At 41.8% G+C, this 52,662-nt stretch carries 46 protein-coding genes and 1 pseudogene; 25 read left to right on the top strand and 22 right to left on the bottom strand.

Features of this window, described 5'->3' with window-relative positions; all coding sequences use genetic code 11:
- The first annotated feature begins 299 nt into the window (after positions 1–299).
- Positions 300–860: a methylmalonic aciduria and homocystinuria type D protein gene (locus tag DP117_RS11715; protein ID WP_169218481.1), complete on the top strand. Its 561-nt coding sequence runs from the start codon at positions 300–302 to the stop codon at positions 858–860.
- 33 nt (positions 861–893) lie between these two features.
- On the opposite strand, the gene DP117_RS11720 is transcribed toward DP117_RS11715, so the two are convergent.
- The 8 genes from DP117_RS11720 to DP117_RS11755 form a co-directional block, all read right to left on the bottom strand.
- Positions 894–1,874 carry an NAD-dependent epimerase gene (locus tag DP117_RS11720; protein ID WP_169218482.1) on the bottom strand — a complete coding sequence of 327 codons (981 nt, stop codon included), beginning with the start codon at positions 1,872–1,874 and terminating at the stop codon, positions 894–896.
- A gap of 191 nt (positions 1,875–2,065) precedes the next feature.
- Complete coding sequence (locus DP117_RS11725) at positions 2,066–3,337, bottom strand: glycosyltransferase family 4 protein (protein WP_169218483.1); 1,272 nt, start codon at positions 3,335–3,337, stop codon at positions 2,066–2,068.
- Between the two features lie 102 nt (positions 3,338–3,439).
- A complete protein-coding gene (locus DP117_RS11730; RefSeq protein ID WP_169218484.1) occupies positions 3,440–4,306 on the bottom strand; it encodes a calcium-binding protein in 867 nt (288 codons plus the stop codon).
- Positions 4,307–4,481: 175 nt separating this feature from the next.
- Positions 4,482–5,921 carry an HlyD family efflux transporter periplasmic adaptor subunit gene (locus DP117_RS11735; RefSeq protein ID WP_169218485.1) on the bottom strand — a complete coding sequence of 480 codons (1,440 nt, stop codon included), beginning with the start codon at positions 5,919–5,921 and terminating at the stop codon, positions 4,482–4,484.
- Positions 5,918–8,926, bottom strand: a complete 3,009-nt coding sequence (locus DP117_RS11740; RefSeq protein ID WP_169218486.1) for a peptidase domain-containing ABC transporter — start codon at positions 8,924–8,926, stop codon at positions 5,918–5,920. The genes DP117_RS11735 and DP117_RS11740 overlap by 4 nt, the downstream gene beginning before the upstream one ends.
- Positions 8,923–9,678 carry a peptidylprolyl isomerase gene (locus DP117_RS11745; protein WP_169218487.1) on the bottom strand — a complete coding sequence of 252 codons (756 nt, stop codon included), beginning with the start codon at positions 9,676–9,678 and terminating at the stop codon, positions 8,923–8,925. The genes DP117_RS11740 and DP117_RS11745 overlap by 4 nt, the downstream gene beginning before the upstream one ends.
- A gap of 171 nt (positions 9,679–9,849) precedes the next feature.
- The gene (locus DP117_RS36950; RefSeq protein WP_169218488.1) at positions 9,850–11,145 is read right to left on the bottom strand and encodes a calcium-binding protein; all 1,296 of its coding nucleotides are present in this window, start codon (positions 11,143–11,145) and stop codon (positions 9,850–9,852) included.
- Positions 11,146–11,362: 217 nt separating this feature from the next.
- Entirely contained in the window at positions 11,363–12,442 is a 1,080-nt protein-coding gene (locus DP117_RS11755; RefSeq protein WP_169218489.1) for a calcium-binding protein, read from the bottom strand.
- Between the two features lie 2,530 nt (positions 12,443–14,972).
- Here DP117_RS11755 and DP117_RS11765 point away from each other — a divergent pair.
- The 11 genes and pseudogenes from DP117_RS11765 to DP117_RS11820 all read left to right on the top strand — a co-directional run.
- A complete protein-coding gene (locus DP117_RS11765; protein ID WP_169218491.1) occupies positions 14,973–16,223 on the top strand; it encodes a glycosyltransferase family protein in 1,251 nt (416 codons plus the stop codon).
- A 41-nt stretch (positions 16,224–16,264) separates the two neighbouring features.
- Entirely contained in the window at positions 16,265–17,455 is a 1,191-nt protein-coding gene (locus DP117_RS11770; RefSeq protein WP_248277630.1) for a glycosyltransferase, read from the top strand.
- 74 nt (positions 17,456–17,529) lie between these two features.
- Positions 17,530–19,275: an ABC transporter ATP-binding protein gene (locus DP117_RS11775; protein ID WP_169218493.1), complete on the top strand. Its 1,746-nt coding sequence runs from the start codon at positions 17,530–17,532 to the stop codon at positions 19,273–19,275.
- A gap of 76 nt (positions 19,276–19,351) precedes the next feature.
- Positions 19,352–20,683: a hypothetical protein gene (locus tag DP117_RS11780; protein ID WP_169218494.1), complete on the top strand. Its 1,332-nt coding sequence runs from the start codon at positions 19,352–19,354 to the stop codon at positions 20,681–20,683.
- Entirely contained in the window at positions 20,667–21,872 is a 1,206-nt protein-coding gene (locus tag DP117_RS11785) for a histidine phosphatase family protein (RefSeq protein ID WP_169218495.1), read from the top strand. The genes DP117_RS11780 and DP117_RS11785 overlap by 17 nt, the downstream gene beginning before the upstream one ends.
- A 243-nt stretch (positions 21,873–22,115) precedes the next feature.
- Positions 22,116–23,408 (top strand): colanic acid biosynthesis glycosyltransferase WcaL, encoded by a 1,293-nt coding sequence (locus tag DP117_RS11790; protein ID WP_169218496.1) that lies wholly within the window; start codon positions 22,116–22,118, stop codon positions 23,406–23,408.
- A gap of 44 nt (positions 23,409–23,452) precedes the next feature.
- A complete protein-coding gene (locus DP117_RS11795) occupies positions 23,453–24,745 on the top strand; it encodes a glycosyltransferase (protein WP_169218497.1) in 1,293 nt (430 codons plus the stop codon).
- 23 nt (positions 24,746–24,768) lie between these two features.
- On the top strand, positions 24,769–25,812 hold the full coding sequence (locus DP117_RS11800; RefSeq protein ID WP_169218498.1) for a glycosyltransferase: 1,044 nt from the start codon (positions 24,769–24,771) through the stop codon (positions 25,810–25,812).
- A 98-nt stretch (positions 25,813–25,910) separates the two neighbouring features.
- On the top strand, positions 25,911–26,162 hold the full coding sequence (locus DP117_RS11805) for a hypothetical protein (RefSeq protein WP_248277631.1): 252 nt from the start codon (positions 25,911–25,913) through the stop codon (positions 26,160–26,162).
- 515 nt (positions 26,163–26,677) lie between these two features.
- On the top strand, positions 26,678–28,204 hold the full coding sequence (locus DP117_RS11815) for a helix-turn-helix domain-containing protein (protein WP_169218500.1): 1,527 nt from the start codon (positions 26,678–26,680) through the stop codon (positions 28,202–28,204).
- Between the two features lie 44 nt (positions 28,205–28,248).
- Positions 28,249–28,494, top strand: a pseudogene (locus DP117_RS11820) (iron uptake porin); the annotation flags it as partial.
- Between the two features lie 9 nt (positions 28,495–28,503).
- Here the strand turns inward: DP117_RS11820 and DP117_RS11825 are convergent.
- The 6 genes from DP117_RS11825 to DP117_RS11850 all read right to left on the bottom strand — a co-directional run bounded on the left by DP117_RS11825 (position 28,504) and on the right by DP117_RS11850 (position 32,863).
- Positions 28,504–28,863 carry a response regulator transcription factor gene (locus tag DP117_RS11825; RefSeq protein ID WP_169218502.1) on the bottom strand — a complete coding sequence of 120 codons (360 nt, stop codon included), beginning with the start codon at positions 28,861–28,863 and terminating at the stop codon, positions 28,504–28,506.
- Between the two features lie 153 nt (positions 28,864–29,016).
- Positions 29,017–29,688 (bottom strand): response regulator transcription factor, encoded by a 672-nt coding sequence (locus tag DP117_RS11830; RefSeq protein WP_169218503.1) that lies wholly within the window; start codon positions 29,686–29,688, stop codon positions 29,017–29,019.
- A 13-nt stretch (positions 29,689–29,701) separates the two neighbouring features.
- Entirely contained in the window at positions 29,702–31,219 is a 1,518-nt protein-coding gene (locus DP117_RS11835) for a HAMP domain-containing sensor histidine kinase (RefSeq protein ID WP_339381194.1), read from the bottom strand.
- Positions 31,220–31,319: 100 nt separating this feature from the next.
- Positions 31,320–31,478, bottom strand: a complete 159-nt coding sequence (locus DP117_RS11840) for a hypothetical protein (protein ID WP_169218504.1) — start codon at positions 31,476–31,478, stop codon at positions 31,320–31,322.
- A 2-nt stretch (positions 31,479–31,480) separates the two neighbouring features.
- Complete coding sequence (locus DP117_RS11845) at positions 31,481–32,545, bottom strand: potassium channel protein (RefSeq protein WP_169218505.1); 1,065 nt, start codon at positions 32,543–32,545, stop codon at positions 31,481–31,483.
- A 153-nt stretch (positions 32,546–32,698) separates the two neighbouring features.
- Entirely contained in the window at positions 32,699–32,863 is a 165-nt protein-coding gene (locus DP117_RS11850; protein ID WP_169218506.1) for a ribbon-helix-helix protein, CopG family, read from the bottom strand.
- A 60-nt stretch (positions 32,864–32,923) separates the two neighbouring features.
- Here DP117_RS11850 and DP117_RS11855 point away from each other — a divergent pair, with 60 nt between their 5' ends.
- The 3 genes from DP117_RS11855 (at position 32,924) to DP117_RS11865 (ending at position 36,821) form a co-directional block, all read left to right on the top strand.
- Complete coding sequence (locus tag DP117_RS11855) at positions 32,924–34,102, top strand: RNA-guided endonuclease TnpB family protein (protein WP_169218525.1); 1,179 nt, start codon at positions 32,924–32,926, stop codon at positions 34,100–34,102.
- 87 nt (positions 34,103–34,189) lie between these two features.
- Positions 34,190–35,461 carry an aspartate aminotransferase family protein gene (locus DP117_RS11860; RefSeq protein WP_169218507.1) on the top strand — a complete coding sequence of 424 codons (1,272 nt, stop codon included), beginning with the start codon at positions 34,190–34,192 and terminating at the stop codon, positions 35,459–35,461.
- A gap of 355 nt (positions 35,462–35,816) precedes the next feature.
- The gene (locus tag DP117_RS11865; RefSeq protein ID WP_169218508.1) at positions 35,817–36,821 is read left to right on the top strand and encodes a phosphotransferase; all 1,005 of its coding nucleotides are present in this window, start codon (positions 35,817–35,819) and stop codon (positions 36,819–36,821) included.
- A 51-nt stretch (positions 36,822–36,872) separates the two neighbouring features.
- Here the strand turns inward: DP117_RS11865 and DP117_RS11870 are convergent, their stop codons facing one another.
- Both DP117_RS11870 and DP117_RS11875 read right to left on the bottom strand, forming a co-directional pair.
- Positions 36,873–37,487, bottom strand: a complete 615-nt coding sequence (locus tag DP117_RS11870; RefSeq protein ID WP_169218509.1) for a Uma2 family endonuclease — start codon at positions 37,485–37,487, stop codon at positions 36,873–36,875.
- Positions 37,488–37,498: 11 nt separating this feature from the next.
- The gene (locus DP117_RS11875; protein ID WP_169218510.1) at positions 37,499–38,788 is read right to left on the bottom strand and encodes a CCA tRNA nucleotidyltransferase; all 1,290 of its coding nucleotides are present in this window, start codon (positions 38,786–38,788) and stop codon (positions 37,499–37,501) included.
- An 86-nt stretch (positions 38,789–38,874) separates the two neighbouring features.
- Here DP117_RS11875 and DP117_RS11880 point away from each other — a divergent pair, with 86 nt between their 5' ends.
- The 3 genes from DP117_RS11880 (at position 38,875) to tsaB (ending at position 40,855) form a co-directional block, all read left to right on the top strand.
- Complete coding sequence (locus tag DP117_RS11880) at positions 38,875–39,123, top strand: Ycf34 family protein (protein ID WP_169218511.1); 249 nt, start codon at positions 38,875–38,877, stop codon at positions 39,121–39,123.
- A 622-nt stretch (positions 39,124–39,745) separates the two neighbouring features.
- A complete protein-coding gene (locus DP117_RS11885) occupies positions 39,746–39,928 on the top strand; it encodes a hypothetical protein (protein ID WP_169218512.1) in 183 nt (60 codons plus the stop codon).
- Positions 39,929–40,147: 219 nt separating this feature from the next.
- On the top strand, positions 40,148–40,855 hold the full coding sequence (gene tsaB, locus DP117_RS11890) for a tRNA (adenosine(37)-N6)-threonylcarbamoyltransferase complex dimerization subunit type 1 TsaB (protein ID WP_169218513.1): 708 nt from the start codon (positions 40,148–40,150) through the stop codon (positions 40,853–40,855).
- 214 nt (positions 40,856–41,069) lie between these two features.
- Here tsaB and DP117_RS11895 read toward each other — a convergent pair whose 3' ends face one another.
- Positions 41,070–41,324, bottom strand: coding sequence for a hypothetical protein (locus DP117_RS11895; protein ID WP_169218514.1), 255 nt, complete (start codon positions 41,322–41,324; stop codon positions 41,070–41,072).
- 262 nt (positions 41,325–41,586) lie between these two features.
- Here DP117_RS11895 and DP117_RS37220 point away from each other — a divergent pair, with 262 nt between their 5' ends.
- A complete protein-coding gene (locus DP117_RS37220; RefSeq protein ID WP_339381193.1) occupies positions 41,587–41,994 on the top strand; it encodes a hypothetical protein in 408 nt (135 codons plus the stop codon).
- 4 nt (positions 41,995–41,998) lie between these two features.
- Here DP117_RS37220 and DP117_RS11905 read toward each other — a convergent pair whose 3' ends face one another.
- Together DP117_RS11905 and DP117_RS11910 are read right to left on the bottom strand one after the other, a co-directional pair.
- Positions 41,999–43,759 (bottom strand): alpha/beta hydrolase, encoded by a 1,761-nt coding sequence (locus tag DP117_RS11905; RefSeq protein WP_169218515.1) that lies wholly within the window; start codon positions 43,757–43,759, stop codon positions 41,999–42,001.
- Between the two features lie 185 nt (positions 43,760–43,944).
- Positions 43,945–44,457 (bottom strand): DM13 domain-containing protein, encoded by a 513-nt coding sequence (locus tag DP117_RS11910; protein WP_169218516.1) that lies wholly within the window; start codon positions 44,455–44,457, stop codon positions 43,945–43,947.
- 170 nt (positions 44,458–44,627) lie between these two features.
- On the opposite strand from DP117_RS11910, the gene DP117_RS11915 reads away from it, so the two are divergent.
- Complete coding sequence (locus tag DP117_RS11915; RefSeq protein WP_169218517.1) at positions 44,628–45,398, top strand: SDR family oxidoreductase; 771 nt, start codon at positions 44,628–44,630, stop codon at positions 45,396–45,398.
- A gap of 33 nt (positions 45,399–45,431) precedes the next feature.
- Here the strand turns inward: DP117_RS11915 and DP117_RS11920 are convergent, their stop codons facing one another.
- Positions 45,432–46,052, bottom strand: a complete 621-nt coding sequence (locus tag DP117_RS11920) for a DUF3611 family protein (protein WP_169218527.1) — start codon at positions 46,050–46,052, stop codon at positions 45,432–45,434.
- A 432-nt stretch (positions 46,053–46,484) separates the two neighbouring features.
- The gene (locus DP117_RS11925; protein ID WP_169218518.1) at positions 46,485–47,045 is read right to left on the bottom strand and encodes a GNAT family N-acetyltransferase; all 561 of its coding nucleotides are present in this window, start codon (positions 47,043–47,045) and stop codon (positions 46,485–46,487) included.
- 282 nt (positions 47,046–47,327) lie between these two features.
- Here DP117_RS11925 and DP117_RS11930 point away from each other — a divergent pair, with 282 nt between their 5' ends.
- From DP117_RS11930 to DP117_RS11945, 4 genes are all read left to right on the top strand, one after another.
- Positions 47,328–47,486, top strand: a complete 159-nt coding sequence (locus DP117_RS11930) for a hypothetical protein (RefSeq protein WP_169218519.1) — start codon at positions 47,328–47,330, stop codon at positions 47,484–47,486.
- A 229-nt stretch (positions 47,487–47,715) separates the two neighbouring features.
- Complete coding sequence (locus DP117_RS11935) at positions 47,716–48,162, top strand: tellurite resistance TerB family protein (protein ID WP_169218520.1); 447 nt, start codon at positions 47,716–47,718, stop codon at positions 48,160–48,162.
- A 642-nt stretch (positions 48,163–48,804) separates the two neighbouring features.
- Positions 48,805–50,160 carry a UDP-N-acetylmuramoyl-tripeptide--D-alanyl-D-alanine ligase gene (gene murF, locus DP117_RS11940; protein ID WP_169218521.1) on the top strand — a complete coding sequence of 452 codons (1,356 nt, stop codon included), beginning with the start codon at positions 48,805–48,807 and terminating at the stop codon, positions 50,158–50,160.
- Between the two features lie 89 nt (positions 50,161–50,249).
- Entirely contained in the window at positions 50,250–50,819 is a 570-nt protein-coding gene (locus DP117_RS11945) for a GNAT family N-acetyltransferase (RefSeq protein WP_169218522.1), read from the top strand.
- Between the two features lie 163 nt (positions 50,820–50,982).
- Here the strand turns inward: DP117_RS11945 and DP117_RS11950 are convergent, their stop codons facing one another.
- A complete protein-coding gene (locus DP117_RS11950) occupies positions 50,983–52,320 on the bottom strand; it encodes an NAD(P)/FAD-dependent oxidoreductase (protein ID WP_169218523.1) in 1,338 nt (445 codons plus the stop codon).
- 158 nt (positions 52,321–52,478) lie between these two features.
- On the opposite strand from DP117_RS11950, the gene DP117_RS35370 reads away from it, so the two are divergent.
- The coding region (locus DP117_RS35370; RefSeq protein ID WP_211176052.1) for a hypothetical protein at positions 52,479–52,662 on the top strand (184 nt) is incomplete at its 3' end.

A 52,662-nucleotide genomic window follows, 5' to 3' on the forward strand; every position in this document is an offset into this window, starting at 1 on the left:
AATTAATGTACATTAACTGTTTTTCTCCCCCATCTTCCCCTCAACTGATAACTTTCTTAACCGAAGCGTATTGAATGTGATCCCACGGATAAATCTGCACGTATTCAGTGGAAAGGGTAGATTATTATATCATAAAAATCAAAAGCAGTCGAAAAAATCTTAAAAATTAATTAACTATTGGAAATAATTTTAAAGCATCTGCTCTGTTGAAGAAAATTGATATGTTTCTTGACAACTTAAGAGTTATCATCAATACAAAAGATAGATGAAAAAAACTTGTAAAAACCAAATAAAGTTGAGTGCAATATCCGACAGTTTACACTTATGGTGCAGGCTGTCCCATTCATTTGGTTGGCAAAACGGGACAAGCTGTTCAAATTTCAATTCATTCCCCTAGCCAGTATATCTGTGCCAACCGCGAGCAGATATTACCAGATTGGAAAAAACAGTTTTCTTTGTGGGTTGTGATTGTTTTACAGCAATCAAAATATGAACTTGTGGAAAGTACAGCGGAAATTGAGAGAGAAAAAGAATGGCTGCGAGAAACATTTATGAGGTTTGGCTGTGATGTAGCATTTAATCTGCGCGATCGCAATTATTTAACAGACCTATTCGACCCCCGCACTGGCTATCCTTTGCTTTCCCGTCCAGGGAAAATATTACACGATGACACCGCAGCGGTGAAAGCTTTACTGCACTACCCAGTCATGCAAAATAAATGTCGCATGTTAGTCCACCCTAATTGGGGAATGGCAGTTTACCCTGGTATTTTAATATCACAAGCTCCCCCGATCATCATAGAGTGGGTTATCAGAAGTATAGTCTCTCTGCATGACTGGAAGATCAAGGATGAAGAATGATCATTTTATACTTTGAAATCTATACCTTAGACTTCACACTTGTTTGTACTCTCGATACCATTGTATAAATGAATTTATACCTTGTTCCAAGGGGGTACTAGGCTTAAATCCAACATCACGCATGAGGTCATCTACGTCAGCATAAGTCGCGGGAACATCTCCCGGTTGCATCGGTAAAAAGTTTTTCACCGCTTTCTTGTCAAGCACTTTTTCTATGATTTCAATGAATGTCATCAATTCCACAGGATTATTATTACCGATGTTATAAAGCTTGTAAGAAGCATTGCTGTTTGCTATGTTGGGTTGAGGTGGTTTGAGCATCACCCGAAAAACCCCCTCTATGACATCATCAATATATGTAAAATCTCGTTGCATTTTACCGAAGTTGTAGACATCAATCGGCTTACCTTCTTCTATGGCTTTCACGAATTTAAAATACGCCATGTCGGGTCTTCCCCAAGAACCATAAACTGTAAAAAAGCGTAGTCCGGTTGTTGGGATGTGGTAAAGATGACTATAAGTATGAGCAATCAGTTCATTTGCTTTTTTAGTTGCAGCATATAGAGAAATAGGGTGGTCAACATTATCGCTAACAGCAAAGGGAACTTTGGTATTGACACCGTAAACAGAACTGGATGAGGCAAATACTAAGTGCTTGATTTGACTTGTGCGGCATCCTTCTAAGAGGTTGACAAAACCTGTAACATTGCTATCTATATAAGTCCAAGGATTTTCTAAAGAGTAGCGTACGCCTGCTTGGGCTGCAAGATTAACGATATAATCGAGGTTGCATTCTTGAAAGAGTTGAGTCATAGCAAGGCGATCGCTCAAATCCAAAAGCTTAAACGTAAACCCAGACTGCGGGAGAAGCTGCGACAAACGAGCTTTTTTTAGGTTGACATCATAATAATTATTTAAGTTGTCAATACCTATAACCTCGATACCTTCTTTCAAAAGACGGTGTGCTAAGTGATAGCCAATGAATCCAGCAACACCAGTAACCAGTACCCTCATTATTTATACCTCTCAAAAGTCCATAATAGACATCGTATTCATTGTTCATCCTCTGGTGTGTAGTAGTCTGTAGTTTTGTAAAGTATCTCAGCATATTCTCAAAGCACCAAAAAACCGTGAGCAAAACCTGCTGGTATCTACAGTTTCTGCTTAATTTTGGCGTTCAAACCCCTGAAGTCAACGACAAGATTTCACAAATTCTTCATGAGATTTTGCGATACGGATTTCTCAAATGCTGTAGTGTATTGAGATACCGAGTTATTAGCAATATCTTTGACTAGTTGAATATGTTGGGGTAGTAAATCAGCCAAGGAATAACGCTCTAGTACAGTTTTACGAGCTTTCACTCGTATTTCTGCCATGCGCGTCGGATGATCCAGCACTTCATCAATCCGGTCGGCAATTTGTTTGGGCGAGAAGAAGTCAACTAGTAGTCCGTTTTCTCCATCCTGGATAACTTCAGTAACGGGCGCGGTGTCAGAACCAACTACTAAGCATCCAGTAGACATTGCCTCAATCATCGACCAAGATAGCACAAACGGTCTTGTTAAATACACATGTACCGATGATGCCTGAATGACTTGGAGATATTGTCCATAGGGTAATGACCCCGTGAAGTGAACCCGCGATAGATCCAGTGGTACTTTTTGAAGCATTAAATCTTTGTAGCTAGCGCCATCTGGCAAGGATTTGCCGTAACAAACTCTTTCGGATCCAACAATCACGACATGGCAATTAGGTCTTCGTTCCTGCACATAAGCAATGGCTTCAATGAACTGAGGAAAACCACGATAAGGCTCCATTCCTCTTCCTACATAGGTTACAAGTTCATCGACATGAGATAAGTCCAGATTAGGCAAGACTAGTTTAGCTCCCGGATTGGGCTTAAAGTATTCTGTATCAACTCCATCATGCAGAACAGAAATCTTGCTATGGAATTCTTTCGGGAACTGCGATTTTTGCCAATAAGTTGGTGATAAACCCCAATCGCAGGTATACAAGTCAATCAAGATGGGTGCATTTTTTATTCGGATACGTGCTATGTCATCAGCGTTTAGAGGCTCTGCTGGGTCAAAATCTGCGTCTGAGCCACGAGCATGGTAAAACCATTCAAAGTAACAGATTAGGCGTGTATCTGGGAATGAATCCTTGACAAGCAACGTCGGACCCCAACCAGAATGACCGCAAATCACATCGGGTATAAAACCTTGTGCTTTTAGTTTCTCAGTCAGCTTAAATACTGCTTGTCCATGCAGTACAGCATTTTCCAGTGGTCGAACATAATGATGAGTTGTTGGATGGGCATCACGGCTAGGTTCAAATATAGCTTTATAGATGCCAGGTAGGTTCGGATCTCGATTTTTAGTACCAAATACAACCTGATTTTTTTTATCTTTAGCAAGAGCTACTGCTAGGTGGCGATACTGAGATGGAAAGTTGTTATGAAGGAAGAGGATTCGCATACTTTATAAATACCTTTCAGTGTTGTCAAACCTTGTTAACAAAAAGACTTTGCTGTGATATTTTCTGTAGAAAATCTTATGAGCAACTATACATAATGTTTGCTAGATCGTTGAGAAATGAACTTGGACTCCAATCAGATTTAAAAATGCAGTGCCGAAGTGTTGAATTTCCAAAAAATTCGCATGAGTCGGAACAGGTTTATAAATTCTAAAGGTTCGCATAATTCCTAAGGTGGCTGCGCTTTCTAAAGGAGCAACAAAACTAATGTCACGGTCTAAAAAATAGGATTGCTTAACCCAGTACTGCATCTGCTTGCTATTCAGGAAATAACAACCGGAATGAGGGTTAAGAGTACGGCGAAAGATAACAGGAGTATTCATGATTTTGCCGATTATTTCCGGTTGGTCCTGAACATTTTGAAACTTGGCTGTAACTCGTGGAGCTAGATTACCATCAATATATGCTTTGTGTACTAGATGGTGAGTTGATACTTCATAGCGATTAGGCTGTAGGAGGTTCAAGTTTTCGGTAAGATCGGTGAAAAAAGCTAGTTTAATAAAAAACCAGGGATCGTGTAGAATCAGGTCATCTTCTAGAAAGCAGTAATAGTCGTATTTGTCAAGGCAGTCCCGTAGCACAGCTTGACATTCAAAGCCCAGTAGCATCGGTTCAGCTTTGGTGGAGTGGTGCTTGTAGAAATGGGAGGGCAGCTGAATCTGCTCTAAGAGATGGCAATCTTGGGTGGTACAGATAACAATGTCAATATCACTAGACTGAGACTGATTCGCTGGGATGGCTAGACGTTGAGCAATATCAATGATGCACTGGGACTTGCCAAATAAACGATGAAGATTGGTAAGGCACTGAGTTAGTGCTTGAATGCGCGGTTGTGAGTCTTTTCTTTGTGAACCATGCCGTCCGTTATTGCTAGGATTAAAAAAGTGGGCGAGAGTGAATAATATCCGCATTGTTATGAATTAATTTGGCTGATTGTGCAAAGTATGAAACGAATGGAAGCAAGCATTTATAATGGGTAGAGGTTATTTGAAATTAATTTTGACGACTATCCAAGCATTCTAGAACGGCAAAAAACTGGTTTTTACCAGTAAATTCTGCTTCAATTTCCAGAAATATTCTCACAATTTATCTCACAGATTCTAAGCTCTTAATTTTCTGGTCAAACATATTCATTAAAATGCTCAATACAGTCCGTTTTCGCACTTTTATACTGCAATTAATCCCCATACCAGATTGCAGAGGTAACTCCTTACCATTGACAAACAATGACTGACGCGTTAACTGAATTTTGGCAGGAAAAGCATAGAAAGGACGTTCCGGTGTGGGAGCCAAAGCATCAGAACCAATCGATACCAATTTACCCTTGATGCTACCAAATTCTCTTTCTGGGAAAGATTGAATTTTGACATCCGTTTCCATCCCTTCCTCCACAAATCCAATCTCCTTATTCGTGAGAAATACAGAAGCCACCAAATTTTCATTAGGTACAATCGTCAGAATTGGTTCATTAGAATGAGCAACAAATCCTGGTGAGTGAGGTTTTAAGTTAAACACAACACCATTAACAGGAGCGCGAAGTTCTTGGTACTGAAGAGCTAGTTTTACCTTACTAAGTTGACCGTCTATCTCTGTAAGCTTTTTTTGATTTTCTAATCTCACCCGACTAAGTTCGACATCTATCTTCGCAATCTGTTTTTGGTTCTCTGCAATTTTAGTTAATACATCTTTTGCTGATAAAGCAATCGTGTTTTGTAACTGTTCCTTTCCTTGAGAAATTTCAATGTTGAGGCGTTGTTGTTCTGCTGTCAGTTTCTCTACTTCAGCCTGACGTGTAAAAACTTCTTGCTGCTGACGTTGATATTGTAGTTGAGACAAACCCCCTTCCTTTGCCAATGGTGTAATTCTGTTGAGAATTTCTTCATTCAGAGCTACCACCTTTTTTGCTGTTGCTAATTGTATTTGAGTTTGGCTGAGTTTTTTTTCCGACTCTTTGATTTGTAATTGAGCAGCTGCCACACGAGATTGATATTCTGCCTTTGTAGCTGCCGATAATTGTTGTTGATTGTTGTTAAATTCTCCATCAGCCAGTTCCTTGAGATTCGTTCCATGAATCTGAGCCTTATAAAATTCATTTTCGGCGATGAGGGCAGCTCGGAGTCGCGTGAGAGATGCTAAGTCTGACCTGCCATTTCCCTGGCTACCACCACTGACTGTTGTTTCATAAAACTGATTTTCTTTGACTAGAGATTCTTTGAGTTTTTTCAAAGAATCTAGGTCAGCTTGAGGTGATGTGGGGTCAAATGTAACTAAGAGTTGACCTTTTTTAACAAGCTGTCCATCTTGGACATAAATCTCACGAACAACGCCTCCCGTTGGGGCTTTCATTTCTTTGACTGCGCCTTGAGGTTCCAATTTGCCCATGGCTGGAACTGCTTGCTCAATTTCGGCGACAGACGCCCAAACAAAACCAGAGGTTGTTATAGTAATTAGTAACCAGACAACGACTTGCGACCAAAGTGCTGGGCGCTCTAAAATAACGGGTTGGTCAAACGTTTCAGATTTCACAGCTGTGACTCCTGTTGTTGGTAGAGGCAGTAATAACGTCCTTTGAGAGTCATCAATTCCTTGTGAGTACCTTGCTCTACAACAGAACCTTGTTCCATCACTAAGATGACATCCGCATTTTTTACCGTAGTGAGGCGATGGGTAATAAAAAAGACAGTTCGACCCCGAAAAGCTTCGGCTAAGTTATCACAAACTTGTCGCTCAGAATTGTAGTCCAAGGCACTGGTTGCTTCATCCAAAATAAGCAGCTTGGGATTTTGTAAAACGGTACGGGCGATCGCAATTCGCTGTCGCTGTCCACCCGATAATGAGGCACCACGTTCTCCCACCACTGTGTTATAACCATTGGGCAGAGACATAATGAAATCATGTGCGACTGCAATTTTTGCTGCCTCAATAATTTGTTCGGAACTCGCTTCTGGATTGGTTAAGGCAATATTGTCCTGAACCGTTCCATTGAATAACAGTGTGTCCTGGAGTACAGTGCCAATTTGGCGGCGCAGCGAATAAAGTTCTACTTTGCTGATGTCATATCCATCAATAAGAATCCGACCTGCTGTTGGTTCGTAAAGTCGTTGCAGCAACTTTGTCAAGGTACTTTTGCCGGAACCACTTTGACCAACTATGCCAATAAATGCACCAGTTGGAATTTCCAAATTAATATTAAACAGTTGCAATGGTCCACTTGTCTGAAAACTGAACGAAACCCCCTCATATTTCACTGCCCCTTTGATCTCAGGTAGAGGGATATTGTTTCGATTTGTTTCGTCCACCTCTGGGGGCGCATCGAGAATATCGCCGAGTCGTTCAATCGACAAAGCTGTTTCTTGGAAGTTCTGCCACAACTGAATCAAACGCAGCAGCGGACTGGTAACATAGCCAGCAATAATGCGGAAAGCAATTAATTGTCCCAATGTCAACTGATTCGATAAGACAAGATGTGCTCCCACCCACAGCAGCAGTAACCCAGAAACTTTGTTTAAAAATCCGCTGATTGAGCTAGCCGTGCTAAATGTTAAAACATTCTTAAAACCAGCACTAATGTATTTAGCATAGCGCTCTTGCCATTGCCACCGGGATTTCATCTCAATATTCTGTGCTTTAACTGTTTGAATCCCAGATAGAACTTCGACTAAGTAAGATTGTGTATCCGCATGGCGTTCAGCTTTTTTGTGTAGTTGCCGACGTACAATAGGAGACACAAAAATAGTTAGCAGAGCAAACAAAGGTACCGTTACTAAAGCCACAAGCGTCAACAGCCAACTGTAAACCAGCATGACTGCAACATAAACCACCGAGAAGACTGCATCTAAAACGACTGTTAAGACTGTACCGGTTAGAAATTTACGAATATTTTCTAGTTCATTAATCCGATCTGCTAGTTCTCCAATGCGACGGCGCTCAAAGTATTTTAGAGGTAAACGTAGTAAATGATCAATCACCTCTGAACCGAGGCTGAGGTCAATTCGGTTTGTCGTATCAACAAATAAATAAGTGCGAAGACTGGTTAAAAGTGCCTCAAAGAAAGCAACTCCTAGCAAAAAAATTCCTAAAACATCTAAAGTGTCGATGCTGTGTTGTACCAACACTTTATCAATAATGACTTGTGTGATGATCGGGTTCGCTAAACCAAACAGTTGGACAAACAACGAGGCAATCAAGACTTCTGCTAAGACCTTGCGATATCGATAAATCGATGGCAGAAACCAGCGCAAGCTAAACTTTTCCTCAAGCTTGTTGATGGAAGATTGCAATAGCAATACCTGACCTTTGGTTCCCCAGATTTCAGCAAACTCCCCTGGCTTCTTGCGGAGAATTCCAACTTCTGGTACTGCCATCACCAATTCTCGTTCAGTGATGCTGTAAATAATTGCGAAAGTATCACAATAGCGAAGGAAAACGGGAGCTTTCAGTCGGTTAACAGCAGTGGCGGGTACTTGCACTAATTGGGCACGCAATCCCATCATCTCAGATATTGCACCGCAAACTTGCAGCGAAATACTATCCGCCGTTTTCAGTTGATTCTCCAATACCTTACGGATCAAATCCCGACGAAATGACACGCCTAGATGCTGACTCAACATCTGAAAGCAAGCAAGAGGAGCATCAATAGGACCTCGTCCACGCACGTAGGGGTATTTAGGTTTTGGAGTATATGGATCTAGTGGTGGATCCGGGGGGTGATCGGGGGCATAAGGAATCTCAGTTGAAGGATGAAGGATCTTTGCGTTGTTCGATTCCCCAAAAGTTATCGTGGGGAAGTCAGAAGAATGAATAAATTCATGTTTGTGTTTTCTAACTTCTGAGTTCAAATTGAGGCCAACTAACCGTACACCTCGTCTTCCTTCTACTCGCAATGCTTGGTAGGACTCATTGAGAGGCAAACGACTTCCCACTGGAAAATCAGTAACTCCTCCACCACTCACCAGCCAAACCCGATTCAAGTCTAATTGAGCGACATCCACGTTTCTAGCCTTGGTCAAATTAAGAACAACAGCATCTTTCCAAACCTGGAAAGCTAATTCCTTTATATTTGCAGTCCCGTCTGCCCGTCGCTGAAGTTCAACACTCAATAACTCAAACACCTCACTCAAGGCACAACTATCCTGAAAAGCACGACTGAAAGAGTCTTCTGCTGCTACCAAAGCTAAAAAATCCTTAGCAGCTAAGGTCATGCAAATCACTTTTGTGGATGCGATCGCTATTTCTGTGGGTACTCCCCGCACTAAGGAGCAAGCGCCCAGAATTTCTCCTGGACCGACTAATTGTAAGCTCACAGTCATTTGTGTACGCTGGTCATAGCCCAACAACCGGACTTGTCCCTGAGAAATAATGCTTACAAAAGCTGGCATTTTTTCCCGTACTAGGATCTGTTGACCGATGCGGTAGCGCATAACTTGGCATTTTGCTGCTACAGCTTGCAAGGTATTTGTTCCCAAAGACTCAAAGGGGGTAATTTGAGCTAGAAAAGGTTGAATTGGTAACTGAGAAACGGTTTGATTCATGATGCTAAAAGTGAAGACGAGGGCAAAACAGACCACGACACACTAACTTGTTGGATCTGAAGAAGGAGCCAGTTTTCAAACTGTTCATCAATCAAGTGACGGCGCATCGATTCATCTAGCTTTGCTGGGATAAACTCTTCTAAGCGAATAATCACAAACCATTCGCCGAGGGCACGAGGTGGCCAGAGTTGACCTGGTTGGCTAACAGACAACAATTTGCTCAGGGTGGGATGCGGCTGATTCAGAGGTACTGGTCCCAATAACCCACCTCTACTCGCTTCTGCACCCTGAGAGTATTCACGGGCTAGATCAGCAAAACATTGTTCTCCTTCTAAAATGCGAAAGTAAATTTCTTGAGTTAACCCTTGATCTTTGTTACGAATCAAGGAATATACGACCCGATCTAGGCTTGCCTTACGATTTAGAAAATAAGCATCTACCTTAGACTCCCAAGTAGCAATCTTAAATTTTTCTAGCAGCACTGGTCGTACCGCTAAGTCTTCCATTTGCTCTAGGCTCATGCCCTGAGTTCGCAGCCAAGCTTCCTGTGCTTGCGGGGATGTCAATTGATGTTGTTGGTAAAACTTCTCAACTGCAACTCTGCGCTCTTCTTCTGTACAAGAGATGTCTGCGATTGCTTGATCTAATATAATATTTCGCACGATTTGAGGCATCAATTGGTAACGTCTTAACAGAGACAGCACCTCATGCGCTTGAATCACCTTGCTGCCAATTTGAAGAATCTGTGTCACTCTTAATAAAAACTTTTGTAATGATTTTTTGAATAAGAAAGAACAAAGACGTCAGTCGTCAGAATGATTTGTGTGTTCTTCTTCCATCTATCATACACTTGCTTGATACATGTACTTGGAAAATTCTGGTGCATGTGCAACCCAGTTTTTCCAAGTACATCTTGCCTATTTTTAGCCTAGAAAATCTGTCTGTGTGATCTGTACGCCAATTACGGTCGCTAGGATTTCAGTAGTTTCAGTAAGTCTGATGACAGAATTACTACCATTTGCAGTGATTGTTACCAGACCAAAATCAAAGTCCAAGAAGTCTTCTCCTTTCACAAAGCCTTGTATTCTATCGCCTTGAGGAGCAGTCACTGGTGGTTCACCAGGATCTGCTGGTTCATATCCTGTGTCTTCTAACACATAGATGTCAATGCCAGCCCCGCCAATAAGGGTGTCGCCTGCGACTTGACCTTCAAGGTCTGATCCGCCAAAGAGGGTGTCATTTCCAGGGCCGCCTACGAGGCTATCAGCGCCGGCTCCACCATCAAGATAGTCATCGCCAGCTCCGCCAAGCAGGGTGTCATTGCCAGCGAGACTGCTAGTTCCACTGTCACCTCTGATAGTATCGTTGCCACCTGCACCATTGAGGTTGTCAGCGCCTTCTCCACCATCAATAAAGTCACCTTCAGTGCCGCCAGTGATGTTCTCTGTACCAGCTCCACCTAAAAGCGTGCTAGGACCGGCTCCCCCATCAAGAACGTCATTGCCGTCCCCGCCATCGAGGGTATCAGCACCGTCTCCGCCTTGGAGAATGTCATCACCGGCAAAGCCAAAGAGTATGTCATCTCCAGCTCCGCCTACGAGAGAGTCATTTCCACCGCCGCTTAAGCTGTCAGCATCGCCTTCAAGGGTGTCATTGCCATCTCCTCCGACGAGGGTATCAGCACCAGCCGTGCCTAAGGTGTCATCGCCCGAAAGGAAGTCATTGCCAGCTAAGCCATCTAGAAAGTCATTGCCTGCTCCGCCTTCTAAAGTGTCACCCTCAGTAACACTAGGGCTACCAACCAGCGAGTCATTGCCAGCATCGCCGTAGAGTTCGCTCTTACCATTAGAGTTATTCGCAAATGTCAGAGTGTCATTGCCAGCTCCACCCAACAAAGTATCCTCGAAGCCACCAAAGAGCAAGTCAGGACCATCACCACCTTCAAGGAGGTCTTTGCCATCAAGAGCATCGCTCTCGTTCTGCCCCCCATAGAGGGTGTCAGCACCAGCCTCACCATACAGGGAGTCCTCACCTGCATCCCCAAATAGTCTGTCAGCACCAGCTCCACCAAATAGAGTGTCCTTATCTTCCCCACCTAGAAGCAGGTCATTACCGTTTAAGCCCGATAGAATGTCCTCTTTGGCAAAGCCGCGTAGCGTGTCAGCATTATTAGTACCAGTAAGGGTATCAGACTCTGCTGTTCCATTTATGACTGCCATAATTTAAATCCTTGTTTTCAAAACACAATTTTGCTAATTAACTTGAACGTGCTAGATGCACGATACAAAATCAGTTGTTGCATACAACTCTCACCCCCCCCTCTGCCAAGTTTGGCAGAGGGGTGACGGATATGGGGTGAGGAAATCAAAATCATTAAACATACTCCGTATCACCTCATGATTAGGCATTTACAAACCGTATCTTCTTGCTAATAGTTCAAATGACAATAATGTCACTTGTGGTCAGGGAAGGATTGTTAGATAGTCTTGCCAGCTCTACTTGTGAAGTACTACCTGTACCATCTACGTCAAAGTACAGGACACCAATGCTGGTGTCATAGATAAAGCGATCTGAAGAATCGTTCGCAACTGAACCATAGTGAAACTGAGCAGCTGTAATTGGACTACCTGCTGTTAGCCCACCACCGAAACCAGCAGCAGAGACAAGGAAAGCATCATTATTACCACTGACATTAGAAAAATCTGTGATGATGTCAATGCCTTCAGTTGAGCTATTGAAGACAAACCTGTCGTTACCAGCACCTCCGGTTAGGGTATCACTACCCGAACCACCAATAATCGTATCACCGCCAGTTCCGCCATTGATAATGTCATTGTCCTCTCCACCATCAAGACGGTCATTACCGTCTTGGCCATCTAGGAAGTCATTGCCCAAGCCACCAAAGAGTGAGTCAATATCCGCTCCGCCATTCAGGGAGTCATTACCTTCCCCACCAAGGAGGGAGTCAGCGCCAGCCCCGCCCACGAGGGTGTCATCGCCAGACCAGGCATCAATCGTATCATTACCATCCCCACCATCAAGGAAGTCATTACCAAACTCGGCATCAGTGATGCCACCGCCATCACTGACGAACCCACCCAGGGAGTCATCGCCAGCCCTCCCATAAAGGATGTCATCGCCTTCCTGACCAAACAGGGTGTCATTGTTAGCCCCGCCATCTAGGAAGTCATTACCGTTGGCACCATCAAGAAAGTCATTACCACCGTTGCCATACAGGGTATCATCGCCGTCCTCGCCATAGGCGAAATCGTTGTCAGCACCACCATACAAGATGTCATTAGCATCTCCACCATAAAGAGAGTCAATGCCAGCCCCGCCATCAAGGGTGTCAGGACCGTCGTCGCCCAAGATAAAGTCATTGTCACCCTCGCCATAAACTAAGTCAGCGCCATCCTGACCATCAAGGGTGTCATTGCCAGCTCTGCCATAGATGGTGTCATCGCCAGAACTACCTATGATATTGTCGGGAGCTGATGTTCCAGTGAATAGAGGCATATTTTTTACCTTTGTTTGTTTTCAAAACAGAATTTTGCTGTCTAACCTGAAAGTGCTTGTTGTTTTTTGCAACTCTCACCTCTTCCCTTCTCTCAAGTTCCGGAAAGGGGTGCAGGACGCAGAGTGAGAAAATATAAGAAATCATCAAACATATTCCGTATCACCTCATGATTAAGCATTTACAAACCGTGTCTTCTTGCTGATAGTTCAATTGACTTTAAAGTCAATTGTGGTCAGGGAAGGATTGTTAGACAGTCTTGCCAGTTCTATCTCAGAAGTACTACCTGTACCATCTATGTCAAACTACAGGAATCGCCTCGCCAACGCCGGGTGTTATTGCCGAGACCCCCATTGAGCCAGTCATTGCAAGCCTTGCCATCAATGAAGTCACTTTCGACCTCGCCAAGGAAGGTGTTATTGTTGTTGGTTCCAATAATAGTGCTCATATATACCTTTGTCTCCTGGCTTGACACTTAATTGAGCACACCATTACCCGGCAGTGCGATCGCCCAATGGGCCCGCACTTCGTGCGATCGCCGTGGTCATCAAACAGGGTATTATTGCCTTCCAAGCTATAGGTTACGGTCATTGCAGTTCGCAGAAAAGAAAAACAAAAAAAAGAATTTAGTTTTTTGGATATGATTGTTATTTGTTCTAGAAGTCTGCTAGACTTATGCTAAATGCACAAGCTTGTCCGCACTAGCGCTCATCTCTGTAGCGCTCAATGCGACGAATGCGACATCTACCACTTGTAAAAGCAAAGCCAAACAATCAGGCTAACAGCTCTGATTTGCACACAAGAGCAATAAATGACGACTTGCACAAATCTTAATAGAAAACCAGAAGCAAGCTCTCCAGCATTGTCCCCCTTTGTTTAATGGGAATGCTGTGAGCAAATCAATTAGCTCTGAAACAACACTGGAATTAGGAGTTATATGGGACGCTGCATGTGGGTTTGTGTAAGCACTTGACATAGAAAATTCATCATCCATTAAAATCTGGGAAAAAAGTAATGGTGAATTAAAAATGCGTAATTCTTGTTACTTATTTCGGTTTGTAATTTCTCTTTTCTCTCAAAGAAGACAACTATCTTTGCCTTTGCCCTATAGAGTAAGAGGTTTTAATTTCTCACAAGTGTAGGTTTTTGATAACAGGTGTAGGTTTTTGATAAATTAAGTTCTCTTCCTCTACAGAGAATACAACTATCTTCGTGATCTGACAATAGGGTTTCCAATCCCTCAACCTCTTCATAAGTGTAGGTTTTTTACAACCGAGTGAATAATAACTCTCAAATGAATGAGAAAATTGCTATTTCATCTGTTACCTTCCTCTAATTACTATCCAAATTTCTTAGTTTCAGGTTTCAATATAAAAAACCTACACTTGTCAGTTTTCACTGCTGTGAGCACCTAGAAAAACCTATAGAATAAAGATTTTAGTTTTCTATAAAGAATTAATAAGAAGCTAGGACTATACGTAGCGCGTGACTAGGGACTGCCAAAAAATAAATCATCCAATCTTAATTTGTAGCAACAGTCCACCACTTCTTCTAAAATACAAGGGTGCGTTAACGGAGTCACGCACGATGCTGCTCTCATCTGTTACGGTGCTTAGCCAATAGCCAAAGAATAATCTATCGTTTGCTGCAACTTTCTTCTTATAAGAATGATTATTATTCTGATTTGAAGAACCGATGAATTAATTTTTTGAGATAATTTATGGGCGTTGCTGAATTTAGGGATGATTTGTCATTCTGAACGGAACGCAGCGTAGCGGTTCCTCTTAGGAACTAGTGCAGTGAAGAATCTCGACAGATGCTTCGTTTCGCTTCGCTGCACTCAGCATGACAAAATGGAATTCATCCCGCATTTATGCAACGCCAATTTATGTTTTGGGAGTCCCCCAATGTAGAGAGTTTTCAACACCCAATAGCTAATGAGAAAATTTTCATGAGAAGCTTCTCATAAAAAGTTCATAAAGAACTCACAAATATTAGTCAAACTGTATGGTGAGTCAAGGGTCAAGACTAATACTGAACGATGCTCCAGCAGGAAGGGCTTACCATTGGCGATCGCCCGTTAAGTCGCAATGAACCTATAGTTCATTAGGAACGCTCCACGGGTAGTGATTGCCACCGGTTATAAATGAAACAAGTCAAATCCTGTTTCCTTCAACTCCTGCTGCTGTATTTCTTGAAAACACACCTAAGAAAGCAGGGGAAGCAGAGGAAGCAAGGGGAGTGCTTTCTTTTATGCTTAACGAAGCACCCCGCTATGTATCAGGCTTGACATAAGAGGTTTGACTTGTGCAGAGATGATCAAGTGTGGTGCAAATACCTTTTTAGCAACGTCAAGTCATTAGATATCTCGGAAAACTCATTTAAAACTCTTACGCTGTCTGGGTTAACGTTTGATTTCTGGAGACGTTTATTAGTTATCAGTTACTAGTCAGTGGTGATTAATTTGGACAAATGACACAGACGCCCGGAGAGTCGGACAAAACAACCAAAAACTAACAAAGGACATTAGCGATGCGACTGCTGGTTTATTCCCATGACGCATACGGACTCGGCAACATTCGCAGAATGTTAGCTATCTGCGAACACCTGCTGAGTGAAATTCCGCAACTTTCAATTTTGTTGCTGTCTGGTTCACCTATGCTTCAAGGCTTTCGGATGCCTAGAGGACTTGATTATATCAAACTTCCCTGTCTCAACCGGGGCGAAACGGGGGAGGTTGCAGTAAAATTTCTTGGCATGGGCATTGATGAAACCGTCAAGCTGCGATCAGAATTAATCTTATCAGCAGCAGTTAACTTTCAACCTGACTTGTTCTTAGTGGACAAAAAGCCCTACGGTCTAAAACACGAGTTGACCGATACCTTAAATTATTTACAGACAGAACTGCCAGAAAGCAAAATAGTTCTGCTGTTACGAGATATTCTTGACAGTCCAGAAAAAACCATCGCTGAGTGGCAGAAACAGGGCTACTGCGAAGCTATTGAGAAGTTTTACCACCAGTTGTTGATAGTCGGAACACCAGAAGTTTTTGATATTGCTAAAGAATATCAATTTTCGCAAGTCGTTGCACAGAAAGTACGCTACTGCGGCTATATACGCCGCCAACCGGGACATAAGAGCAAAAACAACATCAGGGAAGAGTTGCAATTATCACCACAGGAACGCTTAATTTTGGTGACTCCCGGTGGTGGTGAAGATGGTTATGAGTTAGTAGATGCTTATCTGTCAGCTATAGCACTGTTACCAGTACAACACCACTTTAAAAGTTTAATCATTTGTGGACCAGAAATGCCTGCACAGCAACAACAACTTGTGTATCAGGCAGCACAAAGTAATTCTCAAGTTCAGATTGGGGAATTTACAGACGATTTAATGAGCTATATACAGGCAGCAGATGTGGTGGTATCGATGGCTGGTTACAACACTGTCTGTGAAATTTTGTCGGCAGCTAAACCAGCTGTCATTGTACCACGTTGCAAGCCATCAAAAGAACAGTTGATAAGAGCTGAAAGAATGGGAAGTCTGGGTTTATTTAAAGCTATTCACCCAGAGAAGATGAATCCAAAAAGTTTGCTCAATGCGCTGTTAAGTCAGTTAGAGCAACAGCAGTATCAACGAAACTTTAACTTGGATATGAACGGTTTCTTTCGTGTGAAAGACTACATTTTTATGCTACTGTGTCAAACAATTTGCAAACACCAACTCAGCAATTTTTTTCAAAAATCTTCCTCAAAACCATCCTTAGTTTTTAGTCTTTTGTAAAAAAACTCATAATAACTAACAATAAAACAATGAAAAAAATCATGTTTTACTGCCAATACCTAAGTGGTATGGGGCATCTAGTCCGTAGTACGGAAATTGTACGTAGTTTGGTGAAAGAATTTCAAGTTTATTTTATCAATGGCGGTCCTACTATACAGGGTTTTGAAATGCCGTCTCAAGTGAAATTAATCAGACTCCCTGCACTGTGGTTAGAGGATGGAAAATTCACGGTTGGGAATCATTCATTAAGTGTAGAGCAAGTGAAAGAAATAAGAAAAAATCAACTCATAGAAGTGTTTGACCAGATACAACCCGATTGTTTAATTACTGAATTTTTCCCCTTTGGCAGACACAAGCTTTTCTTTGAGTTAATTCCTCTGGTTGAGCATATCAAATCTACAAGTCATACCACGAAAATTGCTTGTAGTTTGCGTGATGTCATCGGTAAAGAAAGTGAGCCTGGAGAAGAGGAAACTATCTGTTATTTAATGAATCGGTATTTTGACTTACTACTGTTTCATTCTGACCCATTGTTTCAGAATTTTACAGAAACTTTTTCCAGACATCAAGACATCAAGAGCGAAATTACTCATACAGGATTTGTGACTCAATCCAACAGTCAAAATGTTTTTGATATGGAGGATTTATGGGATAAAAAAAATCCAAGTGCAGTCAAAATCTTGGTAAGCATTGGTGGTGGCAGAATCGGATACGAGCTTTTAGAAACAGTTGTAGAAGCTAGCGAAATCCTTGAAAAAAGAATTCCTCATACTATCAAGATATTTACTGGTCCGTTTCTGCCTGAGGAAAAACTTATGAAATTAAAAGAAGCTGCTTTAAACCAAGCTAATATCTGCCTCGAAACGTATACTTCTCAACTCCTTGATTATATGAAAACAGCAGATATCTCTATTAGTTTAAGTGGATATAACACAACCATGAATATTCTCAGCACAGGTGTTCGCGCCATCGTTGTTCCAATCGGTCACGACAATCAAGATAAAGAACAGTTGGTAAGAACTCAAAAGCTAGAAAAGTTAGGTATTGTTGATTGTATTCATCCCCAAGATTTGGTAGCATCTCATCTGGCAGATAAAATTCTTAGCTGTCTCAATAAAAAATCTGTTGTAGATAGTTCTCAAATGTTTGATCTCCAAGGTGCTCAGAAAACGACTACTTTTCTCAAAAAGTTTCTTGCTCGTAAAGTTCCTGTGACAACCTGTGCTGTCTAAATATTAGCTAATGGGAAAAGCCATTCGCAATTAGCAAGTATTAGATTCAAACATCACATAAGGAAGATAGGTTCATGGGTCAGCGCTCCAAAGAAAAAGACTTGAAAGGACTTATACCAGGACTCATGCGGATATTACAGAAGTTCTCGCCGTATATCCGTAAGCAGAGAGTGTTGATTGCTGGCTCTTTCTTGGCACTATTAGGCGAGACTAGTCTGCGTTTGCTGGAGCCTTGGCCTTTGAAGTATGTCTTTGACTATATTCTTATACCTGCTCACAACAACTCTGCAAACGTTACTACTACCTTTGGTCTTAGCCCAATGGTGCTGCTAACTTTGTCGGCTTTAGCAATTGTAGGCATTACTGGAGTGGGTAGCATGGCTGCATACCTAAGTACTTATGGGATGTCCTTGGCTGTTGTTCAAGTATTGTCAGAAGTACGCGGTCATGTTTTCCATCATTTGCAGCATCTGTCCCTATCCTTTCACCAACAATTCAAAAGCGGTGATTTGATTACCCGCGTAACAGCTGATATCGAAAAAATGCGGCTTGTCACCATCAAAACTGCCCTGCCTTTATTTACGAATATTATCTCTGTGGTAGGGATGTCGGCGATTATGTTTTGGCTCAATTGGGAATTGGCGTTGGTAGCAATAACTATTTTTCCTATGTTAACGTTATTGACGAGCAAAATGATTGGTCGCATTCGCAATTTTGCCAAGCAGCATCGTGATTCCGAAGGCGTTTTAGCTGCAACAACAGGTGAGACTATTGGTGCTATCAAGGTGGTACAAGTCTTATCTCTCCAAAAAAAGCTACATGGCATTTTTTCGACGCAAAACCAAAAAAGTTTAGATGAAGCGATTGAATCTTTAAAACTATCAGCAGCGCTGGAAAGGACAGTGCAAGTTCTGATGGCTATTATGATTGCTGCTGTGTTGTGGCGCGGTTCACATGTGGTTCTGCACAGAGAACTCACTCCAGGTGAACTGCTGGTGTTTATCACCTACCTGAAAAATGCTTTTGAACCAATGCGAAAACTCTCTAACCAAGTTGGGCAAATTGCTAAAGCGACTGCTTCCGGGGAACGGGTGGTAGAACTTTTAGAATATGAACCTAATGTGCGCGATTTACCAGGGGCGCAAAAAGCGCATTCCTTCTCTGGTGCAGTGCGGTTTGAAAATGTTTCCTTTGGCTACAACACAGAGAGAAAAATTTTAAAAAATATTAGTTTTGTCGCCCAAGCAGGACAACAAGTAGCAGTGGTTGGACCTTCCGGTTGCGGTAAATCAACTCTCATCAGTCTTATTCTCCGTCTTTATGACCCACAATCAGGTCGCATTTTTATCGATGATCAAGATATCCGCGAATATACCCTAGACTCACTCCGACAGCAAATTAGCGTTGTTTTGCAAGATAGCGTGTTATTCGCTGCTAGTGTCCGGGAAAACATTGCTTACGGAAAGCTCGGAGCCTCTGACAAAGAAGTCGAAAACGCCGCACGCCTTGCTAATGCTCACGAATTTATTATGCAGCTACCCCAAGGCTACGACACCATTTTAGGCGAACGGGGTGGCACACTCTCCGGTGGTCAACGGCAAAGAATTGCGATCGCCCGTGCAGCTATCCGTCAAGCACCCATTGTCATTTTGGACGAACCCACGACAGGTTTAGACAACGCCAGCGAACAGACAGTCAATGCAGCACTAGAAAAACTTACCAAGGGGCGGACGACGTTTCTTATCTCCCACAATCTCAAGGCGGTACAAAATGCAGATTTGATTCTCCACGTTGAAGAGGAAGCCTGCTTACAGGCGTAGGTTTTTTAAAACAGCTGAGTCTTCAATCGCATGGCTGTTTAAGGATAAAAAATCATTGAGAAGTAAGCAAAAGGAAATGCTGAAAAACGAATACCTCAAACAGTGGTCACGGACCATCTCACAACGAATGCCACACTTGAGTATACCAGAAGCAATAGGACTAGCAACTTGGAGTTTTGGCATCGTTATGACCAAATCAAGTAGTCTGAATAAAGTGTCAGAATTTATCGCCCAACTTAATGGAGAAAAGACAAACACAGTACGCCAAAGATTAAAAGAATGGTATCAAGATGCATTATCAAAAACAGGTGTTAAACAAGGTAAAAAGCGTGCTCAATTGGAAGTAAGCAGTTGCTTTGCACCCCTACTAAAATGGATAGTGAGTTTATTACCAACTCATCGTCAACAACTCACACTTGCACTAGATGCCACAAATATCAAAAATAATTTTACGGTTTTATCAATTAACGTCTTGATTGCTGGATGTGCAGTACCAGTTGCATGGTGCGTTGTCAAAGCAGCTGCAAAAGAAAGTTGGAAACCAATTTGGCAGGAGTTGCTAACACATTTGCAGGGTGTGATTCCTAATGATTGGACAGTCATTGTGTGTGCTGACCGTGTATTGTACACTGATTGGTTGTACAAGATGATAGTCCAAGTTGGTTGGCACCCGTTTTTACGTATCAACCACAGCATTTACTACAACGGAGGCTTATGTGTCCCCACGGAAGAGCCAGCCTCTTGCACAGATGAGTTGCAGGGGAGGAAACCTGCGAGCCAAACTATGCCCTACGGGCACGACGCTACGCGTAAGTCCTGCGCGCCAACACATTCGCGTAGCGTGTCCGTTGGCGTAGCGGCGCAGCAGGAGTTAGCACTCAACAGTACCGCAGGCTCACAACTCAATGTATACTCTGCGCTTACGGAGGGTTCTCCCTGTTGTGGCGACTGGGGTTGGGGTTTCCTCCCTAACCCTAATGGACAGCTTCTTTTGGAGGGAAACCTTCCGGAGGAATGTATCCTACTGGCATGTTGGGATATTGACTCTTGCGAGCCGTGGTTAATTCTAACCGATTTAGAACCCGCAGACACATCATTATGGCATGAATTACGTTCTTGGACTGAGTGCTGCTATCAAGATGTCAAAACAGACGATTGGCAATGGCGGACGCGATTGACTGATTGTGAACGCGCACAACGTATGTGGTTAGCGATCGCACTCGCAAAGCTGTGGATGGTCATGATTGGGTCTAGTTGTAAAAAATATACACCTGTAAGGGTAAGTATCCTAGAACAAAGTACTCACAGCGAACTCAGGCGCTGTAATAACTACACAACCCTGTACCGCTTGCAAAGCATTGTTGATGACACTTCACCAGAAGGACAGACTTATGCGATCGAACTTTAGAGAATACCAAGAAACCCGCGTGATTCTTGTACGCCACGGACAGAGTACCTACAATGCTTTGGGCTTGTATCAAGGTAGCAGTGATGAATCAGTATTAACCGAAGTAGGGCGCAGCGATGCCCGTAAAACTGGAGCCTTTTTGAAGGGACTGGCGTTTGATGCGATTTATTCTAGTTCCTTGAGGCGATCGCATGAAACAGCAAAGGAAATGTTAGGAATCATAGCCCCGCATATTAACCCAAACACAATTCTGGTGACAGACAAGTTACGCGAAACTGATATGCCTGCATGGCAAGGGTTAGCTTTTCAATATGTGCGCGAAACCTTTCCACAAGAGTATCGCCTCTGGAAACAACGCCCTGATGAATTTCGCATGGAAATTCCGCCAAACCTAACACAGAAGTCACAACGATATATCTACCCCGCCCTCAACTTGTACGAACGCGTGCAACAATTTTGGCAAGAAGTGCTACCGCGTTATATCGGTAAGACCTTATTACTCGTCACCCACGGCGGTACAAACCGCGCCTTAATCAGCACTGCTCTTGGTATAAGTCCTAACTACTACCACTGTATCCAGCAGTCAAATTGCGGTATCAGTATATTAAACTTTGCCAATGGTTCTCTGGAGTCAGGACAATTGGAAGTGATGAATCTGAGTTCCCATGTGGGGGAAGATTTACCCAAACCTCAAGAAGGAGGTAAAGGTTTACGTTTGTTGCTTGTTCCTTCAAACGCAACAGCGGAACAAACCGAGAATTTAGCTGAACTCCTCAAGGACGTTAATATTGAATTTAGCTTGAGTAGTATTTTTGACACCTCCCAGGAGATGACACAACAAATTCTCCAATACCATCCAGAAACGGTTCAACTTGAGGTGTTACGAGAGGATTTTCCTGAAGTTTGGCAAGATGTAATTAACACGAAAAGTCTGGCAAATTCTCACCAGTTGATGACTGGTTTAGTAATAGCTAGTAAAGAAATTCTCAAACGCTTAATTTGCCAAGCGATTGGTATGAGTTCAGATAAAATTGAGCGGTTACAGGTGAGAGAAGGGACCATTAGCTGCATCCAGTATCCTGGTTCTCACCATCCTCCTATTCTGCAAGCAATGAATAGACCTTTTCTAAAAACCAAATATTTAAATATAAAACCACAGATAAACCTTGCCCTCAAACGAAGCATATAGCAGTGCTATTTGATTCGTGAAAAATATAGACAAGGAAACGAACCGCCAAGAACGCCAAGTACACAAAGGAAAGAAAGAAGAAAGGAATATATAATTTTCACAAATGATTTAGGATTGCTATAAGAACAGATGTACACAGATAAACTATCTGCGTGCATCTGCGGTTCCAAATACTCTAAAATCGTATTTTTTAAATCAATTTAATATTCCTGACTACCACTCAAAATAACCTAGAACAAAACAATGAAAATTGCATTTATAGTTTGGCGCTTCCCTGTTTTATCAGAAGCGTTTATCTTGAATCAAATCACTGGTTTAATCGACCGTGGACATGAAGTCCACATTCACCCTGTCAATGGTTTGCCAAAAAACTATACTGGTAAAGTGCATCCGGTTGTTGAAGAATATCAACTGTTAGAGCGTACGTATTACCCGCCAACTCTACCTGAAAACCTTTTTCTACGTTTTTTGAAAGGGTTAGGTTTGCTGGTCAAAAATATAAATAAAGGTTCTTTAACGACTTTGCAATTTTTTAATCCTTGGAAGTATGGTTCAGAAGTCGCGACTTTAAAAACGTTCTACAGAACTGTATCGCTACTTCAAGATGGAGATTATGATATTATTCACTGTCAATTTGGAACATTAGCACCTATTGCCCTTGCCTATCGCGATGCTGGTATAATCAAAGGTAAATTGATTACCACATTTCGCGGGATTGATATTAGTAAGTATGTCCAAGAAAATGGCATACACGTTTATGACCAACTCTTCCAAGAAGGAGAATTTTTCTTAGCAAACTGCGAATTCTTCCGCAATCGTGCTGTTAATTTGGGTTGCGAATCAGAAAGAATTGTTGTTCACGGTTCGGGACTAGATTGTCGTAAATTTTCTTTTAAACCTCGTTATTTCCCTTCTGATGGCAAGGTGAAGATTGCGACGACGGGACGCTTGGTGGAAAAGAAAGGAATAGAATATGGTATTCGTGCGGTTGCTAAACTAGCAGAAACTCACCCAAATATTGAATACAACATTATCGGTGATGGAGAGTTAAAAGAACAGTTTGAGAAACTCATCACTGAATTAAATGTTGGTCATATTGTCAAGTTACTGGGTTGGAAACAACAAAAAGAAATTGTTGAAATTCTCGACAACTGTCATATCTTCATAGCGCCTAGTGTCACTGCTGCTGACGGAAATCAGGATGCACCTGTTAATACCTTAAAAGAAGCAATGGCGATGGGTTTACCTGTGATTAGTACATTACATGGTGGGATTCCTGAATTGGTGGAAGATGGAGTTTCTGGTTTTCTAGTTGAGGAACGTAACGCTGATGCGATCGCTCTCAAATTAACCTATCTCATCTCACATCCAGAAGTTTGGGAAAAGATGGGTCAAGCAGGACGTGTACGTGTCGAAGAAAAATACGACATGAACAAACTTAACGATGAATTAGTGTCAATTTATCAGCAAATGCTAAATACCACATCAACTCAGCAAGTACTTGCGAAGAAGACAAAGATATTAACTCGCATTTAAACTTACACTTTTCAGGAAATACAATGTTTCAGAAGACTAAAAAAATGAAAATAGCATTCTTCGTTGCACATTTCCCCGTGCTATCAGAGCCATTTATTTTAAATCAAATTGTTGGTGCAATAGAACGAGGACATGAAGTCCATATTTACTCTCTTGATGGTCCTCCTGAGGATACATCTAAAGTCCATCCATTGGTAGAACAATATAAACTTATAGAACGCACTTTTTACGCTCCAACTCGACCAAAGAATGAGTTATGGCGTTGGCTTAAAGGCTTGGGGTTACTGTTGCTCAATTTTTACAAAAACCCTTCAGTTTGCTTGCAATTACTAAACACCTCTCGGTACGTTAGTCAAGCGAAATCATTAAAGATGCTCTACCGAGCAATTCCATTTCTGGACAAGAAATCATACGACATTATCCACTGTCAGTTTAGTACATTAGGCGTGTTTGGTGTGTGGTTTCGCCAACTTGGTTTAATTGAAGGAAAATTGATATCAACATTTCGGGGTTCAGATATTAGTAAGTTTCTCCCAAAATGGGGTGAAGGAGTTTATCAAGAACTCTTTGAAGAAACAGATTTTTTTCTGGCTAACTGCGAGTTTTTTAAAAATAAAGCAGTTGCTTTGGGTTGTGACCCCAACAAGATTCATGTCCACGGTTCAGGAATTGATTGCAGTAAGTTTGCTTTTAAAGAGCGTCATTTTCCTATGGATGGCAAAGTACGAATTGCAACGACTGGACGCTTGGTAGAAAAAAAAGGTATTGAGTACGTCATTCAAGCAATTGCGAAAGTCGCTCATACTTACCCAAACATCGAATACAACATCATTGGTGATGGTCCATTAAAAGATAGTTTTCAAAAATTAATAACCAAACTAAATTTAGGTCATATTGTCAAGTTATTGGGATGGAAACAGCAAAAGGAAATTGTTGAGATTCTCGATACTTGCCATATCTTTATTGCTCCTAGTGTCACTGGTGCTGACGGAAATCAAGATGCACCTGTTAATACTTTAAAAGAAGCAATGGCGATGGGTTTACCTGTGATTAGTACATTACATGGTGGGATTCCTGAATTGGTGGAAGATGGAGTTTCTGGTTTTCTAGTTGAGGAACGTAACGCTGATGCGATCGCTCTCAAATTAACCTATCTCATCTCACATCCAGAAGTTTGGGAAAAGATGGGTCAAGCAGGACGTGTACGTGTCGAAGAAAAATACGACATGAGTAAACTAAATGATGAATTAGTGGCAATTTATCAGCAACTACTTAATTCAGAATTACCTCAAGCGAAGTTGCAAGTCAAGCCTTTAGCTTTAACAACCAACAACTAACAGTCAAAATAGAGTTATTAACAATGACAGAACCTATTGTCACAATTATTGTTGTTCCTCGCGAACGTTTTAGCTGCACTCAAGAATCTCTAGAAAGCATTTACGAACACACAGATTTTCCCTTCAAATTAATTTATGTAGATGGGAATTCTCCCGCAAAAGTTCGTCGCTATCTGGAAGCGAAAGCACAAGAAAAGAACTTTGAAATCATTCGCACAAATTACTACCTCTCTCCCAACCACGCCCGTAACATCGGTTTAAGTCATGTAGATACTAAATACTTAGTCTTTGTTGATAACGATGTCATAGTTTCCCCAGGTTGGCTAAAAGCCTTAGTGACATGTGCAGAGGAAACAGAAGCAACCGTAGTCGGTCCTTTAATGTGCGAAAAGAAACCCATACACCAAAGAGTTCACTTTGCAGGCGGGGAAAGCCACATCGTCACTGATATCAAAGGCAAACGCCATCTGCGTGAAAAGATGTATAAACAAGGTCATAATGCCAGAGAACTGCGTCCCCAACTCAAGCGAACTGAAACAGAGTTAGCAGAATTTCACTGCACCCTCGTCCGCACTCAGATATTTGAACGCATTGGCTACCTGGATGAAGCTATGTTCAACACCAAAGAACACCTTGATTTCTGCATGAGTGTCGTGCAAGTAGGAGGTACAGTATACTTTGAACCTGATAGTTTAGTAACTTATGTACCAGGTCCACCTCTAGAATGGACAGATTTGCATTTTTATATGCTGCGTTGGAGTGATGCTTGGACTTTGGGAAGTTTACAACGTATCCGCGAAAAGTGGGATTTGTCAGAGGATGGTTATTTCCAAACTAAATACAAAAAACTGGGTGTGAGACGAATTGCGACAATTATTAAACCTTTTGTGCGTCAGGTGAGTTTCGGGTTTGAGAACAAGCCGTTAAAGAGATTTTTGAAAAAGCTGGATAAGAAACTCAACCGTTTTCTTACAAACCGCTATGCCAAAATTCTACCTCAGCGTAAGCTTGAGCTTCCGCCTATCAAGAGCCAACCATCACCAACACCAGAATTATCTAAAGTTTAAGGGCTTATAGCTGCTCATCAGTAAATTTTTAAAATAGCGTCTACCTGAAAATATCAAATTTTCAAATAGCATCTACCTGAAAATACCACAGGTAAGAATTGAGAGCAAACCTTGAAGAAACACATTTCAGACTAGAATATCGCTTTCCCCTGGGAAAAAAAGCTACTGTTTATCTTGAAGTTGTAGGGGGTGGTTTGGATGACTTTGTGAGTAATCCTAATCCTTTTTTCAGTGGTAGTGGTCGTGGTACTATTTCTCGCTTTGCCCAGCGTAACCCAATTTATCGTCAGGGAGATGGTGCGGGTGTAGGGCTACTTTACAAGTTTAGTCACCAAGTCCATTTTAGCTGAAACGGACAGAAGCCCCACACCATACCGCAAGGTTGGTGTGGGATGAATGACCGGACAAAAACGAGACGCCGCTTCATAAAGCATGGACAAATATGCGAGCGCCTTGGTGGCGAGGCGGTTTGATTAGTTAGGTTTGGTAACTAAGTGATACCAAAACCGCCGAACTTCGTTCCGCTCCGCTAACGCCACCGCCTCAAAGAGAAATCTTTCTTGAGTATGAATGGATAAGGCGGTCCTGTTGTCTATTTCAGACCCAACCCTTCAATTGCTTTTTCCCGCAGGTAAAACAGATTGAAGGGCAGTTGAGTTTTTGTCAATCTCTGGGCTTGGTAACGAGTCAACAAATTCTTCAAACAATTGGGTCATGGTTTTATCACATTGCAATGCATATAATTGCAGCTTATTATATCTACGCTCAGACATCCTAAACTTTAATTGTTTATTTTTCATATTGGTTGACCAATGGGTGTACATTAATGTTATCTTATTCCCCGTGAAGTAGAGGTCGAACACTGATGAAGGTTACATATCAGTACAAGTTTTATCCAGATACTAAACAAAAGTTAGAACTTAATAGTTGGTTGCGGATTTCACGCTACTGGTATAACCGTCAATTGGGTGAGCGCTTCACTTGGTGGCAAAACAACCATTTGCAATTACAAGCTTTTCCGCAGTGGAAAGAAATATTCCCGTGTTTGTTTGGCAATCGTCCAAACTATTACACTCAAAAATTGCAGTTACCCGTAATCAAGCAAGACTTGGTAGTTGTTGTCCACAGTGGCGAACTGCTTGATTTGACTCGCGTTGATTCAACCATCCTTCAAGATATTTGTAAACGGGTTGACAAGGGTTTTGAGCGTTATATAATTGGTGATTGCGATGGGAAACGTTCGGGTAAACCGCGCTTGAAAACAGAAGCGAGTTTCCGAACAATGACGTTTGCAACTGCGAATAATGATTGGATTAAGCTAGTACGTAAAAATTGGTTTTATTTACGATTGCCCAAAATTGCTGTAGTTAAAGTACGGATGCACCGACCACTACCTAATGGTTTCAAGCTAAAACAAGTTAGCGTAACCAAAAAAGTAGACGGTTGGTACATGCAAATGGTTCTAGAGGATACCTCTGTTCCAGACTTTAACCCGGATGAGGAGGTCTTACACGAAAAAAATGGGCAGTACCGAAGCTTTGATCGGAGGAAACCTCCGCTCAAACTTCTCGCTTATTGTGATATGCGTCTTGACCCCACGATTAATCGAGAGGTTTTAAAGCCTGCCCATTTTTTAGCGGACAAATGCGATGAAATCACTCCAACTTGGGAGAATTCGATGGGGCTAGATGCCGTCCTGCATGGGGATGATTACCTTGCAACATCTGAGGGTACTAAACTTCCAAGCCTTAAATCATTACGCAAAAACCAGCACAAACTAGACAAGATTTCTAGAAAAAGAAACAAGCGTAGCCGTGGTAGTAAGTCACGACGTAAGCTAGCCAAGAAAGAGGCTAAACAACATCAAAAAATAGCCTTATGTCGCAAAGATTTTCAATACAAAACAGCGCATAAACTTGTAAGAACAGGGAAGAAATTTTTCTTCCATGAGAAACTTAACTTACAAAGCTTGAGCAAAAGAAATGCACCAAAGCAGGATGAAAATGGGTTATTTTTACCTAATGGTCAATCTGCAAAATCAGGATTGAATAAGTCTTGGATGGATGCAGCATTCGCGCAGTTTTTTGAGATACTAGGTCACATAGCCGGAAAAGCTGGAGCCGTTGTAGTACCTCAAAATCCTGCATACAGTTCCCAAGTTCTTTGTTATCGGAACGAGATAGTTTTTAGCGATACTGATATGCGAGAATATTGGGACGAACAGTTATTGCTTCTAGTTGATAGAGACATTAATGCTGCTATTAACTTGAAGCGACTAGGGTTGGACATTTTCCCTAGGATAAAACGCCGTAATGGGAAGGTTTCTATAGTTGGTGCTATAGATAAAAGTACCATGAATGAAATTGTGTATATCCTTAAAAGGACTGCATGAAGCCTACACCATACCCGCAAGGGTTGGTGTAGGAGATGTCACGTAAACAAGGAAGTGTAGCGGGAATTGTTATTGGACAACCACCAAAAGTGATCAGTAATGACTTTCAGCTTGCAGGACGAGCATACGAAGATGAAGATACCGCAGTTCATCTAGAAGCTTTTTACCGTTACCAAGCGACTGACAATATTTCCATCACCCCTGGAGTCTTGGTAATTATAAACCCAGAACACAACAGCAGCAATGACACTATATATATCGGTACAATTCGCACAACTTTCAGCTTTTGATTTTTGAACCTAGTCTAGCTGAGTGCGGACTCTTTCAAGTAAGTCTTTAAAGCTAAAAGGCTTAGTAATGTAGTCATTCGCACCATTCTTAAGAGCAGCTGTCTTATTCTGCTCATCACTCATAGCTGTCATAATAATAATCGGAAATTGTTTGCTCTGATTTCGTCGTAGTTCTCGCAGTACTGTCCAGCCATCTTTGATTGGAAGTTTGAGATCAAGCAAAATTAAGTCAAAATGACTATTCTCAGCCATATGTATTGCTTGCTCGCCATCTGCTGCAACTGCGGTAGAAAAACCATTTTTTCGTAGTCCTTTTTCGACGAAAGCGGCGAGGCGAGCTTCATCTTCTACAATTAAGACTTGGTTCATATCATATTCGGTAAAAATTGCTCACTACGAAAGCAGTTCGTTGAATATCATAAAACTGCCTTTCTGTAGCCACATGGAACTTATCACTCTTTCAACAGTAGAACAGAGTTTTATATATAAAAATGATCTGAAAAAATTATATAAGAAATGGTATCATAACTGCCGTAACCGATAACCCATACCTCTAACAGTTTCAATCAACTCACTGCCTAGTTTCTTCCGCAGATAGCCAACATAGACATCGACAATATTAGAACCAGGATCGTAATCGTACCCCCAAACCCGATCCAAAAGCTGTTCTCGACTAAAGACTTGTCCTGGATGACGGAAAAAAGTTTCTGCCAAAGTAAACTCACGAGCTGCGAGTTCGATAGTGCGATCGCCGACTCGTGCTTTGCGAGTTCGTAAGTCAAGCACCACATCTTGTGCTGTAAGAATCATCTCTTCCTTAACTAGCCCTACTTGGCGGTTTCGCAACCTCAGCCGCACTCTTACTAAGAGTTCTTCAAATCGAAAGGGTTTGGTCATGTAGTCATCAGCACCGCCTTCAAGTCCTGCGACTTTATCGTCAATATCATCACGAGCTGTCAGGATGATTATAGGTAATTCTTCACCCTGTCCCCGTATTTCTTCGAGCAACTTTAAACCATCTTTACCTGGAAGCCCTAAATCCAGAATCAGCAGATCGAAGTGAGTTCCTAAAACCATTCTCAAGGTTTCATCGGCATCTGTTGCAACACAAGGATTAAAGCCATTTGCCTTTAATCCTTTCTCGATAAAGGCGGCTATACGGAATTCATCTTCAGCGATCAGAATGTGAGGCATAGGTAGTTTTTAACTATGAATTATCAATCAATTGATCATTCATCATTGGGGGTGGTTCCACAGGCAAAACAATAGTAAATTTTGCTCCGTTACCTGGTTGAGTGCGAAGTTTAACCATCCCACAGTGAGCTTCAGCTATTGCTTTGACAATCGACAATCCCAAACCCGCTCCCTCGGAACGACGACGACTGTGTGCAGCACGGGCAAAGCGCTCAAAGATTCGTTGTTGATCACTAACAGCAATGCCTTCCCCAGTATCGCGAACCCAAAAATGAACTTTACCATTTGAAATCGTAGAGCCAATAGAAATCACATCAGTGTTTTTTGTATGCTGGGTCGCATTTTGTACTAAATTCATCACAGCCTGAGTAATCCGCTGCCGATCCACGACAATTTGACCCTTACCCATAGCATCTAAGCGCCAATTACGATCTGCTAAGATTTTTGCTTTAGCATACAATTCCTCTGTTAGAGCAGCAACATCAACCGTCTTTAACTGTAAAAAATCTGAGCGTTCTGCCTTTGCAAGTAAAATCATATCTTCTACAAATCGGCTCATACGGTCTAATTCATCCAGCACCAGTATTCGAGTTTCCTCTATCTCCTCTGGGTCATTGTCCATTAATTCTAGGTGTCCCCGAATAATAGTAATGGGTGTCTGCAGTTCATGTCCAGCATCGTTAATAAAGTTCCGCTGGCTGGTGAAAGCTCTTTGCAATCGATCCATCATCTCGTTAAAAGTGGTTGCCAATTCTGCTATTTCACCTTGTCCTTGAACGGAAATACGCTTTTGCAAGTCTGATTCGCTAGTAGAACGTATCGCTGCTATCAGCATTCGTAAGGGAGCCAGTACATGTCCAGAAGCTACCCAAGCCAGTACCAAAGCCACAACCAAAACAACGCAACTGACTTGAACGATAACGATGACAGCTTCTAAGGCTTCTGCATGTTCACCAGCACTCGTGTGAGCTACCACAAACACCCCTAAGATTTCTCCGTTAATTTTAACAGGTTGAGTCAAGTAAAGGATGCTGTGAACGGAACTATCAGAAAAATGCTTTTCACCTTGTTCTGGTTGAGTTTGTTTTGCCCAATACTGCATTAATTGTGAATTTTCTGCCAGTTGTTCTGGTCGTCCTCTAGGACTTGATCTATAGAATTTTCCATCTAAGAATGCAATCAAAAAAGTATCGTCATCAGGAAGCTGGCTAGACAAAAACGCTTTGAAAAAGTCTTTAAGTTGTTGTCTCGAAGATGGACGCTGAAGACGCTCATCTGTCCTCAGCATCTCAAACTGTTGTATGTCAAGAGCATCTTTTTCCGTGTGATCGGATGTGATGCCATAAGTAACTAGTGAGTGAAAAACCTTAATCTTTTCCCTCAATTCCCTGTTAACTCGCATATCCACACGGGCATGTAACAGTAGCCGAAAAGCAGGAATGGATACTACAAAGATGAAGGTGATAATCAATACATACCAAAGTAGTATGCGGGTTCGTGCTTCTCCCAAGAACTTTCTCCAACCTCGAATAAGGTTGGATGTTGTGCCACTGTCATTGCTTTCATTACTCACTCTTGAAATGATTTTCCAACATACTCTTTGGTGATGTCTTCCATTTTAAAATTTTTTGTTAGATTATAACCAATTCTTCAGATTTCTGTCGCAAGATGGATTGACCATCGCTTTGCACGCCTGCTGACAGTTCAAAGGCAAAAGAAAAAATGGTAAAAGCCCTAACTTCAGGTATGGAAAGAGAAAGAAGATTTTTTTCATGAGTTGCTCTAGTCATAGTTAACTCTTCCTTGGTCGCCGCAACCTCTTGGAACCAATAGGTCCTAAAACTCGGTTGAGTGTACGCAATTGTTCCGCTGTTCCCATAGCGATCAGAACATCTCCTGGTAAAAATACCGTTTCAGGAGTGGGACCGCCGATAAGTTCCCCATTGGTGCGGCGGATAGCAAGCAGCAGTGCTCCGGTGAGCGCTCGTAAGTTTGCTTGCCCTAAAGTTTGACCGACAAAAGGACAAGCCGCAGGGTCTAGCAAAAATTCTTCCATATACAGCTGTCGGTCTGTACCAGAAATGATCCCATCTACAAAATCCATCACTTGGGGTCTAAGAGCTGCTGCTGCCATACGCTTGCCTCCAGTTATATAAGGAGAAATCACAGCATCTGCGCCAGCACGTTGTAATTTTTGCAAAGCTTCTTCTGTACTGGCGCGAGCGATCGCCCGAATATTAGGATTAAGTGTTTTCGCTGATAAGACTACATATAGATTTTCTGCATCTGAGGGGAGTGCTGCTACAATACAAATTGCCCGTTCAATGCCAACCTTAAATAAAGTTTCATCCAGAGTGGCATCTCCTTGGTATACTGTGTAACCCTGAGATTGAGCTTGTTGTACAGAGTCTAACCTAGAGTCAATAATGACAAAAAGAACGCCTTCTGCCCGAAATTCTATGGCAATTTGGCGACCTGTGCGGCTAAATCCACAGATGATATAATGGTCTGTTAAGGATTCCATTAAGCGCCTCTGTTGTCGTATTCTAATTCCTTGTTGAAAGTAACCTTGAATAACAGCTTCTGTGAATCTATTGACAATGTAACCAATACTGACAACGCCCATCAAAATCAAGGCGATGGTAAACAATCTTCCTCGTGCCCCTAACGGTCGGGTTTCACCATAGCCAACAGTCGCTAAGGTAATGACGGTCATATAAGCTGCGTCTTCCCATGACCAATCCTCCACAAACTTGTACCACAAAGTGCCAATGAGAAAGACTCCAGCCAGGGCGATGATCCCTGCCTTTAATTCTTTCTGAATCTGTTGATACTTTTGCTCTAGTGTTGAATACACGGTTTTTTTCCATCGCCACTCGTTTGAGAATATCTGAGTGCTGGCTTAAGATGAAGTTTGTAAGAAGATTTTTTTCAAGATTGTCATAGAAAAGAGTGTCCAACGGTAAGATGAAAAATTTCAGGAGGAGTTACTAGATAGCAAAAAATCTAATTAAATCGAACAACTTCGAGCGTTTCGCATTTTCTTTTTCAAACTACGGATAAATTCTCGTAGCACATCAGTCCGGTTCTTTCCTGTCAACTGACAATACTCATCTAATAATTCCAATTCTGCTTGTGTTACTCGTAAGTCTATTCTTTTATCCTGTTTCGCCATTACCAAATCTGTAAACTGTGTGTACAATAATAGATAGTATAATATTTTATGTTTCAAGCGATGTACGCGATTAAGATTGAGCTAAAAGTGAATAACAAAGAGCAAACTTTATTGCGTAAACATGCTGGCTTTGCCCGTTTTGTTTACAACTACGGGCTAGCACTAATACAAGGCTTGGAACGAGATGGGATAGCAGGTGGGTACGGCAAGAAAATCAAGGCTATCAAAAAGGTCTTGACGAACTACACCAAGAAGCAACAAGAATTCCAGTGGATGTCTAAGCTTTCTTCCAAGGTTTATCAAAGCTCATTGCAGGCTTTGGAGAATGCTTACAGGCGTTGGGGTCAGGGGATAGCGGATAGACCAAGATTTAAGCGTCGCAAAGATGGGGAATCCTTCACCGTCTATGACAGCAATGGTAAGATACTGCTTCCTTACGGTAAGCGAATCAAAATTCCTACGCTGGAAACATTCCGGCTAAAAGAAGCTTTGCCTTGTTCGTATTGCACGCAGACTTTTACGATTAGCCATCATGCGGGTAAATGGTTTGTAAGCTTTGCAGTAGACGCACAGAAAATCCCGCCTACTTACCATCCAGAAGAAAAAGTTGGAATTGACTTAGGGGTGAAATGCTTTGCCACCTTGAGCGACGGGACTAGCGTGGAAGCGCCAAAGCCAATGAAAAAAGCAAAAACCAAGCTGGCTAAACTACAATGGCGTAACCGCAAAAAGCAATTAGGTAACCGTCGTTTGAGTGTCAAGCAATCAAACAGAGCAAAGAAGTATTTTGACTCTTTGGCTAAACAGCATGATCGCGTAACTAGTCAGCGTCAAGATTTCTTGCACAAACTAACAACAAATATAAGTCGCAAGTACTATCGAATTCGCATAGAAGATCTGAATGTAAGTGGGATGCTCGCGAATAGAAAACTATCAGCAGCAATCTCTGACTTAGGGTTTTATGAGTTTCGTCGTCAATTAACTTATAAGTCCCAAGTTTACGGGACTAAAGTTGAGTTGGTTGATAGATGGTATCCATCATCAAAAACGTGCTGCATGTGTGGCGCTAAGCATGACGGACTAAAACTATCTGACAGAATCTACAAGTGCATCAACTTTAGCTGTGTAGCTCATACAATCATGTTAGATAGGGACCTGAACGCGGCTTTTAATTTGTTGAATGCCCCTTGTGAGTATGTACGGTTGGCTCAACCGGAAGATACGTCCGTCGACAAGTAGGAGCCGACTCCCTTGGGTGAAGCGGAAAGTAAACATCGATTTGTTCATATTTGAACGATTTGTATAAGTTTTATGGAGCAGTAGGTAGTGAGCATACAAACTCTGATTTCACAAGCGACGATACCGTCTAGTCCCTTTGACACAGATAGTTTCAATCAAGTTGTCATGTCCACCTATGCGCGGTTTCCCATAGCCCTAGAACGGGGTGCTGGATGCCGTGTTTGGGATACACAAGGGCGGGAATATCTCGACTTTGTGGCGGGAATTGCAACTTGTACCTTGGGACACGCCCACCCTGCATTGGTCGAAGCAGTCACACGACAAATACAAAAGCTACACCACGTTTCTAACTTGTACTACATTCCAGAGCAGGGAGAGTTAGCAAAGTGGATAGTGCAACATTCGTGTGCTGAACGCGTATTTTTCTGCAACTCTGGGGCAGAAGCAAATGAAGCTGCCATAAAACTAGCGCGGAAATACGCTCATACAGTGCTACAAATTGAAAAACCAATCATCTTGACGGCAAACGACAGTTTTCATGGAAGGACTTTGGCAACAATTACCGCCACAGGTCAACCGAAGTATCACAAGAACTTTGAACCCTTGATGCCCTGTTTCCACTACGTACCTTATAACGACATTGAGGCAGTGGAAGCAGCGATTAGCGAACTCGATGAAGGTGATTACCGTGTCGCGGCAATTTTGATAGAACCATTACAAGGCGAAGGCGGTGTACGTCCAGGAGATATTGCCTACTTCCAAAAGCTGCGGCAGATTTGTGATGAAACTGGCGTTTTGCTGATTTTTGATGAAGTGCAAGTCGGGATGGGACGCAGTGGAAAATTATGGGGTTATGAGTGTCTTGGTGTTGAACCAGACATCTTCACCAGCGCCAAAGGCTTGGGTGGTGGTATCCCCATCGGGGCTATGATGTCTAAATCATTCTGCGATGTTTTTCAACCAGCAGAACATGCAAGTACTTTTGGTGGAAATCCTTTTGCCTGTGCAGTTGCTCTAACAGTCTGTCAAACTTTAGAACAGGAGAATCTTTTAGAAAACGTAGAACAGCGGGGTGAACAGTTACGAAATGGTTTGCAGGCGATCGCCGCAAAATACCCCAATCACATCACTGAAGTACGCGGCTGGGGTCTCATCAACGGTATGGTGTTGAATACACAAACCCAGCTAACAGCAGCGGATATTGTCAAAGCTGCAATCAACGAGGGATTATTACTTGTTCCCGCTGGTCCCAAGGTTGTGCGGTTTGTACCACCCTTAATTGTGACAGAAAAAGAAGTCGAGCAGGCGTTGCAAGCTGTTGACAAGGCAATGGCGGCTGTCACCGAAAATTTGGGTTGAAGCCTCGCCCTTGTAGGGCGACTTTAAGTGTAAATACGGTATAATAAGAAAGGCCCCGTCCGCGCATGACGGGGTTTACATCTATAAAAAAGTCAGCAAAGACATAAAAACCTACCCCCGGACTGGGGGAAAGTAGACGCCCAACACTCGAATAGACGAGGTTTAAGGAAACAACACTCTGCCAAGATCGGCGAACGGGGTGTACCGCTTAACCCAAGCAATTGGGATATACAAAGCGAAATCTTTGTAGAATCCTGCCCCTTCTAGGGACGGGAGTGTCAAAAAAGAATGAAGATAGAAGAAACAAGAGAGAAGAATTTATTTTTTCTTCTTTCTTTTCTGGAAAGAATGAAGCATGAAGAGCATTTCTGAGCAAGATATCATCACACTTGTTGACCTATGGGGGTTTCTGGGTGCTGCAACACTTCAGCCAACAAACCACGGTGTCAGTAACAGTACTTACTTTGTTGATGCTCAAGCAGGTCAGTTTATCTTGAAGCTTTATGGAGATTCCACTGCTACTGAACAAATACAATACGAGCATTCAATTCTGGCGTATCTGCAAGTCTGTGATTTATCGTTTGCTGTTCCTGCTCCCGTGCCAATTAACTCAGGAGAAACACTACTTTCAATAGACAAAAACGATACAGTATTACGAGTTGCTCTGTTTCCCCGACTCCCCGGTCAATCTGCGAACCGAGAAAATCTGAATCATGCACGCGCAGCTGGACAGGCACTGGGAGAAATGCATTGCGCCCTTGCCAGATTCGATCCCAAAGGCAAATTGGCTCAGTTACCTGCGTGGGGAGATCTATACCACATTCATCCCTTGGTGAAAGATCCACTGGAAGTGCCACAATTGTTGGGGTTGAATTCAAATCAGCAAGCGCGCCTGATCAAAACACTGACAGAAGTCCTGATAGCCAAGCCTCAACTGTACGCCACACTACCAGTTCAAACTACTCACGCCGATTTCTTATGTCCGAATATTTTACTCAAGGATAACCAAGTTGTTGGTGTTTTGGACTTCGAGTTTGCAACAAGGGATTTGCGGTTGATGGACTACATTTGTGGTCTTGACCACTTCTCCATATATCCAAGGAAGGAAGCGCCACGTTGGGAGTGGGTGGAAGCTTTCAGCGCTGGGTATGCCAAATATATTTCACTGACACAGCAAGAAACAGAAGCGATTGCAATGGCTTGGCGTTTGCAACGGGCAAGCTGTATTGTCTATTGGACGGGGTGGTTTTATGAAGGAAAGGTAACCCATCAAAGCGTGGTAGATGCTGTTGTTGAAACAATACTGCTTGAAGAATGGCTAGAGGACAACGCTACCAAAATAGTAAATTACTTAAAATAACTTAATGCGTCCGCCATTCTTTGCAGCTTTCTACCTACTTCTCTGATAAAATCACGCCAGAAAAACTTGTTCTGCAGTTAATACCATTTCAGGAAAAGTCCGCGACACAATAATGTCATTTCCGCGAAAAGCAGTAGACTGATAAATCCCATTCTCATCAAGCAAGTAAACAAATACCGTTGGTACTTTTGGATTTCCCAGATAATTACGACTACCCAACGCCAAATAATCCACAATCCAGTATTCAGGAATACCCAAACGCTGATACTCATCCAGCTTGTCGATATAATCATCCTCCCAATTAGTAGAAATGATTTCTACCGCCATTTGTAGAGGTTCAAGCAATGCTGAGTACGCAGCGCGGTTAGTTGACCAGATTGTTTTATCTACTACACTGACATCCGGCTGACGACCCTGTTCTTTACCTTCAGCCGTTTGCGTCCTAATCATAATTCTGCCAGAAACTCTGTAATTTAGTTGCAGACGTTTCACTTGATCATTAAGGGCGTCGGCAATAAAATCTGCGATATCATCATGTTGTCGGGTCGCTAATATCCTCACAATCTCTCCATTTACCAGCTCGTATCGACCATCTTCATCTGGTAACTGTTCAATAAACTGCTCAAAAGTTAGCTTTTGATTTGTGGTGATTAATACTGTAGACATTGGGAACTCCCTCATTTATCTGCCGTGGGATTGTCAACTAACAACCTAGCAGCAAACTCTATTGCTTGTTCTGCTGTGGAAACCTTGCTCTCAATCTGCGCCACGGCAATTTCTGTGAGGAGTTTGCCGACTAGTGGCGAAGCAGGAATGTTCAGTGCTAACATTATATCTCTGCCACTCACTAACGGTGTGGGATGAGCTACCAGGTCATCAGGGTTAAGATAGCGGGTGATGAAAGGTGCGTAAATGCGTAGGAGATCTGAGTCAGATATCACTTGTGCTGATGTTCCATACGCTACTGCCAAAACAGCGATCGCTGGAAAAACAAAACCCGCTTCTTGAAAGAAAAAATATTGTTCTCGTAAAGACATCACAGGTTCTTTGAATTGTGGTAGCAGCCTTAAAGCGGTAGTCACAGCTTTAATCTCAGCACGACTATAAGTGAGTTGCGTCAATTGTGTTTCTGCTGTTTCTGGTTCTGGGTTGACAAGACAAGCAAGTTTTGCAATACCCAACCAAGTGGTTTTGACTGTATCTCGTATGTATTGGGCAAGTTCTACCCCAAGTTGCTGCCAAATTTCGCCAAGTTGAGAAGCAGCTTTGTCAAGCACTGGCAATAAAATTACACTTTCTTTTGTCGCGTCTTTAAAGAAAGGGACAAGTAAGCCATCTTCCCAAGCTTTTACAATCCAAGGAGTTCCTTGAGCATTAGCCAGCATATAACTCAATTCTGTGCGCACTCTTTCAGGGGCAACTTTTATGATGTGTGATGCTAAAGAGCGAATTGCAGTCTGGGTATCTAGCTCAATCGTAAAACCAAGTTGTGCTGCTTGACGATATGCCCGCATCAACCGCAATGGATCGTCTTCCAAGTTAGCGGGTGATATCATTCGCAAAACACGCTGTTGCAAGTCAACATATCCTTGCAAGGGATCAATGATTTCTTGAGTGTGAGGATTATATGCGATCGCATTCACTGTGAAATCTCGCCTGTGCAAGTCAGTTTCTAGGCGATCGCCTTCTTGTTGAGCAAAATCTACTGTCGCGTCAGGAAACACAACACGAGCAATTTCTCTTTGTGGATCTAACAAAACAAAGCCTGCTGTGTAGTGTGTTGCTATTTTGCGGGCTACTTGTACAGCGTCAGATGATAAAACAAAATCCAGATCCAGATATTCGCGAGTCCTTTCCAAAATAGCATCTCGCACAGCACCACCCACCATGTAAGCTCTTTGTGGCAAGAATTCCAAACTAAATGGCCAATTTTCTGGTGACAGCAGAGAAGGAACTGAACCGTTCATCGTAATAAAAATAAACCCAGCGATTAGTGAATAACAATGGCGCTTAAGCTAGATTATCAATAAAGGTCCCCGGAGTTGGTTTCATTATGTGTGTATGTGTAAATTGCCACTATGTAGACCGCTGTATCACCTACCATGCGGTAGAAACGCAGCACCAACAACCCCACTTGACCGAAACGCCAAATTTTGAGCCGAATGAACCTTCCATAAATGTCAACATCCGTACACGCGAAGATGTGATTGAAATGGAATGGGATGTCGTGGGGTGTCTTAGCTTTAAGCGCGAAATGGGTAAGTGGTCGAAGTTGCGTCCTGGTGAGTTAGTACCCACTTGATGAGCAATTGTGTTGTGTGTGTTCAACGCGGCTACTGCTGTTTGGTGTGGTAGTCGTTTCTATTTGTGTGATTGAATAAAGAACAAGAAATGCTTTTGGTAGATGAAAAAGTTGCGAGTTTACGGATTGCATTCCTTAAACGTTTATAGAAAAACTGGTAGGCATATAGGCATAAACTGATAGATGGTGCGTGACAACATTACAACAAGCATAACGCATCACAATTGTTTATTTTCTCAAAATCCTGCTATCTTTGATGAATCCGACAGTAGAACAGTTACAGCAATTGTACAGAATATGCCAAAGTCTAACTCAGATGTATATACCTATATACTTAATCACTCTCGACAAGAGAACTAAAGGGAGCATCCCAATTTTGCAAAAACATGCTTGTCATTGCGAACAAAGCGAAGCGGAGTGAAGCAATCGCAAACTTTTGAGATTGCTTCGCTTCACTCTGTTCCGCTGCCCTCTGGGCACGCTGCGCTAACGCAATGACAGCTAATCATTTGAATTTGATATAACTTGCACATTTGGGATGCTCCCGAACTAAAGATATATTTATATTGGCAGGTAATGAGTTAGAGGTAACTATTACCTCAAAAGGTAACGTGAGCTACTTATGACTAAACCGAACTTTGAAGCAATGAGCAGACAACAGCTAAGAGAGTACATCTTGATTCATCGAGATGACGACGATGCTATACACGCGATGGTGCTTCTAATACAAAAAGAGGGTAAAACACTCAACTCAATAGAGGAACTTGAACAAATAATTCATGAAAGACGCCAACAGCATCAATAAACTAAGTGGGTGGACAAAATTAAACTCATGGTGGGCATTGCATATTAAAAGCTTGTAACCTTTGCAGAGGAACTGTTTTAGGCAATGCCCACCCTACTGGTATGTTTCATTTATTTATGTCCATCTACTTAAAAAGTTGCATCAATAGGAAGCATAATCACTTAATAGAAAGAGAAAAAAGCACCTATCTTATTTTTTTAACTACTATTTGAAAAAGTTTTGACCACTGAATTGAAACATCTCCAACCAACAAAATACGGACTAGCACTCCATACCACAACTCGTGAATTAGGTTTGGCAATAAGCAATTTTACAGGAGATACACGTTCTGATGTTTGGTATTTGGAGCGTGAGTTATCTAGTCATTTGCATCAATATTTAATTGAGTTTATCCAACCCCAAACTTGGACAGACTTGGCATTTATTGCCGTAGCAAAGGGACCAGGAGGTTTTACTGGAACTCGTATTGGGGTTGTGACTGCGCGTACTTTAGGGCAACAGTTAGACATTCCTGTCTTTGCCATTTCTACTTTAGCAGCGTTAGCTTGGTCGCAAGTTTTTCAGACTTCTTTTGTGTCAACAGAAAAGGGACTGAGGATCAAATCAGAAACAGCTATAGCCGTGCAAATGCCTGCCCAACGCGGTCAAGTTTTCGGTGCTATTTACCAACCCACGCCAGACAATTCTGAACTCAATATTTTATTACCAGATACTGTGATGACATCACAAACATGGCAGGAAAAATTGGCTAGCTGGAATACAGATTATCAACTGATTTCAGCAGAATCTGGATTAGCAGCTACAGTAACAAGTGTGTTGCAACTGGCATACATAGACTGGCAAAAAGGACAACGTCCTAACTGGTCAGAAGCTTTACCATTTTACGGACAGCATCCTGTGGAGACTACAACGCAGTTCACAACCTAGAGCTTTTAGGTGTACTGCCATCTACTTTTCCTTTAATGTACCGTTTTTAAGTTACACAATGTGTGCATTAGTTGCAACAAAAGCGAATTGGAACTTGTTACTCTTAATAAAAGCCAAACCCGTCAGACATCTGACGGGTTTCTTGGTATTGGGAGTGATTGCATAGCTTGCGCTATTTTGTCGTGTAGCAGCCTGAGAGAATCATTCTCTTCTCTCAGGCTGCTGATTTTTTTGTGACTTCATCTTCCAAAACGGCAACTTTCTTCTTGAGATGCTCCAAATCCGCGTATATTTGAGCTAAATCGGGAATCTGTTGCGGCTCTTTAGCAAGGTAGTCCTTTACCCAATTAAGAACAACTTCAGAAGCGTTTTTCCCTTCGGCGTCAACTCTCGCCATAAACGCATCTTTTGTTTGCTTGTCTATCCTGACCACAAGTCGGTCATCTTTTGAGAGTTCTTGCTTTGTCATACAACATCATCCAATACCCTTTAGCTTATTTTGTCCGATTTTTAGCGGATTTGGTACAACACTGTTGAAACTTGTTTTAACAGTGTTGTACCATTGTGGTAACAGACAAAACAAAGAGCGATTGCCTACGGCAGAGCTAGCCCCTAAGGGGGCGCTAGGCAAATGCTTAACGCCCTCTCGCCAAAGCAGTGCAATAGCCCTTTGGGCGGCTCCCTTCGGGAGCATCGTTTTGTAAACCCCGATATTGGGAGATAAAATAACGATGACACAAGTACAACTGATCGCATATGACGAGCAAGCGATTGCGCGGAGCGCAGACGCCTCTTGGCGTATCGCTCAATTCAAGTTGGAACAGCATGTGCAAGCGCAAGCTCTAGCAGTGGAACCGAAAGATGGTGCAAATTATTCTTTACAATCGATAACTCAAGGCTTTTTGTCCAGTGCCGATAGCCCAAAGATACCTATCCCTAATCAAACTAACTCTCAAGCATCCCCAGAAAGAGAACCCATCAAGCATACACTGGTTGGTTCTCCCAAAGCTGTGAATAGCACAATTCGCGTTCTGCATCAACTCAGATACGCTTCAATTAGTGATTGGAGTCCCCTTGTCCCAACTGGTAATACAGGCGAGGTTATGAGCATTTTGATACGTTCGATTTTGGTGCAATAGCCCGTCACTGCTTGTGCTTAACAGAGTTTACAAAAATGGTAGGCTGCACACTATACACTTCGTGTGAGTGTGGGTAGTTGACGCTAGAACTTTTCAAGCTCAAAGTCTCTACCAAACTCAGTGGTAATGGTTGCTGACTAATAGCATTAACGTAATTTGCACTCAAGTAGCGACGGTAACTTTGCTCATTGGCAAGGTAAGTTTGGAAGAATGGAAGACTCAAAACTCTGACATATCGTTGTGCTAACGCAGGGCTTGCACCAATCACCTGTTCGGGAACGGGTACACCAGAAGTTTGTGATTCTCCAATTGTTGAGAAGTGCGTACCACCATTAATTAATGCTAAATATTTATTTGGGGTTGTTAACCAAGTAAAAGGTTGAATTTGTTCTGGAAGTGCAGGAGCAACGGTATCCACACTACTAGCCATCATCATGATTGGAATTTTAATTTGGCTGAGACTGGCTTGCCCCAAAACACTGCTGTCAATCGGATTAATGGCGATCGCGACTTTAACTCGTGAATCCGATAAGTTAGATGTCGTAGATTCTGGTAAACTAAAAGCCAAACACTGAAGTAACAGCGAAAGATTAGCTGTATCTGGTGAAGGTGGGCAGTCTTTTGCTAGTTGCTTAAAATCAATTGGTGCTCCTGCTAATGCTAAAGCTGTGTAACCACCGAAAGATTGACCAACTACGCCTACCTGTTCTAAATTCAAGCGTCCTTTGTATGCAGGATCGGATTTTGATAGGTTACTCAGTTGATTCAACAAATATTTTACATCCAAAGGTCGGTCAATAAATTCTCTGGGACCTGTGACTTCCGCCGCCCTACCAGATAATAACGCTTGCAACTGTTTGGCATCGCTACCTGGATGTTCTGGAACTGCAACAACAAACCCATAAGAAACAAGGTATTCAGCAAGGTAAGCATAACTAGTACGATCAGAACCAAGTCCGTGAGAGATGACAATCACCGGACGAGGGCTAGATATATCTGGTAGGTAGATGTCAGCAGGAAAAGTGCGATTGCGAGATGTATCATTGAGTATAATAGCTCGCTTCTGGTGAGAAAATTTTCCTGGTTTTGACAGGTTTGTCATCAAAGCATTCTCTAGCTTAGATGTAGTGCCTGTATCGGTAGAGGATTGCTGGTTGATGAGTGCGATCGCCTGTTGAGTCTGATTAACCAGTTTCTGGAAAGCTTCTGCAATCTCCAAACTGCGAACTAAATTTATTGTAATTGTCCTTGAGGGAAATTTGCGTAGTACATTTAATAAAGTCAACTTTTGTGGATCAGCTGCTGCAAGAATGAGTGCTGCTCGAATTGCATAGAATCCACTAATACCAGATTCCTGCTGTACAACTTCTCCCAAATTATCTAACAATCTTTCGCCTATCGGCGTGTAGAGAAACTGCGACACTTCTACAGCTTTTAGGGGAATGGGAGTCAGCAAAAATTGCCGCAGTTGGTTGAGTTGTTCTTTTCCTGCATACTGAACATATGCAGCCAATTCATCATCTACTTTGCCTGTTTTGGCATAGGTTTCCAGAGAATTAATCGGAATAGAGCGAGCTACAACACCATAAGAGATAGTCAACCGCTCTGCACTTAAACTAGGACGAGCGGTAAGAGTAGGAATTAACCCTATACTGAGAATACCAAAAACTATTTGTAACCAAATTGATTTATACTTGACAAAATGAGATTGGGGACGCAACCGGACAACTGTGGGGGTAGCAGGAGAAATCGGCGAGCAATTCATGAGTATCACTGAGCGCTGCTCTCATTCTACTAAAACAAGGTTGTGGTGTTAATAGATACTATCAACAGGAATATTGTTTGATAAAATTAGAAAGGTGGGCATCGCCCACCAAAAGCACGTGACATTGATATTTGAAATATTGAATTTGAGATATTGGTGGGTAGTGTTCACCCTACAGAAAATTCCTAATAACTTCCACTACTGCCAGAACGCAGTGGTGCATAGCCGAAAGTCGCATTTGCCATACGGCACCAGATAACTGCAGACTTGAAGTTGGATAGATTAATTGCAGTGGGAATTGGATAGCGTTGTGTACCTTTGAATTTTTGCAGTTTACCCAGATTCACATAACTGCTAAGATTCTGATACTTCGCTGGTGGTTTTTCAGATGAATCTAGAAGAACGTGCAAATCTGGTCCTTGATTGCTAGTCTGAAAAGATGAATCCAGAACAAGGTATTGTTGTCCATTTTCTGTAACAATCTGCGCTGTTCCAGAGGTAGGCTGTTCTGCTTTCACAAAAGTACCAGATGCAGCAATGATTTGCTGTTTTTGAGCAATAAGAGCTTTGGAATGAGCATTTGTAACTGGAGAATTTGATATTCTGGCAGATGGTGTCAATGCCTTGACTGTACCAACTGATAGAAAACAAGCTAAAGAAGAAATAACACCTAATTGTACTAACTGATTCAACTTCATAACTTTTACCTATGAAAACAAGATTCTTTGAGGATTTTTTGCTTTACAGTGTTTTAAGCACAAAATTATTTTCACTCTCTGGTTTTGGTTGAGAATGAGTTTTTGCTGAGAATTCCCACTCAGTTCAATGAGAAATATTTTAGAAAAGCTTAAACAAAAGGAGAAAGCTAATGGACAATAACCGCTGGACACTAACAGGAAAAAAAGCCTTGATTACCGGAGCAACAAAGGGAATTGGACTGGCGATCGCCCAAGAATTCCTATCCCTCGGTGCTGAGATTATGATTGTTGCTAGAGATGCACAAGCAATCAACCAACAGCTTGAGAATTGGCAATTACAAGGATGGAAAGCTTATGGAATTGCTGCAGATGTTGCCACATCTGATGGTCGTCAGGCAATTATTGAACAAGTTAATCAAACATTAGGAGGATTAGATATCCTCGTCAATAATGTTGGTACTAATATTCGCAAAAAGACGCTGGAATACACACAACAAGAGTATGAGCACATATTTCAAACCAATTTAACGTCTACATTTGAAATGTGCCGACTCGCTTACCCTTTGCTGAAAGCAGCAGACAATAGTAGCATCGTCAACGTTGGTTCTGTTGCTGGGTTAACCGCACTTCGCACAGGTACACCTTATGCAATGACTAAAGCAGCGCTTGTACAACTGACTCGTTCTTTAGCTGTAGAATGGGCAGCAAACCAAATTCGGGTAAATACTGTTGCGCCTTGGTTTATTCTCACTCCTTTAACTGAACCTTTATTGAGCAATTCAGATGTGTTAAACTCTGTTCGCTCGCGTACTCCAATGGGACGAATTGGTACGCCAGAAGAAGTCGCAGGTTTAGTAGCGTTTCTGTGTCTGCCAACAGCCACTTACATAACTGGACAGTGTATTGCAGTTGATGGTGGTTTTTTAGCCTTTGGTTTTTAAAAACTATTTTGTAAAAACTATGAAGATATCTGCTCACGAATCTCGATGCAGCCAGTTATAAAGCCCCAAAGAACTGACTGTTGTGATAAAGTGAGCGGCTATACCAGTCATATTTGCCATTGCCACAAAGATATCAAGAGAGCGAATAATGCGACTTGGATCGTAAATTGCTACCCCTTGAGGTTGGGCAATGGATTTTGACAATAGTACTCCCAAACCAGCACCACCCCCCAAAATGAAAAGCAGCATTCCCACTAAACCAGCAATCACACCAATTTGCAGTAATTGGATCACCTGTGCTTTTTTAGGATGTATGTCTGGGTTCGGGTTACGAAGCCGTCTCGCAAAGCGAGTCAGACGAAAAGCTAAATAAAGACTAAAAAGTAATGCTAAAATTCCACAAACAGCCCAAAAGATGCTAAAACTAAGTCCTGGTGTCGTTCCTTGAGTGTAACTACTGACTCCTACTCCAGGTGTAGGTGGCGTCAATGCTTGAGAGAAATTACGACCGGAAATAGCAAATATCAGCATTAAACTAGCAGCAGCTCCTAATCCCAGCTCCAACCAGAAACTTACCCAACCAACAAGGCGCAAAATGTTGGCAATTCTTTCTATTTTGGGATTAAATGTGCCTTCTTCTGATTGGATTTGCATGGTCATAGATAGAGGTTGAACTAAATTAAATTCTTTTGACTTTCACTGTAGGTATATCAGTAGGAAATTACGACCTTCTCAAGTATGAATGACCAGCATTTCAACTAATACTTAAGTTCTATCAGCAAGAGTTCCATCCTCTCTCCACACTGCATAGGTTTTGGAAATTTCTCTGTTGAGACTGTTTACCTTTGTAAAGGTCTTAACAAAACTTTACTTTTCCAGGATTTACTAAGTAGTAGTTTAAAAATGTATAAAATTAAACAGAAAAATCTTTTCATCAATAAAATGAGCATAATCTAATACTCATGTTTTTGAAAAAATTCGCCACAACCGCCGTTATTGTTTTGATAATCAACGTTTGTGCTCGCTTTTTTAAGACACACACCCGAATCACTCAAAGTATAAGAAGTGACACCAGCAATCAAAAAGTCATACTTTGATATTCTCATGAATTTCAAGCAAGTTTTCTTTTCTTGAAATTCTATACTCTAATATATGTAAAACTCTTCCGCTCAAATTTGTCTTATTATATTCTCTCACAATTTGACCACCAAGCTTTTCTGCAATACGTCGGCTAGGAATATTTTCTTGATCAACATCGTATATAAGATATTCGTAATCTAAGTTCTCATCAGCCCAACTTTTTAGTGCAGTGATAGCCTCTAAGCCATAGCCTTGAGCATGTGCAGATTTTTTTAGCCAAATACCAAGTACTAAATTTTTACTATAAATTTCATGGATTCCAGTACATCCCAAAAACTCTTGAGAGTCTTTTTTTAAAATAACCATGACCAGATGATTTCCTGTTTGCATTTCGCATACAGAATCATGAATAAACTCTTCTGTTTCTGTCATATTTTTAGGTGGACGAGGATACATATAAGTCGTAATTTCTTTTGTGAATTCTCTAAAAATATCTTGTTTGTACTTCTGTGATACTGGTATCAATAAAAGCTGATTTGTCAAGATGTTTACTTGAATGAGTTCCATAGTCTTTTATGACGAGTCAAGATGTCATTAAGTTTACTAAATAAATCTAAACTCTGTCGTTTTATTGAAACTAGTTTTTATTAATTTTGTATCTAAGTACTGAATTGAAAAACAAGCAGGGAAAGTTTATCTAAACTTCAACAAGAAAAAATCAAACTTTTGTCATGAAAGAGCTAAAGTTTTGTTAAGATGCAAATGTTAGTATTCTATGAACGAAAAATGCCAATCAAGAGGTGAAGAGATAAATAGGTACTAACACTGTTGAGTTCAACCGATAAAACAATGACCAGTTACATTTTTTTCGATGACGCCCTTCGGATGCTTGTAAACGCTTTCTGTGCTTCAGTACTACTACTTCTTGCCTTTTCTGGCTTAGGTTTAGCAGTCATAGAAACCATAGAAAAAACAGGTATTCGCGTAGACACAAAGCGGTTTAACTAAGCCCAATTTCTCTGTCAATGCTTTCAGTACAGAGGTTTTTCGTAGGGTAAGGTTCCGCTCACCTCAAATCAAAAATTTACTCTTTGTCGAAAACTATTTCGTTCAAGTGTTCGCTAGCAAACAATCTTGGGAACACTCAAGCTATAGAGATCTCATAGCCTTGCACAATAACCTCCTCGATACGAGTGAGTGTATTGCGACTGAGACACAAGCGATGGAGTAAATTGTAATGGGTCTATTCGACGAGATGTTTGGCGCACAAAGCCAAGTTCAAGAAGCACTCAGTCAAGCGGAAGCTTTTGTTGTTATTGCTTTAGCTGCAACAACCTCAGATGGAAATCTTTCTGATGAGCAGGCACGTGGTATTTTATTAGTGCTGTCGCGTATGAAACTCTTCAGATGTTATTCCAATGATGAGATGAATGGGATATTTGATAAAATCCTAGATATCCTGAGGCGACAAGGTATAAATGCTTTGTTTAATTCAGCTAAAGAATCCTTATCCTACGACTTGCGAGAAGCAGCTTTTGCAGTAGCCACAGATTTAGTTTTAACTGATGGAGTCTTTCCTCAAGAAGAGCAAGACTTTTTAAACGATTTGTATCAAGCTTTGGGAATTTCTGCTGATATCGCTACACAAATTATGCAAGTCATGCTGATAAAAAATCGCGGATAGCGATCGCCAATTTTCAACAACCCTTCTCTGAAAGTGGGTTATAAAATGTAGGACTCCATATCTTTGATTTCGGCTAGAGGCTATTTGGCGTTGCTGAATCTAAATATGAATTAAGCTCACGCAAAGGCGCAAAGAATAAGAGTTTTAGATACTGGATTTTTAATTTTAGATACTAATTCAGCAATGCCTACTATCCTACCACAAATATATATCGTAATTTTTTAACAAAAGAAAGAATCGCTTTACAACGTTGGGACGACTTGCTAGCACAGGACTATAGAAATAACTAGACAGCTAGAAACAGCTTTATTATCCTGATTATGTAGGTATTTTTCTCTCTAGAGTTCTGATCGGAACTCTAGAGTCAGAGGCTTTGCTCCAGGCGCGGAGCGTAAGCATGATTCCGCTTGTGACTACTGAGTGCTTGTATAAGCATTGGTTTTCTTCCAGATTGAACGCGTAAATATCAAATTACACCAATTTGAAAAAAGAATGCGACAGATACACACTCCCAAACCCCTGTTACGTCTGGCTTTCTTCATTTTGCGAAAAGTTTGCGCCGGGAAACTTTTCAAGACGAATTTTGAATTTTGTTAGCGCAGCGGTGCGCAGCACATTTTGAATTTTGAATTGGTATTACTTATGCCTTGTTCTGCTACCCTAACTCAACTGCTGTCTGTTCTGTGTGCAAAAGCAGCAAACTTATCAGAAAGCTCATTAGCACATTTAAGTAGTGGTATACAAACAGATTCCCGTACACTCAAGCCTGGTGAAGTCTTTTTAGCTTTACGCGGCGAAAAGTTTGATGGACACGATTTTGTTCCAATGGCAATCGAAAAAGGTGCAATAGCTGCGATAGTTGATTTTGAATACGACAATTCTAAATTTCCTGTCTTGCAAGTCAAAAATACGCTTGAAGCATATCAAAAAATTGGCAGGTGGTGGCGTGATCAGTTTCCGATTCCAGTGATTGGGATTACAGGTTCTGTAGGCAAAACCACAACCAAGGAACTCATTGCAGCAGTTTTGGAGACAAAAGGAAGAGTCCTCAAAACTTATGGAAATTACAACAACGAAATTGGAGTACCAAAAACGCTTTTGCAATTGAGTGCAGAAGATGATTTCGCCGTGATTGAAATGGCGATGCGGGGAAGGGGGCAAATTGCTGAACTGACACAGATAGCACGTCCGACGATTGGGGTGATTACTAATGTGGGAACAGCACACATTGAGTTACTCGGTTCAGAACAGGCTATTGCTGAGGCAAAATCTGAATTATTAGCTCAAATGCCTGAAGATAGTGTAGCAATTCTCAATTATGATCATCCGCGATTAATGGAAACGGCGGCGAGAGTTTGGCAAGGGAAAGTTTTGAGCTATGGCTTTTCTGGTGGCGATATCCAGGGAAATTTGATTGATAGTGACACCTTGGAAGTGGGAGGAATGCAATTGCCTTTACCATTACCAGGACGACATAATGCAAGTAACTTCTTGGCAGCTTTAGCGGTGGCAAAAGTGCTGGGTATTGATTGGTCATCTCTAAAATCGAGTGTGAAAGTGGATATGCCAACAGGGCGATCGCAACGTTTTACTTTGCCCAATGATGTGGTAATCTTAGATGAAACTTATAATGCTGCACCAGAAGCAATGCAAGCAGCCTTGCAATTGTTAGCAGATACACCAGGAAAGCGACGCATTGCTGTGTTGGGTGCAATGAAGGAATTGGGAGAGCGATCGCACCAATTACATCAGCAAGTAGGAGAAACGGTGCAAAAATTAAAGTTGGATGCTTTATTAGTATTAGTGGATGGAGAAGATGCAAAAGCTATAGCCAAGAGTGCTGAAGGAATTCCGTCTGAGTGCTTTGCAACTCATGCAGATTTAGTTGCCACTTTAAAGACTTTTGTACAAGAAGGTGATAGGATTCTTTTTAAGGCAGCGCATTCAGTCGGACTAGATAGAGTGGTGAATCAGTTCCGTACAGAATTTGCTAAATAGATTTTGTAGTTCTCAGTTCATGGCTAATCGCGAATTGTTAAGAGTGCAATTAGCAAACAGCGATTAACGAAACAATAATTTAGTAACAGATGAACATTAATCTACCGCTACAAACGCAACGTCTCATTCTCAGGGATTTTACAAAATCAGATTGGCAAGGAGTGCATAGCTACGCCTGTGATCCAGAAGTTGTTCGTTACGAACCTTTTGGTCCTAACAGTGAAGAAGACACAAAGAGTTTTTTGCAAAGACAGATTAAATTACAACGACAACAACCTCGTGAACATTTTGGTTTGGCAGTGACTTTAAAAGATAATAAACAATTCATTGGTAGCTGTTCTATTTCCATCACAAATCAAGATCAACGAGAAGCTTCAATCGGATACGACTTTGCTAAGGAATTTTGGGGACAAGGATATGCAACTGAAGCTGCACGAAAACTCTTACATTTTGGTTTCCAGCAACTCAATTTACATCGGATTTTTGCAACGTCTGATCCAAAAAATATCCTCTCAATGCGAATTTTGGTAAAAATTGGCATGCGACAGGAGGGGTATTTGCGAGAGTATGAATGGGTTAAGGGTGAGTGGCGAGACCGCTTGCTATATGCCATCCTGGAGCGTGAATGGATACAAATGCAGATTCGCAATGTTGAGTAAACAAAGGCTCTAAAGCGCCGGTACAAAGCGTCAAAATCAGGGATCAAAAACCCGGTTTCTATCGTCGAAAAGACTGTTTTTTCGTTGAGTGACTTTAAAGAAACCGGGTTTTTGGGATTACTGTACTGATGCTCTAAGCTGTCATACATTAACTGCTTGTCTATTACGCTGGCGTACAGTAACTCTTGCTATCGTCAGCTTTTGCGCGTTCCAAAACTTCTTTACCTGTAATCAATCTTGCGCCACGCCTGCGAGTGAAATAGTTCCAGCCCCACTGAATCATGACGAGTAGCTTATTGTCAAACTCAATTAAGAAGTAGATGTGAATAAACAACCAAAATAGCCAAGCCAAAAAGCCTGTAAATTTGATAAACCCTAAGTCCACAACGGCAGAATTTTGTCCAATAACTGCTAAATTACCCCAATCAAAATAACGAAATTGTGGTAGCGTTTTACCTTTGAGCCGTTGTTTGATGAGTGAAGCAACGTATTGTCCTTCCTGCATTGCGACAGGCGCAACACCAGGTAACGGTTTACCGTTTTGATGAGCAAAATGTGCTAAGTCTCCGATGACAAAAATATTGGAGTATTCTTTCAGACTCAAATCAGGTTCAACAATAACTCGTCCAGCGCGATCGCACTCAGCACCTGTCGTTTCTGCTAGCACTTTTCCCAGAGGTGAAGCTTTCACACCTGCAGCCCATAAGACTGTCTTGGCATAAATTTGTGTCACTTGATCACCGCCTTTGAGGGTGACAACATCACCTTCTATGTTCGTGACGAGTGTTTTTGGCTGTACGGTGACACCCAACCGCGTCAGTGATGCTTCTGCTTGTTTTGATAACTCTGGTGCAAATGGTGGGAGAACTCGATCTAAACCTTCGAGGAGTAAAACTTGTGCTTCAGAAGTGTCGATATTGCGGAAATCCTCTTTCATTGTGTGGTAGGCTAGTTCTGCGATCGCTCCTGCTAATTCCACACCTGTTGGACCACCACCAACAATCACAAAAGTTAACCATGCGCGACGTTTTTCGGGATCAGTTTCCTTTTCTGCGGCTTCAAACGCCATGAAAATGCGGTGACGCATTTCTATCGCATCTTCCACAGTTTTTAAACCAGGAGCAAATTCTTCCCACTGATCCTTGCCAAAATAAGAATGCTTTGCACCTGTCGCCAGGATTAAAGAATCGTAATGTATTGCTTCCGCACCCATGAAGACTTTTTGTCCTTGGGGATCGATATTATTCACTTCTCCTAGCAATACTTTCGTATTTTTGCTTTTACTGAGTACAGAACGTAGTGGAGAGGAAATATCAGCGGGAGATATCGTACCAGTAGCGACTTGGTATAAAAGCGGTTGAAATAAATGAAAATTACGTTTATCAATCAGAGTCACATGGACATCAGCGCGCGAGAGTGCTTTTGCTGCATATAATCCTCCAAATCCACCACCGACAATGACGACGTGATGGGGTGGCTGATTTTCTACTGTGTTTACCATAAGATTTATGTCCTTTTATTTACTTACTGTTATTTTAATTAACAAATTGTAATTTTTTTCGTCAGAGTCGTTCTGCTCATTTTTTACATATTAAGAAATGTAAATAGTCTTTGATTAGTTTAGCAAAAAAGTAACAAAAACTACAGTTTTTTGTCTGTGTGGTTGCGATTGGTGGAGATGTTCCCTGTATAAGCTTCAGTGAAGACTACATATTCTTGTTTGGCTTTTCCAGGTTTGCAGGTACTGATACCTTAACTTGGTTCGGTGATTGTGATGTTTACAAGCTAGAGCAGCAGAGCAATAGGAAAAGGGAAGATGGGGAAGTAGGGGAAGTGGGGGAAG

Origin of the sequence: Brasilonema sp. UFV-L1 (assembly GCF_012912105.1) — a bacterium.
Taxonomy (GTDB): Bacteria; Cyanobacteriota; Cyanobacteriia; order Cyanobacteriales; family Nostocaceae; genus Brasilonema.

Excerpts from the sequence above, each read along its gene's own strand:
- DP117_RS11915 (WP_169218517.1), top strand. The coding sequence starts at position 44,628 with ATGGACAATAACCGCTGGACACTAACAGGAAAAAAAGCCTTGATTACC.
- DP117_RS11795 (WP_169218497.1), top strand. The coding sequence starts at position 23,453 with ATGAAAATAGCATTCTTCGTTGCACATTTCCCCGTGCTATCAGAGCCA.
- DP117_RS11755 (WP_169218489.1), bottom strand. The coding sequence starts at position 12,442 with ATGCCTCTATTCACTGGAACATCAGCTCCCGACAATATCATAGGTAGT.
- DP117_RS11910 (WP_169218516.1), bottom strand. The coding sequence starts at position 44,457 with ATGAAGTTGAATCAGTTAGTACAATTAGGTGTTATTTCTTCTTTAGCT.
- DP117_RS11850 (WP_169218506.1), bottom strand. The coding sequence starts at position 32,863 with ATGGCGAAACAGGATAAAAGAATAGACTTACGAGTAACACAAGCAGAA.
- DP117_RS11885 (WP_169218512.1), top strand. The coding sequence starts at position 39,746 with ATGACTAAACCGAACTTTGAAGCAATGAGCAGACAACAGCTAAGAGAG.
- DP117_RS11840 (WP_169218504.1), bottom strand. The coding sequence starts at position 31,478 with ATGACTAGAGCAACTCATGAAAAAAATCTTCTTTCTCTTTCCATACCT.
- DP117_RS11815 (WP_169218500.1), top strand. The coding sequence starts at position 26,678 with ATGAAGGTTACATATCAGTACAAGTTTTATCCAGATACTAAACAAAAG.
- DP117_RS11800 (WP_169218498.1), top strand. The coding sequence starts at position 24,769 with ATGACAGAACCTATTGTCACAATTATTGTTGTTCCTCGCGAACGTTTT.
- DP117_RS11790 (WP_169218496.1), top strand. The coding sequence starts at position 22,116 with ATGAAAATTGCATTTATAGTTTGGCGCTTCCCTGTTTTATCAGAAGCG.
- DP117_RS11785 (WP_169218495.1), top strand. The coding sequence starts at position 20,667 with ATGCGATCGAACTTTAGAGAATACCAAGAAACCCGCGTGATTCTTGTA.
- DP117_RS11920 (WP_169218527.1), bottom strand. The coding sequence starts at position 46,052 with ATGCAAATCCAATCAGAAGAAGGCACATTTAATCCCAAAATAGAAAGA.
- DP117_RS11870 (WP_169218509.1), bottom strand. The coding sequence starts at position 37,487 with ATGTCTACAGTATTAATCACCACAAATCAAAAGCTAACTTTTGAGCAG.
- DP117_RS11865 (WP_169218508.1), top strand. The coding sequence starts at position 35,817 with ATGAAGAGCATTTCTGAGCAAGATATCATCACACTTGTTGACCTATGG.
- DP117_RS11775 (WP_169218493.1), top strand. The coding sequence starts at position 17,530 with ATGGGTCAGCGCTCCAAAGAAAAAGACTTGAAAGGACTTATACCAGGA.
- DP117_RS11780 (WP_169218494.1), top strand. The coding sequence starts at position 19,352 with ATGCTGAAAAACGAATACCTCAAACAGTGGTCACGGACCATCTCACAA.
- DP117_RS11770 (WP_248277630.1), top strand. The coding sequence starts at position 16,265 with ATGTTTTACTGCCAATACCTAAGTGGTATGGGGCATCTAGTCCGTAGT.
- DP117_RS11765 (WP_169218491.1), top strand. The coding sequence starts at position 14,973 with ATGCGACTGCTGGTTTATTCCCATGACGCATACGGACTCGGCAACATT.
- DP117_RS37220 (WP_339381193.1), top strand. The coding sequence starts at position 41,587 with ATGACACAAGTACAACTGATCGCATATGACGAGCAAGCGATTGCGCGG.
- DP117_RS11730 (WP_169218484.1), bottom strand. The coding sequence starts at position 4,306 with ATGCGGATATTATTCACTCTCGCCCACTTTTTTAATCCTAGCAATAAC.
- DP117_RS11740 (WP_169218486.1), bottom strand. The coding sequence starts at position 8,926 with ATGAATCAAACCGTTTCTCAGTTACCAATTCAACCTTTTCTAGCTCAA.
- DP117_RS11950 (WP_169218523.1), bottom strand. The coding sequence starts at position 52,320 with ATGGTAAACACAGTAGAAAATCAGCCACCCCATCACGTCGTCATTGTC.
- murF (WP_169218521.1), top strand. The coding sequence starts at position 48,805 with ATGCCTTGTTCTGCTACCCTAACTCAACTGCTGTCTGTTCTGTGTGCA.
- DP117_RS11895 (WP_169218514.1), bottom strand. The coding sequence starts at position 41,324 with ATGACAAAGCAAGAACTCTCAAAAGATGACCGACTTGTGGTCAGGATA.
- DP117_RS11880 (WP_169218511.1), top strand. The coding sequence starts at position 38,875 with ATGTGTGTATGTGTAAATTGCCACTATGTAGACCGCTGTATCACCTAC.
- DP117_RS11855 (WP_169218525.1), top strand. The coding sequence starts at position 32,924 with ATGTACGCGATTAAGATTGAGCTAAAAGTGAATAACAAAGAGCAAACT.
- DP117_RS11725 (WP_169218483.1), bottom strand. The coding sequence starts at position 3,337 with ATGCGAATCCTCTTCCTTCATAACAACTTTCCATCTCAGTATCGCCAC.
- DP117_RS11720 (WP_169218482.1), bottom strand. The coding sequence starts at position 1,874 with ATGAGGGTACTGGTTACTGGTGTTGCTGGATTCATTGGCTATCACTTA.
- DP117_RS11930 (WP_169218519.1), top strand. The coding sequence starts at position 47,328 with ATGACCAGTTACATTTTTTTCGATGACGCCCTTCGGATGCTTGTAAAC.
- DP117_RS11945 (WP_169218522.1), top strand. The coding sequence starts at position 50,250 with ATGAACATTAATCTACCGCTACAAACGCAACGTCTCATTCTCAGGGAT.
- DP117_RS11875 (WP_169218510.1), bottom strand. The coding sequence starts at position 38,788 with ATGAACGGTTCAGTTCCTTCTCTGCTGTCACCAGAAAATTGGCCATTT.
- DP117_RS11935 (WP_169218520.1), top strand. The coding sequence starts at position 47,716 with ATGGGTCTATTCGACGAGATGTTTGGCGCACAAAGCCAAGTTCAAGAA.
- DP117_RS11825 (WP_169218502.1), bottom strand. The coding sequence starts at position 28,863 with ATGAACCAAGTCTTAATTGTAGAAGATGAAGCTCGCCTCGCCGCTTTC.
- DP117_RS36950 (WP_169218488.1), bottom strand. The coding sequence starts at position 11,145 with ATGGCAGTCATAAATGGAACAGCAGAGTCTGATACCCTTACTGGTACT.
- DP117_RS11905 (WP_169218515.1), bottom strand. The coding sequence starts at position 43,759 with ATGAATTGCTCGCCGATTTCTCCTGCTACCCCCACAGTTGTCCGGTTG.
- DP117_RS11925 (WP_169218518.1), bottom strand. The coding sequence starts at position 47,045 with ATGGAACTCATTCAAGTAAACATCTTGACAAATCAGCTTTTATTGATA.
- DP117_RS11830 (WP_169218503.1), bottom strand. The coding sequence starts at position 29,688 with ATGCCTCACATTCTGATCGCTGAAGATGAATTCCGTATAGCCGCCTTT.